Here is a 57,671-nt window from a genome sequence, read left to right as displayed (position 1 = left end):
CATCCATCTCATCAAATCCAGTATCGGTTGAATCAATGGCTTCCATGGTATTGTTATTGTTATCCCTTTTCACAAAAAAACCTGCAATACGTTTCCTCCAAAAAACGGGCAACCTAAATTACAGCTCTATTTTCGGAAGAAACATATTGCAGGGTTCAGGTAGGTCACTTAAACGGACGCCAGCGATCGCCAAGCCATTGTCCCCACTCCCTCCAGGGAATGAACGAACCCAGCTTTGAATCGCTTCGTCTGCCTAATGTATAACCGATGAACACCAAGAGTGCAAAGAACAACATATCCCAAAAACCGATCCATACATAAAGAAATCCAAAAAAGATGCCGCCGATAATTCCGGTAATTCGGCCTCTGTGACTATCCCAAATCTCTTTCCACAGCATCAGTGAAACTCACCTCATTCCACTCGACTCTTGTAGTTAGGCGACTGGGTTACATTAGCGATATACACCGTGACAAAAGAAACCGGAATGCCCGTAATCTCTTGTACATGATCATGTATCGCCTTTTGCAGATCAGAAGTCAGCGCAGGAATAGGTGTCTCACCATCCACTACCGCACGGATCATAATCTCCAGTCCTGACTCAACCACGCGTATGCGTGCCTTGACATCACGTACTCCCCGGAAACGGGAAGTTGCCTTCAAACAGAGATTCTCAATCGTCTCCATCGAAATCTGTACATCACCAAACTCAGTACGTTGATCTACAGACGGCAACGATGCACGCTCACGTCGAACCGAGATGTAGAAAAATCGCAAACTCAGGATAAACAAAATCGCTGCTGCAATAACAGACGCAACAATAACGTTTTGTTCCTGCTGGTAATTCAATTCGTAAGGCAGCACACCGCTAATCAGAAGAATGACGGCTGCCGATATTGCTCCAACGCTTATGCTGTATATAAACAACAGAAGCCGATCCAGTATTTTAGCCACGAACTGCACAGCCTCCCTTGCTCACTAACATTACTTAACCAGTTCACTAGCAAAAAATCAGATCCTCATCTAGCTTTCGCTATAATGAAGACCTGTCCAAGACGGGATAACCCCCGGCAGATGATGCCGGGGGAATCTGTCTTCTTTTATTTTACGCGCTGACTGTTCAGGTCGATCTCTTCCACTTTCTCGGTGCTCTTGAACTGAACGTCATGAATGTGCACATTCACTTCATTCACATTCAATCCTGTCATGTTCTCGATGGAACGTTTCACGTTCTGTTGAATCTCCGTAGCTACTTGTGGCAGACGGTATCCGTACTCGATAATTACGGAAACATCAACTGCCGCTTCACGTTGGCCCACTTCAACTTTAACGCCTTTGGAAAGGTTTTTGCGACCAAGCAATTCAGCAAATCCGCCAGCGAATCCGCCACTCATGCCTGCAACACCTTTCACTTCAAGGGTCGCCAATCCAGCAATCACTTCAATAACTTCAGGTGCGATCTGGATTTCACCGATATCCGTTCGTTCAAATTCAGTCGGTAGTGTACTCATAACTGTTCAACACACCTTTCGCGAGATAAGTTTGCGGCCATCCGTCAGGGCGCTGGACTCAGGTTAATCAACCTTCAGAACCCTTCCGGTCCGGCTTTACCGGAACTCCTGCAAACATCCGCGAGGTGCGGGCTTATCCTTTGCAGGAGACATGCGCTCTTATTATTCATACTATATCATTTGGGCTACATTATGACAAACAAGCCCAATATACCTTTTAAATCTCGTTTTCCTCAAGAAATTTGATATCAAAGTCACCACGAATGAACGTTGGGTGCTCCAGCAATTTCTGATGGAAAGGAATGGTTGTGGATATGCCTTCAATCGCAAATTCCCCAAGCGCACGCTTCATCTTGGCAATCGCCTCTTCACGATTCGCTCCCCACACGATCAATTTTGCGATCATGGAGTCATAGAAAGGTGAAATGGTATAACCCGGATAAGCAGCACTATCTACACGAACACCAGGTCCTCCCGGTGCAAGGTAGAATCCGATTTTGCCTGGGGATGGCATAAAGTTACGGTCCGGATCTTCTGCATTGATACGACATTCAATGGACCAGCCATTGATAACCACGTCTTCCTGACGGAATGAAAGTGGGTTGCCTTCAGCTACCGAGATCATCTCACGGATCAGATCCACGCCAGTAACCATCTCAGTTACCGGGTGCTCTACCTGAATACGCGTATTCATCTCCATGAAATAGAACTCGCCGTTCGGGCTGAGCAGGAACTCCAATGTACCCGCTCCCGAGTAATCCACAGCAAGGGCAGCCCGTACCGCAGCTTCACCCATCAATGTACGCACATCTTCGGAGAGAATCGGACACGGCGCTTCCTCTACCAATTTCTGGCGACGACGCTGAACCGAGCAATCACGCTCTCCCAGATGTGCTGCATTTCCGTGTTTATCAGCGATGATCTGAATTTCCACGTGTTTCATGCCTGTCAGGAATTTCTCCAGATATACACCTGCATTGCCAAATGCCTTTTGTGCTTCCTGCTGAGCAGCGGTAATCTGCTTAATCAGCGTTTCTTCATCTTCGGCAATACGGATTCCCTTACCTCCGCCACCAGCAGTAGCTTTGATAATGATAGGATATCCGATATCTCTAGCAATCATGATGGCTTCATCCATATTTTCAACAAGGCCGTCTGATCCAGGAATAACAGGTACACCTGCATCTTTCATCGTCTGTTTGGCAACAGCCTTGTCACCCATTTTGGTGATGGCTTCAGGAGAAGGTCCAATAAACGTAATATTGCAAGACTCACAAATTTCTGCAAAATCAGCATTTTCCGCCAAAAAACCGTATCCAGGATGGATTGCATCACATTCCGTCAGCGTAGCTACACTCATCAGGTTTGTGAAGTTGAGGTAACTGTCCTTAGACAGTGTCGGTCCGATACAATAAGCCTCATCTGCAAGACGAACATGCAGAGAATCCTTGTCCGCTTCCGAATAGACGGCTACCGTTGAGATGCCGATTTCACGGCAGGCACGAATAATACGTACCGCAATCTCTCCACGGTTCGCAATCAGTATTTTTTGAAATTTCATTTCGTTTTGTCCTCCTTCGAAGCTCATGCGGTTAGCTGTTAACCAGCTATAACGGTTATTCCGGTTTCACCAGGAAAAGGGGCTGCCCATACTCGACCAGCTGTCCGTTCTCAACCAGCACTTCAACGATTTCTCCCTTGATGTCCGCATCAAGCTCGTTCATCAGCTTCATAGCTTCGATGATACATACCGTTGTTTTCTCAACAACTTTATCACCAGCGCTCACAAAAGGACCCACTTCCGGCGAGGAAGCTCTGTAAAAAGTACCTACCATCGGAGATACAATTTTATGTAAATGACTTGTAGTATCGACCTGCGGTGCAGCTTCACTTACCACTGCGGCCGGCTGTACTTGCGGAGCAGCAATCATTTGCGGTTGCACAGCAGCTGCTTGAACATACTCCGTTTTGCCCGGTTTGCGGATTGATAACCGTGATCCTTCATTTTCAATTTCCAACTCTTGAACGGAACTTTCATCTACCAGTTTAATCAGTTCTTTGATCTCACTCAATTTAAACATTTCCATTATTCACTCCTTCGGCATCATGCCAGTCTCACTAGGACGGTCATATGGCTTTATGTATTATATCATAATCATTAAAAATGGAAAGAGCCCGAGAGTACAACCAGCTCCCGGGACTGCATTTCCATCATTTGGATTACTGTTCTGTGACGTATTGCACGCTGATTTTGTTCTGTGAAACCGCCAATTCTTTCATCACCAGATCCACAATGGATACCGCCTGTTTTACATCCAGTTTGTCACTGAGGACCACAACTTTATACTTGTCGGAATCTTCTTGAACGATCGCATTAGCGAACTGTTGAGAGAGCGTCTCCTCAATGCCAGTGATTTTAGCTTCTTTTTCTTCCAGTGTACGGAGTTGCTCCGTTGCTTTGGCATTCTCCTCTGGCGTTTTGCTCAGATCACCTGCCACGGTCATCAGTTCCTCATACTTGCGATTGTTGCTTTCCTCACGTTGCCACTGGTAGTTCTGGAACTGGCTGCTCGCAGATGCTGTCGTATTCTGCTCTTCCATTTCCTTGAGGACTTCCTCATCTGTCTTGGTTGCCGTGCCGCCTGCCTGACCGTCTGTATCCGTTGTAGTTGTTGCGCCTTTGTCGGTCTCTTTGTTGGTTTCTTTGCCTGCCTCACCCTTATTCTCGCCTGGTTCGACAGCAGGTGTTTTCTCTGCATTTCCAGCTTCTTTACCTTCTGTAGCCGCCGGTTCTTCCACAGCGCCAGCCGCATTTGGATCACTTTCAACTTCGCCGCCATTCACCACTTCATTCACAACCAAACCTTCTGTAGGATCAAGAATGCCTGCCGTCTCCTTGGCTTCCCCTTGCTTGATTCCATCCACTTGCTGACTGTCAGCCACCGGCGCGTTGACTGGACCGGAATCCTCAGTGAACAGATAATACGCGGACAAAATGACCATCAGACTCAGCATGGAAACGAGCCATACCGTTTGACGTTTGTTATTCATTAGAACTTCCTCCTCAAATTGGCTTCAATCTTATGAGAATTGAATCTTGTGATTCAACACATCAGATTAGTCTTGTTTGCGCGGTACAACCGAGATCCGGTAGGCTGCCACATTCAGTCCTTTTTCCACAGCATCGGTTATCAGGTCCTTCACAACCTTGTTCTCTGCACCCCTCGCAACCACAAGCACCCCACGAATCTGCGGTTTGAGCTTTTTGGTCACTATAGGTGTCTGATCCCCTGATATTTCGTACGTAATAATCTCGCCATCACGGGTATATTGCGTCATATGTCTTTTGCCCCCGTTAGCATCCGTTTCTTCGGTAAGTTGCTGAGAATCCTTCACGTTCCGCTGAACGACCAATTCTTCTGTGGAATCCACGGTAACCATCACATCAACCGTTCCCACACCAACAATGTTTTCCAGCACACCTTTGATTTTGTCTTCAAATGCAATTTCGATTGCCTGAAAAGGATTCTGTTCTGACGGATCACTCTGTATGGATGCCATGGATGTTGCCGGGTCCGGTGGTTCCCGACCGATATTTTCGGAATCAATTTTTTTGACATTGACGAAGGAATTGAACAGCATGATTCCCACCCCGATCAAACCCAGGATAATCAGCCAGCGGAAGGTTTGACTTCGCCTCGCCCCACCCTCTCCGCCACCCATCCAGGTTTCCATCTTTTTGAACCATTGTTTCATCGGACACCCTCCTTCTCAGAGCACTTCAGCACTTTTGGGTTCTGTCACTTGAACGTTGTTCGCATCAACATCCCACTTTTCAGTCAACAATGTAATAATCTGCACCGCATGCTCGGACCGTGTGGATGTCTCACCTTGCTGCTTCGTCTCATCTGCCTGATCACGTATAACAGGCTCCGAAGACACTTCATTTTCATCACGTTGCCCTCTACTCACATCAATCTGTACATCAGGCACTTCAATCTGACCGATCTGGATGGGCTGCTGTATTTGATGTGTTTCATCCTTCTCGGATTCTGTGTTTGTACCAAATATGGGTTGTGTATTTGCAGCGATTTCTTGCTGCCCTGCCTTCACTTCTCCTCCTGCACCCTCTCCGGCCATCTCGACCAATACACGCTGGATTACAGGCAGTTCGACTGATGAGGCAGCTTCCATCTGAGTTTCATATTTACTCATGGTCAGCTGTACCTCTACGGACCGCACCTTGGCTCCTGTTGTTTCTTCAATCTGGCCTTTCATGACATTAGCCAGTTCTTTAGCTGTCCATTGTAAGGATTGTTCCTGTTCATTGGATTGCAGCCGCTTGCCCTGAGCTAATATCTGTTCGAGTGTTGCATTTCCATCCGCTGGAGCATCCATTGCCGACATTGCCCGTTTCAGTTCGCCAACCGGATCACTTTTGAGCAGCTTGGTTATGGGTGATAAAAGGGTCAGCAGGATGAGAAGGCTCAGCACAAGCTTGACATAACGTTCCATGGATCGATTGGGCAACAGCATATCCACAAAGGTCGCCAGCAGAACGATCATAATCAATTCCTGGAGCCAGTTGCTCAGCCACCCCATCCTTTCCATCCCCTTTCTTGCCAACATACATTCAGCGCATCATGACAGTCAGATTTCCCGCGGTCAGCAGGATGGTAATGGCCAGGAAAAACATCAGCCCGACGGCTGCGAGCGCCGCAAATACGTAGATCATGCTCTTGCCGATGGCCTGGAGGCATCCTACAATCGGGGTGTCTCCTAGCGGTTGCATAATGGCACCAGTTACGTTGTATATCAAGGCAAGAGCCAGGATTTTGAGTGCCGGAAAAGCACATAGAAACAAAATGATGATCACCCCGGTGAGTCCAATTGCATTTTTGACAAGTAAAGAAGCTGTAATTACCGTATCCGTCGCATCCGCAAATGTTCTGCCCACGACAGGGACAAAGTTTCCTGCGATGTATTTGGCGGCCTTCAGGCTGACCCCATCCGCTACCGATCCCGATGCTCCCTGCACCGAGATTACACCCAAAAACATCGTCAGCAGGATACCCAGCAGTGCCACACTAATATTGCGCAGGAGGTCTGCCAGCTGTGTCAGCTTGTACTTGTCAGACAATGAACTGACGAGATGCAGTACAGCCGAGAAGAAGAGTAACGGGAATACCAGCAAGTGAATCAACGTACTCACCAGATGAATCATGAAAATGATGAGTGGATGTGTCACCGAGACGGTGATGACATTACCCATGGACGCAAGCAGTGTGAATAACAACGGAACCATGGCCATCATGAAGTTGATCATGCCAGTTATGGCATCCTTGGCGTATCCAATCGCCACACTGAAGCTGTTAATTGCAATGATGATGATGACCATATAACAGATGGAATAGGCGATTTTGCTAATATTATTTTTCTCAAATGCGGTCTGAAGCGTCTCCAGAATCATGCTGAGTACACTTAACATCACAATCGTGACCAGAAGTTTGCCATTATATAAAATTTCATGCAGCATGAAGGTTCCGATCGCCACAAACACCGATTTCAGGCTGAACCCTTCATTGCCGGGGATTAACATATCCATGAAGGAAGGGGTCTTCCCATCCGGGAAGAAACCACCGTATTGTTGCATCAGTTGATCCCAGTATTTCTCCACCTGATCCTTGGGAAGCTGATCGGCCTGCTGCTCCATCCACTCACCGGAAGGCGAGGTTGCAGTAACCTGTCCCAGGATACCAAACAGAAAACAGAGCATCAGTACAACCGTAAGGCGCCACTGCGGCTTATGATGCATTGATTTCATATGAAGTCCGCACGCCCTTTCTACACCGGCATCAGCTTCATGACGGTTTCGATAATAATGCTGATGATCGGTATAGCAAGTACAAGGATCAGTACCTTACCAGCCAGTTCGATCTTGGACGCAATGCTTTCCTGGCCTGCATCCCTGACAATCTGCGCGCCAAATTCAGCGATGTACGCTATGCCAATAATTTTCAGCACTGTTTTCAGATAAATGCTTTCCATGCCTGAATTCTCGGCAAGTCGCTTCAACACTTCGATGACTGCACCGATTTTGCCAATCAACAACATGAAGATGACAATGCCAGTCGCGGCAGCAATCAGAAAAGCAAACATCGGTTTCTGTTCCTTAATGACCAGAATGAGCACGGTTGCGATGAGCGCCAAACCTACAACTTGAATAATTTCCACAGGTCACCACCATCCGGCTTTATGACCGTTTTTCATTGAAAAAGAAATATCGATTTGATCTCTTGTAGCAGGCTGTCCAGCATACGGACCACCATGAACAATACAACGACAAATCCGATTACGGTCACCCAGTGAGCCATATCTTCCTTTCCCATTTGTTTCAGTACCGTGTGAATCATGGCAATGATGATTCCGATACCCGCAATTTGAAAGATTGCGTTCACTTCTAGATTCATGACCTTGGCACCTCACTATCCCGGCTATTTCAGAAGATCAGAATGACGATTAACGCTCCGACAAGCATCCCGAGGCTTCGGCTCATTCGTTCATATTTCATTTGATCGGCCTGGGCGCGGGATTCCTCATGCATTAGTTGTTGAATGGCTAACGATATATGTTTGGTCTGATCCTGACGGTCACTTGTGCCAAGGCTGAAGCTTAATTGCAGCATCACTTCCTTCTCGTCAGCCTTCATGGCCGATCTTCCCCACGCCAGATCTACGCCTGACTGCAGACTTTCCCGGGCAGTGAGTCCATGAGGAGGTTCCATCTGAGAAGCTGCATGAAGGAACAGCGTCTTTACAGGTTCTTTGGTCTGTGCTCCCATCTTGCCCATGGCATCAGGAAGTGGAGTGAGCCCATAGTTAATCTCCGTCATTAATCGCTGGAGGGCTGCAATGAGTTCTCGCAACTGTCTCGGTCTTAATGCATACTGTCTGGCCTTGTAAAAACCGGCGAGGGTGCTGGCTAACAGAATAATTACCGCACCAAACATGTTAACCAAAGGCTTCACCTCCTGCCCCGGTCTGCTGCAACCCACGCATTTTGCCATCAGCCAGCCGAAAGGTCATGCCCCGGCTCGTCCGTTGCAGTTGGACATAACGTTGAAACATCTGCTCCGTAATCAAGGTTCTGAGGGCGGGTCTGGCCGACAGCTCTGATAGGTCACGGCCATGCGCAGTCGCAATCACTGAGACTCCTGCATGCAGGGCTTCCATCACCGCCTCGGCATCCTCCGGACGACCAATCTCGTCCACAATCAGGACATCGGGTGACATGGAGCGAAGCATCATCATCATGCCCTCAGCCTTCGGACAACCGTCCATCACATCTGTTCGGGGACCTACGTCGAAGCCAGGTACTCCTTTGTAGCTACCAGCGATTTCGGACCTTTCATCCACAATGCCCACTTTCAGACGCGGACGTATTCCCTGAACCAGTTCAGTTCCCCGTGTAAGCTTTGTACCACTGCTAATTTGTCTCGCCAGATCTCGTAGCAACGTCGTTTTCCCTTGTTGTGGTGGTGATAGGATCAACGTGTGCAGGACCTGTCCGCTCTTCATATCGAGAAGATAAGGAAGGATACGATCAGCCACTCCATGTACCTCACGGGCTACCCGAACGTTAAACCCGTTAATGTCACGCAGGTATTCGACACGCCCACCGCTTAGCACCGTTCGTCCAGCAAGCCCGATTCGATGTCCCCCAGGTATGGTGATGAACCCTTTACGCAGTTCCTCTTCCAATGTATAAAGTGAATGGTTACTGATCAGATCCAGCAACCTGTGCGTCACTTCTTTCTGAGGAACATACGCTTCTTCAGGATTCCCGGTCGGACAACCTTGAGGTGTCAGGAAGTGGTATGTGTTGCCTGCATTAATCTCCAGGGGTCTGCCTTCACGAATACGTACTTCCTCCACTTGTTCCAATAGAGCGGGTGGCATTCTTCCAAGAATGGTTCGGATCGGTTCCGGAAAAAGTTCCCTCCAGTTCACCTTCATGAGTAGGCTCCTCCAACCTTGAGATCATTTGGTTCACACTTCTGGCGCTTGTTCATATCTCAAGTTTATGCCTGTACATTTAATTTATGACGCTGAAATCTATCAATTCTTCAGAATACGGTTGAGAGTTTGAAACCATAGATGCACCTTCTGTTCTAGGCACCCGTCTAGATGTGCATGCATATAGTAATTGGAGATAGGTAAGTTCCATTTCGGTTCAAAACAGAACTACCGATCCCCAGATAAAGAAAGGAGTTGTGGGGAGTGCGAGTTGATGTCGTTGGCAATGTGAATGAAGTACGTACTATTGATATTGCAGGGCGAAGTGCAGTTGTCATTGATGTATTGTGTACGACCAGTACAATTGTTACGGCTCTGGCGTATGACGCTTCGGCTGTGATTGCCGTAGAGACCGTTCCACAAGCCAAACAAATGGAAGTGAAAGATTGCATTCGAGGTGGGGAGCGTTTTGACAAAAAAATCACCGGATTCGAGGTGGGTAACTCCCCCTATGAATATATGACTGAGGACATTGCAGATAAAACGATCATCCTGACCACAACCGATGGAACCCGAGCCTTGATTAAAGCTTCTAAGGCGAAACATGTACTAGCTGGATCATTTCTCAATGTCAGGGCTGTCGCAGCAGTTCTCTGCCAACTTCAACGAGATGTATTGCTGTTATGTGCGGGGAATCAGGATGAATTTGCACTGGAGGACGCCTTGTGTGCTGGATGTATCATCGACGAACTGCACCGTCAATCCTGTTCTCCCATCCAACTAAACGATCTCGGCATAGTACTTCATCAGGCGGTATCCCAATGTCAAGAGAGGATCCCGGAGCTGGTGCAGGGATCTGTTAGCGGGCGTAGGCTTGAAAAGTTAGGCAGAGTTCATGACATTTCATATTGTTCTCAATTAAACTTGCTGGATTGTGTTCCCGAGATGGGGGAGGGGAACCTCATGCAACCTTATAGAGGCATACGCGGCGGAAAGATGTTCAAGTTGATGTGAGAATTGCCATGAGAAAAACAAAAAAAAGGTGTACTGCTGCCCGTTGGCAACAGTACACCTTTGCTAATTTACATACATAGCAAATACTTATCTGCGATCTTGAGGTCCACCGATAACGGCTTGCTCCGCAGTGTCGAGATCATATGCTGTATGCAATGCCTTAATGACGTCATGCAGCTTATCTCCGTCAATAACACAAGATACTTTGATCTCGGAAGTGCTCACCATCTTGATACTCACGCCTTCAGCGGAAATGACTTTGAACATCTTCGCAGCTACACCAGGATGACTGACCATGCCTGCGCCAACAATGGAGATTTTAACGAGGTTCTCCTCTGATGTGACTTCACGGTAAGGCAAACGGCTATGAAGGCCTTCAATGACACGTAATGCGTTCTCACGATCAGACAGCGCCACAGAGAAAGAGAAGTCCGCTTTGCCATCCATCACACCGCTCTGAACGATAATGTCCACATCCAGCTGATTGGATGCAAGCGCACCAAATACTTCGGCCAGAACTCCTGGTACATCCGGCACACCCAGAATACTGATGCGAGCCACATTTTTGTCATAGGCAATACCACTAACCACTACGCCTTGTTCCATTGCTGCTTCCTCCTTCACAACCGTTCCTTCATTATGGTTAAAGCTGGATCTTACAATTAAAGGTACACCGGAATGCTTCGCGTACTCTACTGCACGCGGATGCAGCACCGCTGCTCCCAAATTAGCAAGTTCCAGCATTTCGTCATAGGATATTTCCTTCAGCTTGCGCGCAACCTTAACGATCCGCGGGTCCGTAGAATAGATTCCGTCTACATCCGTATAGATCTCACACGCATCAGCCTTAATGGCTGCCGCCAGCGCTACAGCTGTTGTATCCGAACCACCACGACCCAGCGTTGTGATCTCGCCGTCTTCCGTCATGCCCTGGAAGCCTGCAACAATAACAATGTTGCCCTCGGCAAGTGCTGCATTCACACGGTCAGGTTGAATATCATGAATACGTGCTTTTCCGTGAACCGGCTCTGTGCGGAATCCCGCTTGCCAGCCCGTAAACGATACTGCCTTACGTCCAAGCGCTTGAATAGCCATCGATAATAAGGAGATCGAAATCTGTTCTCCTGTCGTTAAGAGCATATCCATCTCACGAGCAGGCAGATCACTATTCAGTTGTTTTGCCTGATCAATCAAATCATCTGTTGTATCCCCCATGGCCGAAACCACAACTACACACCGATGTCCTTCATCAGCTTTTTCTACAACACGTCCGGCTACACGCTTCATGCGTTCTGTATCTCCGACCGAGCTGCCCCCAAATTTCATGACGTACAATGACAACGCAAATCCACTCCCTACCTTGTGCAGTATGCATAATTAATGTCCATCGTCATTATTCTCTACGAGAAATGACTTTAACCCAGTATATTACGAAAGCGCCTGATAGGCTAATCTTTTTTCGAAAAAACCCTCTGCCAAAGGAATGGCAGAGGGTTGTTAATACCGTTTATTAGCTTACAGCTTGTGAAAGTTACGCCCGGGAAGAGTATTTACCTTCACGTGTGTCAATCAGGAGAACGTCACCTTCGTTAATGAACAAAGGAACCTGTACGTTCAAACCTGTTTCCACTTTTGCATTTTTGGTAGCGCCTTGTGCAGTGTTACCTTTAACGCTTGGCTCAGTCTCGATGACTTTCAACTCAACGCTTGTTGGCAAGTCGATTCCGAGGATTTCACCTTGGTAGCTAACAATCTTAACGACCATGTTTTCTTTCAGGAAGTTCAATTCCCATTCCAGTTGATCACTAGTCAATGTGAACTGATCATATGTTTCGTTATCCATGAACGTGTGCTCTGTACCGCTTGCATACAGGTAGGATACGCCACGATTTTCGATGATGGCACGACCAATCGTTTCGCCTGCACGGAATGTTTTTTCAACGGTGTTTCCGTTACGCAGGTTTTTCAATTTGGAACGTACGAAGGCAGCGCCTTTACCTGGTTTAACGTGTTGGAAATCAAGCACGGTATAGATATCGTTATCTACTTGCACGGTCAAGCCTGTTTTAAAATCGTTTACTGAAATCACAAAAAATCCCTCCTGATATGGTTAAAAAGTAGGTGATATAAGACGATAGGTTAATGTAATGGTGGGTTTATTCTGAATTGATGACCATGTGCGATGTGACCGTTACGGGTTCGGATCGTTCCTCCGATCGCTGTTGTCTCCTCATTTTCCCGACTAGATTTTAATAAGGTTTAAAATGAGGAGACAAAGGCGAGCGCTTCGCTTCTTCAGAATCGATTCCGCTCCCTTCACTGCTTTTGCAATGGTCCATAACAATCAGCAATAACCTGTACCTTTATATTAAAAATCGTCTTATATCCCTGTGGCTGTAATTTAGCCGATTACGGTGAACTTCTTGTCCGACTTCGTGAGAATATGAATACCCGTCTCGGTAATCACTACGTCATCCTCGATACGCACGCCGCCAAGCCCATCAATATATATACCCGGTTCAACGGTAACAACCATACCCGGTTTCAATACATCGTCGCTAAGCTTGGACAAGCGAGGAGCTTCGTGAACTTCCATACCCAGACCGTGGCCTGTGCTGTGTCCGAATTGATCTCCATATCCGTGACCTGCAATGATATCACGAGCCAATGCATCTGCTTCCCGTCCGGTCATGCCCGGTTTCAGGTTCTCCAGCGTATGTAACTGAGCTTCCAGTACAATGTCATAAATTTTGCGCAATTCAGGTACAGGTGTGCCTGTTGCAATGGTACGTGTCAGATCTGAACAGTATCCATCCAAAAGTGCACCAAAGTCAAATGTAATTAACTCATTCTGTCCGATGACCTTGCTGCTTGCTACACCGTGAGGCATAGCAGAACGTTCACCCGATGCTACAATGGTGTCAAACGAAGAAGACGTTGCTCCATGCTTGCGCATGAAAAACTCCATCTCCAGATCCACTTCACGTTCCGTCATACCTGGTTTTGCAAACTGCAAAACGTGGCTGAACGTGGCATCCGCCAGATCTGCTGCTCTCTGCATAACCGCGATCTCGTCTTCATCCTTGAACATACGAAGTTGTTCCACAATCCCGGATACAGCTTTCAGTTCAATAGACTGCAGTGCTTCAGCATAAGCGGAGTGCGTGCCAAATGTAACACTATCCTGCTCGAAGCCAACTGCTTTAATATTTGCGGATGCCAGTAGTTCGCGCACCGTATCCATCGGCTTAGCTCCATGCTCAACAACGGTAAATCCTTTGGCTTGCTGAGGCGCTTGAGACATATAACGGAAATCAGTCAGCAGATATGCATCCTGTTCCGTAATCAGCACATATCCCGCAGAGCCTGTAAAACCCGTCATATAACGACGGTTAATCGGGTTTGTAATCAGCATTGCTGTGAGTTCACGCTCACGCATGGCTTCACGCAACTTATTTACTCGTTTGTTTTCCATCGGTAACCCTTCTTTCTCTCACATTCCCGGGTTCCCGGCTCAGGTTTGTTTGTCCAGATGACGCACAAGAGCCAGCAATCCCAGTTCATAGCTTACTTCACCAAATCCGGCAATCTGCCCGATTGTTTCCGCTGCAATCACTGAATGATGTCTGAACGCTTCGCGTGCATGAATGTTGGATAGATGTACTTCCACCGTAGGGACTTTTACAGCATTGATTGCATCACGTATAGCATAGCTATAATGGGTAAATGCTCCGGCATTCAGTATTATTCCGTCTGCCTCACCCATCGCTGCATGAATGCGGTCAATGATGTCCCCTTCATGGTTCGATTGATAAAAAGCGATGGAGACGCCAATTTCATCAGCCTGTCTGCGAATTTTGTCCTCAATATCCTTCAGACTAAGCGTTCCATAGATGCCCGGTTCACGTACACCAAGCATGTTCAGGTTCGGACCATTGATCACAATAATTCGTTTCATCGCTGCTCCACCCTCTCTGCAAATAACCATCTGCTATTTTAACACAGCCATTGCCGGATTGAGAAGCTTTTTTGCGCTATGCCCCTGCTTGCTCCGGCTCGCGTTTGCGTTCATCGGTGTACTCCATGGCTACCGTGTAACCAATGAACAGCCCCCATAGCAAAAAGAAACAGAGTTCCGTGATGATCGAATCCCACGTTAAACCGTTCAAAGGCTTCATCATCCCGAGTTTAGGTCCTACCAGTATAAAGAGAATCAGCCACCAGACAATTCCATACACCATGCCGGGTACCGGTCCTTTTAATTTTCTAATCGTGAACGTGTAGAGCAAGGAAGCCAAGATGGAAAAAACGATAAAAAACAACCAGCCTGTCAAATGTCCAGCTGCGGTATATATATATTCATGTTTGAAAAAAGGCTCGGCCAGAAATCCGACAGGTACAATCGTAAAATGCAACAGATAGAATAGCCAATGCAGCCCGCCCCAGATAAAACCGGCAAAGAAGCCAAGCTCTAACGCAAAGGAAAATGGCTTGGTGTAGTAGTGAGCTTGACCTTGCCTCTGGGTAGGGCGCCTGCCCCTGTCTTTTTGCTGCCGTTCTTTCGGATGTTGGCCTTCATCTCGCGATGTATCTTCATGCGTACGCTCTGTCATCGATATTCTCCTTCATTCAGTTGATAATCCCGTACTATGCCTCGAATTTTCTGCCTGATTCTACGAGGTAGTATGTTCAAAACAGGACAATCTTAACAACATCCTTCAAGGATTGACTCACAAACTAGAAATTGCGCTTAAAATTCGATACAATAGTATTATTAAACTGCCTTTGATCGCGAAGGCCTAGAACAGAATAGGAAGGTGAATAATTTGCCTCAACAATCCAAGCCTGTCAGCTATGGGGGGCAAGCTGTCATTGAAGGCGTAATGTTCGGTGGGAAACATGTCAACGTTACAGCTGTTCGTAGAAAAGACGGCGAAATTACGTATCTGGAAGTTCCCAAGCAAGACAAGTCCTGGGTCACGAAATTGCGGCGGATTCCTTTATTACGCGGAATTGTCAGCATTATAGATTCAAGTGTTAAAGGTAGCAGACATCTTAATTATTCTGCTGACGCTTATGCTGATGATGAACTGGAACCGGAAGAGAAAGCCAAGCAAAAAGAGAAAGAAGGTTCGGGCTGGAGCCTTAGCATGATTATTGGTGTAACCGCCGTAGCCATTCTTTCATTCCTTTTTGGTAAAGTTGTGCTTACTTTGCTTCCTGTTGTTATCGAGAATTTTCTATTCAAAAATGCATTCGACAATCAGTTTTTGCATAATTTACTGGAAGGCGGCATTAAGCTGATCCTGTTACTCGCCTATCTGTGGTTAATCTCACAGACGCCGATGATTAAACGTCTCTTCCAGTATCATGGAGCGGAACACAAGGTAATCAGCGCACATGAAGCTGGTGAAGAACTGACACCGGAGAACGTGCAAAAGTACAGCCGACTGCACTACCGCTGCGGAAGCAGTTTCATTATGTTGACTGTCATCATTGGAGTGTTTCTATACTCCCTCTTCACGTACGATAACCTCTGGGAACGGATGGGTCAGCGTCTATTGTTATTACCAGTTGTGCTAGGCATTTCTTTTGAACTGTTAAAGCTCACGAATTCGGTACGTGATATTCCTGTACTGCGTTATCTCGGATACCCGGGATTGTGGCTGCAATTGCTGACAACAAAAGAACCGACCAACGAACAGGTAGAAGTCTCCATTGCTTCGTTTAACCGTATGCGTGAGTTGGATGCCAAGCTTGCCAATGTCTCTGCTACGTCAGAAGTACCTGTTGCAACACTCGATCCTGTGAAAGGGTGAATGATATGAACAAGCAGGCAATCTTATTTTGGACGTTCATCGCACTAGCTGCTGTTGGAGTCTTGACTTGGCTGGGGAACGCTAGTCCATCCAGGATCATTATTCCTCTGGTCGTGTTCGGAGCCGTATTCCTGCTGTACAAATATCCGCCTCGTCGCTGGGCAAGCAAAACCAAATCACCGAAGATTAAACCATCGGCACGAACCATGGCGAAAGTTAATGCACAGTCCAGTGCCAGAAAGAGCAGCGGCTCTTCAAAGAAACGTAAGGATTATCCTTTCCAAGTGATTCAAGGACAAAAAGGGAAAAGCGATGAAGATATTCCGAAATTTCACTAAAAGCTACTGAACATACAAAAAAGCAGTTCTCCCAACTTGCGGAGAATTGCTTTTTTCACGTTTATACAGGAATCAGAGGCGGAGCTTCTGCTTGTTTCTTGCGCAATTCTTTTCTTTGTTTGTCCAGCTGTTCATCATACATTTTCATATTCCATCCGTTGAAAAATTCGTTCCCTGCGGTTGCACCTGATCGATATAAGGCCGTGCTATCCTGTAACGATAAATGAAATTGCGTTGGTTTAATCCCAAGCGTTGGTATCTTCACTGTACGAAACCGGTTAATCTGTTCGATATAGCGTTCATCATGTGCTGTGAGCATCGTCTCCACAAGGGCCTGAAGCATGCTTAGCGGTCCTTTAATCCGGGCAGGTTCCACTTCCGTCTTCCCCACCATTTTGAATCCGACAACCGGAATAACGTCTCCTCCTCGTTCCGAACGATCACCATCGAAGAGCCACAACGGAAAATTGCTAAGCAATCCACCATCCACGACATACACGAACTGATCTTGAAAAGGAAGTCCTTTGGAGAATACTGGTGATTTGCGTATGACTACCGGATCGAAAAAATATGGAATACTGCAACTCATACGTACCGCTTTTGCAACATCCAGCTTGGCAGGATCAATGCCGAACCGCCGAATATCGTCTGGCAGCACCAGAATGGTCCCATTGGATATATCGGACGCCGTAATAAGCAACTTGCCTTGCGGCAAGTCAGCAAATGTGCGAATCCCTTTCTGCTCCAGCATCTTGCGAATCCATGATTCCAGCGCCTCCCCCGAATACAAACCTTTCTTCAAGAACAGCCTTGCTGCCGGTCCGATCCATCGGGTATTAAATATGGGGGAACGACGCAGCAATGAAACAAAGGGGGTATTCTCAATAATGACTTTCATCTCTTCAGCCCGGTAACCTGCCGCTAGCAGAGCAGCTACAATGGAGCCGGATGATGTGCCTGCCACCCGATTGAACTGAATGCCGCAGTCTTGAGCACCCTGCACAGCGCCTGCAAGCGAGATCCCTTTGACGCCTCCACCTTCAAACACCGCGTTAATTAACACAACAAAACCCCCGTTCTCCAGGCAGCCACGTTTCTACTGCCACTCTATGAGAACAAGGGTTTGTCTTATAACCGTATTGTTAAATTGTTTTAGAGACCATAATAAGCTTTTAATTTGGCAATTAGGCCGAGAGGGTTCTTCGTCAGGTACTGTGAACTGAAGAAAATATCCCCTTTGACCGAACCATACTTCTTGTTGTAGTTCAGCTGATCGATGATCTCCTGTGAAGTCTGCCAGCCAATTTCCGGCGTACCTAACTTATAAGGAGAGTGACCGATATACAATTTTACATTTGTGTTAGCCACTTCATTCGCCCACCAGTCCACGACTTTGTCGTAACGGGCTACGTTCAGTGTCATACTCCAATACACCTGCGGAGCGACATAGTCGATCCACTCCTGGTTAATCCATGTCCGCACATCTGCATTCATGCTGTCATAGGCGGTTACTCCTGCTTTGGTATCAGAGCCTGTCAGATCAACGGATTTGTTACGCCATACACCAAATGGACTAATTCCATATTCAACGTTAGCTTTCACGCTGTGTATACTCTGTCCGAGCTGCTTAACGAACTGATTGATATTGTCCCGACGCCATTCAGCACGGTCTTTGGTATTCAATGTGTTATAGGTTTTGAAGGCTGCATCATCATTAAAAGTCACATTGGACGGATAGAAATAATCATCCAGATGTACGCCATCAATATCATACTGATTGACCACTTCCATGATCGTATCGATAATATGCTGTCTGGCTTCCGGGATACCCGGGTTAATGTACAATTTGCCGGATGCATTCACAATCCAGTCGGGATGAAGCTTCGAGATGTGGTTTGCAGCCAAGTTTGATGTACTCGCTGAGTTCGTTGCTCTAAACGGATTAAACCAAGCGTGGAACTCCAGACCTCGTTTGTGTGCTTCCTCAACCATAAACGCGAGGGGATCATAACCTGGATCTTTACCTTGTGTTCCTGTCAATACGCTGTTCCAAGGTACCAGACCTGAAGGATAGATGGCATCCCCGTTGGCTCTCACTTGAACGAATACGGCATTAATGCCCATACCTTGCAACGTATCGAGCTGTTTCGTGTACTCCTGCTTTTGCTTCTCCACATTTCCCTTCGCTCCGGATGAAGGCCAGTCTCCATTCACAGTGGAGATCCATGCTCCCCGCATCTCTTCAGAAGCTGGTACAGTGCCCGTACCTCCAGGCTCCGCTGGGGTTGCCGGGGTTGGTTCAGGAGTTGGGACTGATTCGTCTCCTGTGTACAGATCAATGGTCTGGGCAGACTGATTCCAGTTCACTCGAATGCCCAGGTTCTCACTGACGAATCGAATGGGTACCATGACCCGACCCTGTTTCAATTCGACCGATGCATCCAGACCAACTACTGCGTTATCCACCGTCGCCTGCTGGCGTCCGCTCGTCATAGAGATGACCGAATCGGATTTCTTAATGGTCACGGTACGAGTAGCTTGAGACCATAAAACAGACGCACCCAGTCCTTCGCTAATAACACGCAGAGGCACCATCGTTACATTTACTTTGGGCAAGATGTAGGGTGATACATCCGATTCCAAACGGTTGCCGTCTAGAAAAATAGCGATTTCCTTCTGCCCGGCCGCTTGTGCCGTCATACCTGCTGTCTGTAATCCAAGTACAAAAATGAGCAGCAGCATCAATCCTTTACGAACGTTCATTAGTGCAGTCCTCCAAAATCATTATAAATTTGCGGTAAATTCTACTAGTTTAATAGACGCTCCTACCGTTCGTTTAGTTGCGAAAATCACCAAATTTTGGTGTGATTGCACACAAAAAAATGCTTCCTGCCATTGAAACGGCAAGAAGCATCCTTTGATCACGGGATACGATTCATTGTATACCACCATGTGTATTCCACTGCAAAAAACTTAAGACTCCGTATTACTCATGACGTCCTGAAGGTTTTTGAGGTCACGCAACCGGCTCTCATCCTGACGGAAGTATTCAACCAAGGACTCGATGCATGTAATGGAGTCCCAGCTCAGATGATGTTCAATGCCTTCAACATCATTGTAGATATTTTGTTCCTGAACACCAATCGTTGTCAAAAATTGTTCAAGCAGATGATGGCGCTCCATCAAACGTTTGCCCATCTTTTTGCCTTTTGGCGTAAGCACCAGTCCGCGGTACTTTTCATAGATCAGGTACTCGTCTTTGTCCAGCTTTTGGATCATCTTCGTCACCGATGAAGGATGTACTTCCAGTCCTTCAGCTATATCAGACACACGAGCATAGCCCTTTTCATCAATTAATTTGTATATACGCTCCAAATAATCTTCCATACTGGGCGTTGGCATCTGCTTCCCTCTTTTCTCTCTGACCGGCCCCTATTCGTGCCTGGTCCCTATCTTATAATGATACATGTTATCAATACGCATTGGCAAGTCCTGCACAGTTCAGAGCGCGCTGTTACACAAGTAATTGGCAGGCGTGACTTCTCCCCATACGAGGCAAACTAAACAAAGTTCCGCATCGAAAGGAGTGATTTCGTGAGTACAAGTGTAGCCTCACCGCCAGTTCGTAAAGCAAAAGGCACTAAACCCTTTATTCCCGATTTGGTGTATTTTGAACCCGGTGCGTTGGAATATGATAAAGGCAAACGGATTATGGAATGGGTCACATCCAAAAACATCCCTTATCAAATGACCACATCCCATAACCGTATCACAAACTTGCCGGGTGAAACCGAACAAGAAAAATATCGGATGGCAAAGCGTACTCTTGTCGTTGGTGTGCGCAAAACACTTAAGTTCGACCAGTCGAAACCTTCAGCGGAATATGCCATTCCCATCTCTACAGGCTGTATGGGGCACTGCCATTATTGTTATCTTCAAACTACTCTTGGTGCAAAACCTTATGTCCGTGTCTATGTCAATACCGAGGAGATCATTCAGGCTGCAAAAGGATACATCGAAGAACGGGCGCCTGAAATCACACGATTTGAAGCTGCCTGTACATCCGATCCCGTAGGACTGGAGCATATCACGGAGAATTTAAGTGACTTGATCCGTTTTATGGCTGAAGAAGAATATGGGCGCTTGCGCTTCGTAACCAAATATCATCACGTTGATCCGTTGCTGAACCTTAAACATAACGGCCACACCCGTATCCGGTTTAGTGTCAATTCGGATTATGTCATCAAAAACTTTGAACCGGCTACCTCCAGATTTGAGGAACGCATTGAAGCTGCTGGCAAAATTGCACACGCCGGTTATCCCCTGGGATTCATTATCGCTCCGATTATGTGGTATGAAGGCTGGGAAGAAGGATACTCGGATCTGTTGCAAAAGCTGGCAGATACGCTCCCAGAGGAAGCAACTAGGGATCTTACCTTTGAGATGATCCAGCACCGTTTTACCAAAACGGCCAAAGCAACCATTGAGAAACGTTATCCCAAAACCAAGCTGGAGATGGATATCGAGAAACGCAAGATGAAATGGGGCCGTTGGGGTCAGTACAAGTATGTTTATAAGGATGACCAGCAAGATGCGCTGCGGGAGTTCATTACGGAACGGATCTTTGAACATTTTCCACTAGCCAATATTGATTACTTCACCTAAACGAAAAACAGGACTGCTTATAATGATATGCTAGTATATGCATTTCTAACAAACGATTAAAAAGCAGGTTACATGACCCAGAGTGTCTCTGGTAACATGTAGCCTGCTATGCCATACATAATAATACTCGAATTCAGTTCATCCGTTTAAATAATCATCCAGTCTGGTGTAATCTGCTGCAACCAGATGGTAATCTTCGTCATCTGATCTGTAAAAAGCAATACCCCAAGGAACAACATTAATGCTCCGCCGACTTTCATCATGACATTGGAATACCGTAAGATCCAGCGTGTCGAACCAATGAAAAACGCCAAAATGAAGAACGGTATGGCAAACCCTGCCGTATAACCTGTAATCAGCGCCAGCCAGGTTGTGGGCTCACTCGCAGCCATCGCAATGATCGCTGTTAGAATGGGACCAATACAAGGCGACCATCCTGCTGAGAAACCAATACCAAATATAAAAGAGCCCAGATAGCCTGCTGGTTTCCATTTCATATCCAGCTTGCGTTCCTTCATCAGAAACTGCGGCTTGAACACACCAAGCAAAAACAACCCCATGAGCATAATCAGAATCGCAGACAATTGACGAATCAATTCACGGTTATCATTGAAAAATTGGCCAAACAGTCCAGCACCAAGGCCAAGCGAATAAAATACTGCCGAGAAGCCTAAAATAAACGCCAGCGTATGCGTCATGGTCTTAAAGCGGACTTCACGCTGATTGCGGTCATCCTTCAATTGCTGCACCGTCATACCTGTAATGTAGGAGAGGTATGATGGATACAGCGGAAGACAACATGGTGATATAAATGAGACCAAACCTGCTACAAAAGCCATCCATACATTAACATCAGGCATGAAGCGGATGTCTCCCTTCCCCGGGCTCACGTGCTTGCTCGTTCAGTCGTCAGGCTCGGAACCCTTTTTTTCCAATCATCGTCAGAATCAGCATCATGATCAGCAATAATACAATCGTTGCTCCAGGTGCGAGGTTCCAGATACCTGCTACAACCAGTCCAAGGACTACGGCAATTTCGCCGATAACCACGGACAAAATAATGGCGGATTTGAAACTTCGAGCCATCAACAGGCTGACCGCTACGGGAATGGTCAATAGCGCTGACACCAGAAGCGCACCAACAATCTTGATCGCCGTGCTTATGACAAGTGCTGTCATCACCGTGATTAACATGTTCAGAATTCTCACAGGCAACCCTGTAACCGCTGCCGCATCTTCCTCAAAGCTGAGCAGGAAAAATTCCTTATGTAACAATGCCACTACAATCACCACGATCAGCGTAACCACACCTACAAGCTTCAGATCCGTAGCGTCTAATGTATAAATACTGCCGAATAAATAACTCATGACATCTGCATTATATCCTTTGCCCAGCGTAAAGAACAAGGAAGCAAGAGCCACGCCACCGGACATGATAATGGCAATCGATAATTCGGCGTAACTCTTGTACGCTTTGCGCAATTTCTCTATCGCAAATGAAGCAAGCACGGCAAATATCAAGCCCACTGCAATGGGATACACTTCAATCAGGAATCCAAGTGCAACACCGGCAATGGTCACATGAGACAAGGTGTCTCCGATCATGGATAACCGCCGCAAGACCAGGAACAGTCCGATTAACGGAGCGGTAATGCCAATTAACAACCCACCCGCCAGGGCACGCTGAAAAAAATCACTCATTAATATTTCCAAAACAAACACGACTCCTTCGGCCTTACTCTAATCTAATGGGCCATAAATACGGCTAGCGTACCTGTGCAGTGGTATGTTGCAGATTGGTCTCAGCACAATCCTGTACCTCATGCGAATGACGGACATGGAAGTTAATTTTGCCATTCGTTACCGCAGCTTCAGAACCCAGATAACTCTCCATTCGATCCATATCATGAGACACCATCAGAAAAGTCATGCGGTGATGTTCATGCATATGGGTAATCAGTTCAAAGAAACTGGCCTGTGATTCAGCATCAATACCTACAGTAGGTTCATCCAGAATCAATAGATCCGGGTGATTGATAAGCGCTCGTGCCAAAAATACACGCTGCTGCTGCCCGCCGGACAATTGACCAATACGTTTGTTCGCCAGATCCTCGATCCGCATGACCTGCATCGCATCCGTGCACTGTTGCTGACATTTGCGAGACATACGACGGAACATGTTTTTGTTATTATACAAGCCTGACATGACCACTTCACGAACGGTCGCAGGGAACAACGGGTTAAATGCATTCTTTTGCGGTACATACCCGATTCGGTCCCAGTCCTTGAACCTGCGGATCGACTCTCCGAATAGTTTGATATCTCCCTGCGCAGGAGGAAGAAGTCCTACCAGCATGCGCAGCAATGTCGTTTTACCCGCCCCATTGGAACCGATAATCCCGACAAAGTCCCGTTCCTGGGCCATAAAATCGAGATTCTCAATCACTCGCTGGTCCCCGTAGGAAAATGATAGTTTCTCGATCTCTATAATTGGATCATGACATAGTGGCATGATTTGCTGCATGGCAAAGCCGCCCTTCATTATATATAAGAATCCCATAGCGTTCTAAGAGCCTTCACCGCGAACGGTAAAGACTCTTCGATCTGAATCCTTCATTCTATCTTATTTTAATGCGATCAGCAGATTTTGCAAATTTTTCTCCATGAGGGTGAAATAATCATCCCCGTTTGTTGCCTGCTCCTTGGTCAATCCCTCAACCGGATTAAGGACCATGGTCTCCACTCCTGCTTCACTTGCCAGTGTTTTCGCCAATTTGTCAGATACCAGCTCTTCGAAGAAAATATATTTGATACCTTCATCTTTAACCAATTGCGCAAGCTTCACAATATCCTGTCCTGTCGGTTCAGCATCCGGGGAAAGTCCCATAATGGCATGCTGGGTTAATCCATAATCACGTGCAAGGTAGCCAAACGCTTGGTGCGAGACTACAATTTCGTTGTTCGGTACGGTAGCCAACTCATCTGTGAAACGCTGATCCAGTGTCTCAAGCTTCGTACGAAGCGCTTCATAACGTTGTTCGTAACCTGCTTTGTGATCAGGATCTGCCTCGACCAGACTATTTTTGATGTTTTCAGCCATGATCATGGCTGATTTCGGACTAACCCACGTATGTGGATCAATATGATGATCAGCGACATCTTCACTGGTAGCCTCATCTGTATGTTCATCTGCATGCTCGTCTTCGTGCTCTTCGCCGTGACCGTGCCCATCATCACCCTCAGCGGTTAACAGCTTAACCCCTTCGCTGACGGCAACAGACTTCACCTGAGTATCACTATTCAGCGACTTCAGGAAATTTGGCACCCATCCTTCCAGTCCAGCTCCATTATAGAAAAACAGCTGTGCCTTGGACGTATTAACAATATCCTGACTCTTCGGAGTCCAGTCATGCGGCTCTACTCCCGTTGGCAGCAGGTTAATGACATTGGCATCCTCACCACCGATGGCAGTCGTAAAAGCATATACAGGATAAAATGTCGTCACAACGTTTACCTTGCCTTCCACAATCTTCGCACTATTGGAACTATCCTGCCCACACGCTGACAATACCAGCAAAGTGAGAATAAGCAAACCCGTCCACATTAACTTCATGTTGCCTCTTTTGCTCGTCTTCCCTGTCCGGTTATCCTGAACTTGATGTTGATCTTTATAAAATGTCATTATGATTCACTCCGCATCTCTTAATCGTAAACATTACTGAAAGAATTATAGGTAACCTGAACCTACTTGTCAAGCTATCCCGTCCTATCATTCTTTCCTGAAGTACGGAGTTCATAACAGTATATGCTTGTTCTCTTCCCTTAAGATGCGATTTATATCAACAAAAAAAGGGGCTCGAATTACATCGGGCCACCTTGTGTCATTTTTATGACAGAATTTGAATAAATTTCATAACTCAATTCTTATTTCACTTGTGCGCCATTAGGCATGTTGTCTGGTACTGTAGCAAGTGTAAGCTGGTCGCCATGCGATGCTGCAAGGATCATACCCTGGGACAGTTCACCACGAAGTTTCACGGGTTTGAGGTTCGTCACACAGATGACTTTGCGTCCAACCATCTCTTCTGGCGAATAGAACTTCGCAATTCCCGATACGACCTGACGCTGCTCATAACCCAGATCTAGCTGCAATTTCAGCAACTTATCCGCTTTTTTGACCGGTTCGCAGGCAATGACTTGCGCGACACGCAGTTCAACTTTGGCAAAATCGTCAATCCCGATCTCTTCCGTACCTTCAGGGGCTGTTACCGGTTCAACAGATGCTGAAGTTCCAGCATCTGCTTGACTTGCTTCAGGCTGTGCCGCTTTTTGGCCACCAGTCATTGCTTCAGAGATATAAGCAATTTCCTGTTCGGAATCCAGACGCGGGAAGATTGGATCACCTTTTTGCAATGCGTTTCCAGTTGGAACCAGACCCCATTGCTTGGCTGTGTCCCAAGCCGTAAGTTCACCTTCCTGAATGCCGAGCTGTGCCCAGATTTTATGAGGAGCACGTGTCAGGAACGGTTGCAACAGAATGGAAGCAATTCTCAAGCTTTCGATCAGGTGGGCCATAACGGATGCCAATTCATCGCGTTTTGCTTCATCACGAGCCAGCGCCCATGGCTGCGTCTCATCAATATATTTGTTGGTGCGGCTGACAAACTGGCTGATCGCTGTCAGTGCTACAGAAAACTGCAGGTTTTCCATGGCCTGTTCCACTTTTTCCACTGTAGCATGGCCTGCTTCTTCCAGCGAAGCATCAAATTCCGTTACATTCGATGCAAACGCAGGGGCTTTGCCTTCAAAATATTTGTCTACCATCGCAACTGTACGATTCAACAAGTTACCCAGATCGTTCGCGAGGTCGGAGTTGACACGTTCTACGAAGCTCTCCGGCGTAAACGTACCATCAGAACCAAACGGCACTTCACGCAGCAGGTAATAACGCAATGCATCCAGACCGTAGCGGTCGATCAGGGTCACCGGATCAACGACATTACCTTTTGATTTGGACATTTTGCCATCCTTCATTAACAACCAGCCGTGCGCAAACACTTTCTTCGGCAAAGGCAAGTCCAGCGCCATCAACATAATTGGCCAGTAGATCGTATGGAAACGAACAATTTCTTTCCCTACCAGATGAACATCTGCAGGCCAGAACTTGTTATACAGGGATGTATCGGATGAACCGTAGCCCAGTGCTGTAATATAGTTGGACAACGCATCAATCCACACGTAGACCACGTGTTTTGGATCGCCTTTAACTTTGACGCCCCATTCAAATGTAGTCCGCGATACGGCCAAATCTTCAAGACCTGGCTTGATGAAGTTGTTGATCATCTCGTTCTTACGGGATTCCGGCTGAATAAAGCCCGGGTTCTCTTCATAATATTTCAACAAACGATCTGCATATTTGCTCATACGGAAGAAGTAGGATTCTTCTTTGACCAATTCCACCGGGTGTCCGCTATCCGGGCTCTTGGCCGAGATAATCTCACCCTTCTCATTTTTCTCTACATCCACCAGTTGAGTCTCCGTGTAATACGTCTCATCCGGAATACTGTACCAGCCTTCGTACTCACCTTTGTAGATATCTCCCTGTTTCAGCAAACGGTCAAAGATATCCTGAACGACGGTTTTGTGACGCTCTTCGGTTGTACGAATAAAGTCGTCATTGGAAATGTCCAACTTGTTCCACAGTTCCTTGATCCCCACAACGATATCGTCGATAAAAGCTTGCGGTGTCTGCCCTTTCTCTTGTGCCTTGCGCTCAATCTTCTGGCCATGTTCATCGGTTCCTGTCAGATAGTGGGCATCATACCCGCGTAGACGCTTGTAACGAACCATCGCATCTCCCGCCACTGTTGTATACGCATGCCCAATATGCAATTTGTCACTCGGATAATAAATCGGGGTTGTCAGATAAAATGTTTTTTGGTCAGCCATGAATGACTTCTCCTCCTTCTAATGTTCCTGCTTCATGTGATCCCTTCGTCCAAAACAACTAAAAAAGAACACAAAAAACTCCCGCCCCTATGGGACGAGAGTTGCTCTCACGTGTTACCACCCAAATTCCCCATGTTTTTCACAAAACACAGGCTCTGTCGGTCCTTCGACCGCCCATTAACGCTGGATCACGCCTCCGCCTTACGACAGCAGCTCTGAAATCACTGTCTGCACGCTCGAAAGAGGTTCCTCTGGGACCATATTCCATCCTCCTCCCAGACCGGTTCTCAGCTCATCCGGCTCTCTGCACTGGGGGTGTGTCTGTACTTATCCCTTCACTGGAAATCATATAGGAAAAATATACTGAAATGCGGACCCCTTTGTCAAGTGGACAGCATCCTCAAGTTCAAGCCTGGCCTGCTTCCAGGCCACCGGAACACTTCAGGCTACATCGTTACTCCGATACCATCATGGATTTCTCCGCCTTTGGTGGCACCAGATCTACACCACCTGGATGAAACGGGTGACATTTGGCGATACGTTTCGCTGTTAACAACGAGCCTTTGAGCGCACCGTGCACTTCAATCGCCTCCATGGCGTAAGCCGAACAGCTCGGATAGAACCGACATGTTGGCGGTGTTAATGGAGAGATATAGTTGCGGTACACCCGAATGGGTGCCTGAGCAATTCTGCGCGATAACTTCATGGTCAGTGCTTCCCATGAGCGTGTTGATGTCCCGATGCAGCTTTGGCCGGGGCATGCTCAGCACAGTCCTTGCAATATCCAAATACCTCAAACTTGTGGTCCACAACCTGAAATTGCTCAGGCGCATCCGCAAGCTGCATCGGGCAAAAAATAATAGGATATGTCTTCTGACACTTCAGACAGATCATATGATGGTGATGATGATCTTCACTACAGTGTGCTTTGAATTTAACGCCATCTTCGAAGATGACCTGTTCCAGTACACCCAGTTCCTGCATCACCCGCAAATTACGATATACTGTGTCAAAACTCAGTCCGCTGTAAGTTTTACCCATATATTCATAGACGTCCTTGGGTGTAAGATACCCGGGGGACTCGGCAAATAACCGGGCCAGTGTTTTCCGCTGATCGGTAATGCGAAGCCCCTGTGAGGACATGGTCGAAATAATCTGTTCTGTCGACAGCATGATCTAAAGCACCTCCTGTCATACGAGCATTTTGCATCATTCATAGAGCGACAGTTTATTCAGCAAAAGCGAAAACTTTTGCTTTCTTGTATACCTCTAATAATGCATCAAATTACGATTAGAGTCAACGAAGACACCGGGTTAGGTCATTCCAACATCACATAAAAAGGACTCCATGCACATGCATTGCCATTAGTCCAGCTTGAGCTAATGACATTACATTTTGATGGAGTCCCTTCCTGACGGTTCAGATGATCAATCGTTCGGGCGACTTTTGGGGTGAACGGGTATATATGATATAAGCTTTCACTCCAAACCGTCCGTGCATGTTCATGTTATTACTTTTCAGCCGGAAGCGGCGTGAACAGCAGGTTAACAGGCAAGTTACTTCCTGGTGCCGCAGAGAAGAGAATAGTTACACTCTCGCCGTACGAACCTGTGCGATACATAACGCTTTGCTCATTAGGCGCAGTTACAGATTTACCTGTGGAAATCTGAACAACCTGTCCGTTCACGAGTGCAACACCTGAGTATCTGCCCCCACGAGGGTTGAATGAAATCAATGTGCGCGGAGCAACATTATTCAATGTAATTTTGTACAATACACCGAAGTTACCTGCGTTGGAAGCTTCTGTGAAAGCCATAGGGTCCGTTCCCACAAGGTTTGGATCACTTGCATTGTCTCCAAGTGGAAGACGTGCAGGCTTCGATCCTATTTCCTGATCATACGTAATGATCCGTGTTGCATTCGGGTACGTTCCGCGGTTGTGAACACCATCACGATCCAGAACCGGCAGGCTCGACAACACTTCCATCGGGTCCTTGTTTTCTTCGATCATGATAATGTTGTAATCCAGTTCATAATCACTGAATACGTCGGAATACAAGGAAATGACTTGTCCCTGTTTCATCGGAAGAACGCTCAGATCATTGAGAATCAGCTTGCTTTCTCCTGGCTGGATGTACACTTTCTTTTGTCCGGTACCATTCTGCATGGATTGGAACCAACGGTCAATGGACAGCTTTCCAGCTACCGTTGCAAAAGGAGACGGTCCTGCAAAGCCCATGTTTTGCTGGTCAATGGACGCCGTGTATGCATTGTTGTTTGTCGCTACAACATACATTTTTACGCTTTTGCCCGTGTTGTTCACATGGTGAATCATGAAGCGTGTCTGTCCAAAGGAAGATTCCTTGTACACAATACCTTCCGTATTCACGGTTTCCGGGCTGTTACTACGGATCAGCAGACTTGGTTCATCATAATAAGTGAAAGGTACTTTCTCCAATGCCGGTACACCACCACCGTCAAAAGTGAACTTTTCACCGACTGGTGTGAACAATTGATTGAAGTCAGTCACACTATAAAGTGTTTCTCCCGTAATATTGATCATCTTGGTATAGCTATCGCTAGCACCATGTTTATCGGTAACTGTAATCGTTACGGTCTTCGGTCCTGGAACAAAGAATGCAAGTGCATTGTTATCCCATTCGGTTTTAACAATTGCATTCTCATCATCTGTGCTTTGATCAATATAAGTGATTTTCTCACCCATTTTGTATTCTTCTTTATCTGTCGTAAACATCGCGACAGGAGGCAGATTCGGTCTTTCAACCTTAATCGTAACCGAATACGGATCGCTCCATTGACCACTCGAATCCTGGACCGCATAGGTTACTGTGTATACACCTGGTTGGTCGAATGAATCCTGACGGCCTGTCCAACGCTCATCTACAATGCTGAGTCCCTTGGGAGAGCTGGATCTGGTTGTGTAGGTTACCTGATCTCCGGCAAAGACCTCTTTTTGTACCGTGAAGCTTGCCACCGGTTTGGTACTCAGATTCAATACAACCGTTTTGGCAGATTGATTTACTTTATACGTAATGTCCAGAGCCTGTGTAATTGAAGTCAACGGCACCATGAACGTATTTCTTTGTTGATAAGCCGCGCCCTTCATCGTTCTGGACACACCATTAACGGTATATATCTTGCTGTTTGTTTTGAAACGCAGCTCATCTTCACCACTAATAATGATCGTTTCTTTGGTTGTGTTATCATATTTTACATCATAGCCAACCCGATCAACGAGAGCACGGATCGCTACATAGGATACACCATTTTTAACAGCCATTGGCTGTCCAGCAAGATATGTTTTGCCATCTTGCATCATTTTATTACTGTTCATATAAAGAGTGAGGTCTCCACCCCCGCCTCCAGCAACAGATGAACCGCCTGTAGATGGTTGCTCCACTTCTACTGGTGCAGGTGCTGGTGTTTCCTCAGCTGTACCTTCTTCGTCCGTAGGTTCAATTACCGGCTCAACAGGAGTCGCGTCTGTTCCTGTAGGAACATCTGTCTCAGGGTTCACTTCTTCAGTTGTTTCATTATTTGATGTTGGCGTGTTTGTTCCGGATTTCACTTCGGATTCCGCGATGGTTTGTTCTTTCTTCACAACCTCCACGGATTTAACTTTGGCTGTATTCACTGATGTAGTATCGCTCTGATCTGCTGATTGTGCATTGGCAGGAATCACTGCAAACGCCTGAAACACAGCAAAAGCGGTAAGTATGGACAATTTCTTCTTCAAATTCATTCTTTGTCTTTGGCTCCTTCTGCTCCCATTTTATAAATATCCCCCTCAAAAAGTCATATTATTAGACGCTTGGAACCGGGAAAAGTTGCTAAAAAGTTAAGAGGAGAATTGTAAACTTTTAATAGAAGGAAAATACTATGAAAATAGTTATCTATCCATTATCTTTTTGGCATTCATATCCCAAAATTAACCAATATAAAATTTCAACAAAAAAATCTCTCCGGGAGATGGTCAATCAGCACCATATCGCAGAGAGATGTAAGGATTGAATAGGCCTAGCGCAAACGGACAGGTAGACTTCCTGTTGGCTGCAGTCCTCCGGTTAACACATGGGACAGGGCCCGAACAACTGCAGGTGTATTTTCATACGTACACACATAACTTCCCGGCCTCGAAATCTCCAGCAGATCATATGGATTGCGCAAAGCAATTACAATCAGGGAATGATTCTTACTAAGCTTTTCAACCAAATACTGTTGCCCTTTCGGAAGTTGACCTGCCGATGTGTACGTACATACGATAACTTGTTCACGATTCGACACATCCTTCCATATGCGATCTACTTCCTCATATGAAGGCTGAGTCGTTATTTTACGCTCATGAACTCTGCCTCGCAGCTGCGATAGCGCCATACCCAACGATTCTGTATGGGACCATGGTTCATCCACCTCTGTCCGTTGCACAACCTCAGGCCAGATGACATATACGTCCTTCTCTGGGATCAACGGCAGCAGCCCATCATTATGAACGATGGTAATACTGCTTGAAGAAATCTTGAACAACGTCAATTCGTTGGGCTCAGTCGGTTTAGTGGATTCAGTGCAATTAACAGGTTCAACATCGCTTGCTTCGACCGTTTCACTCGCTTTCGGCGAAACAAGATGATCATTCTGCTGCCCACAGCGCTTTCTTTTCCATGTCATAATGCGTTCAACCGCCTGATGAATAACCTCTTCCGAAATGCGCCCCGTTCGAACTGCTTCCACAATGGCTTCCAGCGCAGCAACCTGATCTTGTAAGGTATGACTCACCAGAATCAGATCTGCTCCTGCTTCCACAGCACGAACGGCAGCTTCAGCTACCCCATATGGCTTGGATATCGCATGCATTTCAAGACAGTCTGTAATAATAATGCCTTCAAAACCCATTTCCTCACGTAGCAGACCCGTTAACACCTTATGTGACAATGTTGCCGGAATGGGCTCGGGCTCAATCGAAGGGAACATCACATGAGCTGTCATAATAGCATCAACTCCGGCCTCAATCGCCTTGCGGAACGGTAACAACTCCATCTGTTCCAGCCTGTTTCGATCATGAGGTACCGTAACCATACCAAGATGAGAATCTACGGCGGTATCTCCGTGTCCCGGAAAATGTTTGGCAGTAGCAGCTATGCCCTGTGATTGATATCCGGTGATGGCTGCTACGCCATGAGCGGCCACACTTTCAGCATGTTCACCATACGAACGCACACCGATAACCGGGTTAAGCGGGTTGTTATTCACGTCGACCACTGGCGCAAGGTTCATATCAATACCAATGCTTTTTAGCTCACGACCCAGAATTTGAGCACACTCTAGGGTATATTCCGGATTGCCTGTCGCACCAAGTGCCATATTACCCGGCACTTGGGTCATTCCCTCTTTGTCAATCCGTGCAACCATGCCACCTTCCTGGTCCACCGAAATCATGAGTGGTAGGACCCCCGCTTCAGCAGCCATATCTTGCAGTTCAGCGGACAGCCGTGTCAATTGATCTACACTTTCGACATTGCGCCGGAAATAAATGACACCTCCGACGTGATAGTCACGGATTAAGCGAGTAATCTGTTCATCTGCGTGCTGACTGTGAAATCCACACATCAACAATTGGCCTACCTTTTGCTCCAATGTCAGATCATTCAAGAGTTTCATTTGACCTCTCCTCCCGTTTCCCTTGCCACTACGAACCCAATCTTTTACTCTGCCTGTACTCGGAGGGTTTCATGTGGAAGTGTTTATGAAACACCTTGGAGAAGTAACGGCGCTCCTTGAACCCTGTGGCTTCCCCAATCGCTGTAATGCTCCATTCGGTTGTACTCAACAATAAAGCAGCACTTTCCATCCGTTTCTGCGTCATGTATTCTACAAAAGTAACACCCATTTGAGTTTTAAATAGCTGGCAAAAGTAACCCGGGCTGATTCCGAGCCAATCTGAGACTTCATCTATTCCCAAGTCCTGTTGCAGCCGTGCATCCATATACTCACATGCAGACAGGATCAGTTCCGATACAGAAGGACGTGGCTGCGTTTGTTTGCCCTGACAGGCATGGGTAACAACCTCTGCAAGTTCAAGGAGTTCCCTCATGGATACAGCCCCTTGCAGTGCATTCCAATAATTCACTTCGTGATCTTCAGCGAGGGCCTGTACTTCACGCAGTTCCCGAAGCATGTGTACAAGCATAAACCGAAGATTGGTTTCATCTATCCTGTTGAAGGATTGTCCTGAATTCCCCATTCGCTGTTTAAGCCGATCCAATACATCACTTAACCCCTGCTTGTTCCCTTGCCGAATCCACCGAGTAACAAGCTCCAGATCTTCTCTTGTAATCCATGAGTTAGCCCCTTTGGAGGCCGTATGATCATACGATAATGTGTTTTCGGGACAACTCGCCTTTAACACCCCGTCTTCACTTTCCGAATGGGACATCAGTATTTTTTGACAATGCCGGAATCGCTCCAGAATTTGACTTTCCAAGTTCACGGGCACAGCATCCTGAACAACCCTAACCTTCACATTTGAATCCAGGGATAATATCTCATTTAATTCGAGACACAGTTGATGGGCCAGATCCTCTGAGCGACGTTTCCACTCCCCCGATGCCTCCAGCAGGATGCACCACTCCCCTTTGCGGGTCGAAAGAATCTGACAGTTCCCCCTAATTCTCTCCGCTACTTCCCTAAGTGTGGAACTTACGGTCTCATGCCATCGTTGATGCTGAAGTTCGGACCAGCCGATCGAATGGCGAAAATAACCGACTGCATCCACCAGCAGCAACGTATACGGTGCAGTAGTTGTTATGAATTCAGGAACAGAGGCAGGATAGGCAACCTTCAATGGTGCTTCTCCTCGCAACAGGTCAATCAACTGTTTGTGTCTGATCCAGCTTTCCATCTCTTGGTTGCGATAACGTTGCGATTCGTTTTCCAGACGTCTCTTCTGGATCTGCCCGGCAAGCTCACGCAGTTTATGTTCCAGATTCAAATAATCAATTGGCTTACATATGTATTCATGTACGTTATACTTGATAGCGGTTCGAGCATATTCAAACTGCTGATAACCGGTCAGCAAAATAATCTCACACGTTTCACCCTGCTCTCGCAGTAAACGAATAAGTTCCAATCCATCCATAGACGGCATCCGAATATCACACAAGAGAATGTCTGGATGACTTTCTGTTACTTTCCCCAGCGCTTCTACACCACTTCTCGCTGTACCTGTGATTTCAATCCCCATCTCTTCCCAGGGTAAAATGTAGTTCAGATTCTCCAAAATCGGCAGCTCATCGTCAACCAGCATTGCAGTCAGATTCATCCGGCTTCCTCCTGCTCATATAATGGAATGATACATCGAATAACTGTGCCATACCCCGGTGCTGAACATATAAATATGCCATACCCGGCCCCGTATTGAATACGAATTCGATCTGCCACACTTCGTAATCCCAATCCCCTGCGTTCCGTTATGGACGACAATGATTCCGCCCCTTCCGCGAGCATATCTTCCGGCGGATCTTCTGCCATATACTCAAATCGTGCGAGCATTTCCTGGGGAATACCGATCCCATTATCCTCAACACATAACACCAGATAATCCCGTTCTGCATATGCGCTTATCCGTAGTACACCTGGATAGGTGATCCCCTCAAACCCGTGTTGAATGCTATTTTCCACCAGAGGCTGGAGGGTAAGCTTGAGCAGGATTGAGCTGTATAGATGGGGTGGAATGTCAATCTCATAGGTGAACAAATCACTGAACCTGTACTGTTGAATCTCCAGATAACTTTGCAAATGTCTGATTTCCTCACCCAGCGGAATCTCCTCCTGATCCTGAATGCTGATACGAAGCATATTGCCAAGTCTGGTCACCATCTCGCTTACTTTACGGCCCTCCCCACGCAGCGCTAATCCATTAATGGATTCCAATGTGTTAAACAGAAAATGAGGTTTGATCTGGGCCTGTAATACACGTAGTTCCGCTTGGGCCTTCTGCTCTTGCTCTGCACGAACACGACGGAATAATCCCCCGATTCGATCCAATAGTTCATTGAACCCTTGCGCAAGCAGCTGCATTTCATCGAACCCTTTTCCTTCCACCCTTGCATTAAAATCACCATCATCCACACGACGCATAAACCTTACAAGTACAGCAATGTTCCCCGTAATGCGATTCATGAAAAAAAGATTAAAGATCATTGCTGCGAGCAGACATAACAGAATAATGATGACAGACCAACCGGCAAAGGCATTGGTTTCCGCAGATAAAGCTTCCCATGAAGTCACACTGACGAGGCTCCAGTTATAGTTCTTCAGATGATATTGCGAAAGGATGCTCTCCTTGCCGTCAAAGACCGTTCTGACACTGCTAAAACCGGGACCGTAACTGCCGGATTCAGCACCAAGGTTTTGCATGTTCTCACCGTTGTAAATCCCTGCAGGATCATAAACGATCAGTCCTTCTTCATTAATTAACAGGAATGATGTATCCTGTGCCGAATCGCTGATTTGCAGGTGACGGAAGATCCGGTCGATCTCTCCTTTTTTGATCTGAACAACAAGCACGCCGATATTTTGAAAATAACTGAGTTCTTTGATCAGTCTGATCTGGGTGAAGACAGGCTCTACCCCGGTTAATTCGGGATATTCCAGAGGTGCGAGCCATTTGGGCACACCATTAAGTTGCTGAATTTCGTTAAATAAGGGATGCACTTTGAATTGCTGAAAAGGAAGGGCTTGAAAATTTTCTTTGGTGAAGATGGAGACAATCTGGTTGTTCTCGGACGAACGCAAATCATATAAAAAGGCATAACTGATGAACGGATAATTATATAGAAGGGAACGGAAATTGCGCTGGCTGGCATTCAGGGATAACTGATTACCGGTCCCCAGATCCTGCTTGGTCGGATCTTTGGCGTTCAACGCCATTTGAAAAACCGAGGTCGCTATCCCATTATCGGTCACATTGTTAATCTGCTGAAATACATTCTCGATATTGTAGCTGATGGCCTGAAGCGCATATTCGGCCTGTTGATTGTATTTTTTCTCAATCGTATGTGATGTGACCAGAAACATGCCAATGCCCAGCGCACACATCGGTACAATAATCAGCAGCAGAAATGCCAAGGCCAGCTTCATTCGCAAGTTCATATCCCGTTCTCCCTATTCACTGGTTCATGGTATTAACCTTTGACACCACCTGCAGTTACTCCTTCTATAATTTTCTCCTGGAGTATAGCGTAGATCACAAGTACAGGTACAACACTGTATACAATACCTGCCGACATCTGGGCATAGTTCATCTGATATTGATCCCGAAACTGGACCATGCCCACTGGCAGCGTACGCAATTTATCGGTGGATAAAAAATAGTTGGCGAGTAAAAATTCGTTCCAGTTGGCGAGGAAATTAACGATAAAAACGGTAACAATAGCCGGAACCGTAAGAGGTATCACTATTTTAGCAAAGATACCCGGGGCCCTCAAGCCGTCCATGACAGCCGCTTCCTCAATTTCTCCAGGCAGAGAACGCATAAAAGCCGCCAGGATAATAATTGTAAACGGGATCGCATTGGCCACATAGGGCACGATCAATGCCAGATGTGTATCCAATATGCCCATTTTGCGAACAAGCAGATAAATCGGCAGCATAAGTGCATTGTTAGGAATAAGCATACCCGCCAGAATTAAACTGTACAGAAACAGGCTCCATCTCCGGTGTCTCATCCGGGTTACGGCAAAAGCAAACATGGCGCCGAGGGCAATCGTACACGCCGATGATAAAACCGAAATGTACAGGCTGTTCCAGAAATACGTACCAATCTTGGCACTCACCCAAGCCTCCACGTAATTGTTAAACTCCCATGTAGTAGGCAGACCGAATGGATTCAGGGCGATTTCATTGTTATCCTGCTTGAAGGAAGAGAAAATTACAAATAAAAAGGGAAACAAAATCGCGATCAAATACAACATTAACAACACATGAGGTATACTGCTTTTTATGCTTTTCGCCATCAATATTCCACCCTCTCGCCCCGTCTCGCCACCAGCAGTTGATACACCGCAGTGAGCACAAGCGTCAGAGCAAAGATCAGCACTGCAATGGTATTGCCATAACCATATTTGAAGTTGGTAATTGCATATTTGATCATGTATGTTGCCAGAACCTCGGTGGACCCGGCGGGCCCACCTTTGGTCATGACAATCACGATGTCGGCTGCTTTCATGGCACCTGCAATGGACAACATGATCACCACCGAAATGATCGGCCGAATCAGCGGCAACGTAATTCGCATTGCACGTTGTACTGCCGTTGCCCCATCAATGGCAGCCGCTTCATCCAGATCACGGGGAATCGCCAGTATGGCCGCCAACACCATGACAATGTAAAATCCCGTCCACTGCCAGGCATTGGTCACCAAGATGGACAACATGGCAAATCGGTTATCCGATAACCAGTAGATTGGATCGATTCCCAGCACATGAAGCATTTTGTTTAATAGTCCGATATTGGGCTCATAGATGAATCCCCATAAGATACCGATAACGGCTGTCGACATAATGGATGGTAAAAAAACAGCTGTTTTATACAGACCTTTTAGCCTTTTCACATTGGCAATCAGAAGCGAGAACAGGACGATTAGGGGTACCTGAATCAGTACCGAAAATCCGATGAAAAAGCCGTTATTCCGTGTGGATATCCAGAACCGTTCATCGGTCAGTGCCTTCACATAGTTGGATAAACCTACAAAACGTGGGTCAGCCGATACCCCATTCCAACTCGTCAGACTGTAATACAGAGAGCTACCGATAGGGTATAGAAAGAACATCACAAACAGAATTAGGGCTGGCATTACAAACAACGTATAGATTAACGGGCTGCGGAGTGAAGTATTCATAGTCAGCCTCCTTCAGTCACTTCAACGATCGCAGTTTCGACTTGAATTGGTTTATTCCACGGAAGCGTTTGCTTCCTCTTGCACCTTTTGCAGCTCTTCTGCCATTTTCTCTGGCGTGGTCTGACCACCAATCAACTTCTGAATCTGCAGATTGCTGATCTCTGTCGTCACATCGGCCTGAACGAGTGCATCAAATGCCGGGAACGACGTCTTGGACGCATTAAGCACGGCCACAATTTCTTTCATCAGATCATCGGTAATGCTATCTGTCAGCACTTTCTCATCCAGCTTCATGGCCGGCAACACACCGTCTTCCACAAGGCCGCGGATCTGCATATCTTCATTGTAGAAATTTTTGATAAAAGCTTTCACTGCTTCCAGCTTCTGCGGATCGTCTGCCACGGATGCGGAGAAACCGTATCCATTGTTCACATCACGCATCAATGACGTCTGATCGCCTGCTCCGTTCTCTACCGGAGGCATATTGAAGAATCCAACCTTGCCAATGAGTGATTCGCCACTCTGACCTTCCTTGAATACAGATGATTTCCATGTTCCGTCATACATTAATATTGCTTCGCCGCTCGTAAATTGCGTGGTATATTCGGCATACTCGAAGCCCAGCTCACCTTTTTTGAAGTAACCCTTATCGACCCATTCCTTATGCTTGGCAAAACCTTGCACGACACCCGGGTCGGTCCATTTCGCTTCACCTGTTGCAAACTTTGCGGTAATATCCGGCCCGGCATATCGGGACCACAGGTGGTTGGTTAACATGAGCGGAACCCAGCCTGCCTTGGATGCGGAAGCAAGTGGCACTTTGCCATCGGCCTTGATCTCGGCCAGTATATTGTCCAGTTCAGCCATGGTGGTTGGGGCTTTCCATCCTTTTTGTTCGAAGTACTCTTTATTATAGAAAAAACCTTCGCCCGAACCGCCAATCGGCAGTCCATATACTTTGCCTTCATACTTAAACGGTTCAAGGGATGTAAACTGGTCCTGAATGCCCAGCTCTTGCAGGATTGGGGTCAGATCAAGCAGCATACCTTCCTTGGCATAAACTTTGGAATCCGGGCTACCGAACAGTTCAAATATATCCGGCGGGTTACCTGCCGCCATCTCTCCGCGAAGCTTTTCCTTACGATTCACATCGGATTCGACACCATCCAGCGTAAAGGTCAGATTGGGTATCTCACCTTCAACTTTGTCCACAACATCCTGCAGAATGGCCAGTCTTTTCTGTTTGTCGGCTCCCACCTGCGTGTGGCGGAGAAGCATTTCAACCGGTTCCTTACTTGTTTCCTCCACAGGTGTATTGCCTGCGCCTTGCTGTGGCTCGTTACTTGAGCTTGCACATCCCGCCAAAGTCCATGAAGTGATAAGCAATAATGAAAGAAGTAATGTCATTCTTTTTTTCATCTGGTTGACCCTCCTCAAGATATTGAGCATTTGGCTTTACACTCTGATTATAAAAAGCCGGAGCTTACATCGTAAGGATGACAATTCATCAATGGAGGGATAAAATCCTTCACTGGACCAATAATCTTGCATTTACAATGAATAACAGCAAAAAAACAGCCCCAGCGAAACATGTTCGCAAGGACTGCTTGGGTTGAAATATAAGTTGAACTTAAAAATAATTACACTTGCCACTCCGATGACAGAACAACCTTCCGATCGCTGTTATCCCCAGATTATTTTTAATTCACTTTTACAAAGGTGAAAATCTGGGGATAAAGGCGAACGCTCCGCTTCTTCAGCTTATTTCTGTCCTCTTCGTTCTCGTGTAAAAAATTAGTTCAAATTATATAGATCCTGTATATAACTGTAGTTACTTACCTGAACAAGCCACGTCAGCCGTTTCCTGGCGACCTTGTTCGATCAGGCGATACGCCCGCTCCACTTCTTCTTCACTTGGTGAAGGAACACCATCCAGTGGATATACTTTACCGAGCGCTTCCCATTTGTAGATCCCCATCTGATGGTATGGAAGAATTTCGAACTTTTCGACGCCATTCAATGTTCCGATAAACCGTCCGAGGTTAAGCAGATCCTCTTCCTCGTTATGAATACCAGGCACATACACGTGGCGTATCCACATTTTCCGACCTTGCTCCGATAACCACTTGGCTGTTTTCAACGTTCTCTCGTTGGATTTGCCTGTCAACTTGATATGTTTCTCATCATCAATATGCTTGAGGTCCAACAGAACCAGGTCCGTGTGATCCAACAGATCGTGAATCCGTTCCGGTTCGTTAAACCCGTTGCTGTCCAGTGTCGTATGCAATCCCCAGCGCCGCTTCACTTCCTTGAAGATTTCGGCTACAAAGTGAGCCTGTAACGTTGGTTCTCCACCAGATATCGTGAGTCCGCCTCCGGAGCTGCGGTAGTAAGACAGGTAAGGCTCAATTTCAGCCAGTACCTCCTCAAGCGTCATTTCTTTTCCGCCATCCAGCGCCCATGTATCAGGGTTGTGGCAATATTGACATTTGAGTAGACATCCTTGCATAAAAAGCACAAAGCGGATGCCTGGGCCGTCAACCGTCCCGAAAGTTTCGAGTGAATGAATATGTCCTTTAACCATGCTGCCTCTTCCTTTCTGTATCCGCATCCGCTGTGCGTTTAATATGATTTGGAATATCTTGCTCTAGCGGTTTTCTACTTGCAAATTAATTACATCGAGCCATGGAACGTACGGTTGATGACATCCAACTGTTGTTCACGAGTCAGTTTAATGAAGTTAACCGCATATCCGGATACCCGTATAGTCAATTGTGGATAGTTTTCCGGGTGATCCATCGCATCAATCAATTGCTGACGATCAAATACGTTAACGTTCAGGTGATGAGCGTTTTGACCAAAGTAACCGTCCATCATCGCAGTCAGATTGGATTTACGTGTAGTCTCCTCTTTACCCAATGCTTTTGGCACGATGGAGAAGGTGTTGGAAATACCATCAAGACTGTGTTCATAAGGCAATTTGGCTACAGAGCCAAGGGATGCCAGTGCACCTTTTTTGTCACGACCATGCATTGGGTTTGCGCCTGGAGCAAATGGTTCACCTGCTTTACGACCATCCGGTGTAGTCCCTGTTTTCTTACCGTATACCACGTTGGAAGTGATCGTCAGAACAGATTGTGTTGGAACTGCGTTACGGTAAGCTTTGTGTTTGCGAATCATACCCATGAAGTTCTCGACCAGTTCAACAGCAATGCTGTCAACGCTGTCTTCATTGTTACCGTAACAAGGGAAGTCTCCTTCGATTTCAAAATCAACTGCGATGCCTTGTTCATTACGAATTGGTTTTACTTTGGCATATTTGATTGCACTCAGTGAATCTGCTGTAACCGACAGACCAGCGATACCACAAGCCATCGTACGTACAATGTCACGGTCATGCAATGCCATTTCGATACGCTCATAGCTGTATTTATCATGCATGTAGTGAATGACGTTGAGGGTGTTCATGTACAGCTTCGCCAGCCACTCCATCATTGGTTTGAAGCGTTTCATAACCTCATTGTAATCCAGTACTTCGCTAGTGATGGCAGGATACTCTGGTCCAACTTGTGCTCCAGATTTCTCGTCACGACCACCGTTGATCGCATACAGGAGAGCTTTAGCCAGGTTGGCACGAGCGCCGAAGAATTGCATTTGTTTTCCGATCTTCATAGCCGACACACAGCATGCAATACCGTAATCGTCACCGTAGATCGGACGCATCAGATCATCATTTTCATACTGGATTGAACTGGTTTCAATGGATACTTTGCTGCAATAATCTTTGAAAGCTTCTGGAAGTTTCGTGGACCATAGTACAGTCAGGTTTGGTTCTGGTGCAGGACCCAAGTTGTGCAGTGTATGCAGGAAACGGAAGCTGTTTTTGGTTACACGTGTTTCACCATTCACAGACATGCCACCGATGGACTCAGTCACCCATGTTGGATCTCCACTGAACAGTTCGTTGTAATCCGGTGTACGCAGGAATTTGACAATCCGCAGTTTCATTACAAAATGGTCAACCAATTCCTGAGCTTGTTCTTCGGACAGAATGCCTTCTTGCAGGTCACGTTCAATGTAGATATCCAGGAAAGAAGATACACGTCCCAGTGACATCGCAGCACCGTTTTGTTCTTTGATTGCAGCGAGATAACCGAAGTACAACCATTGGAATGCTTCTTTTGCTGTTGTCGCTGGCAAGGAAATATCGAACCCGTGCATATCGCCCAATTGTTTCAATTCTTGCAATGCACGAATCTGCTCAGACAATTCTTCCCGCAGACGAATCACATCTTCATCGATAACATCAACTTCGAGTGCATTCAGTTCACCTTTTTTGTTACGAATCAAGAAGTCTACCCCGTACAAAGCTACACGACGATAGTCACCGATAATCCGGCCACGGCCGTAAGCATCTGGCAGACCTGTAATAATCCCTGCTTTACGTGCTGCACGCATATCGGAAGTATAAGCATCGAATACACCTTGGTTGTGTGTTTTGCGAATGTTTGTAAATATATCAATGACGCCTTGAGGCAATTCGAAGCCATACGCTTCACATGCATCAATCATCATCCGGATTCCGCCTGTTGGTTGAATGGAACGTTTGAACGGAGCATCGGTCTGAACGCCGACAATCTGCTCTTTGGATTGATCCAGATAACCGGGTTGGTGAGAAACAATAGTCGCTGGTGTGTTTACATCAACGTCAAGGACACCGCCGTTATCCCGTTCTTTTTTGGTCAGATCAGATACGATATCCCACAATTCTTTGGTATTCTGGGTTGCACCTGCGAGAAATGCTTCGTCACCGTAATACGGAGACAAGTTGTGTGCCAGAAAATCATTCACATCTACGGATTTGGTCCATGTTCCTTTGGTAAAGTTTCTCCAGCCTGTTTGTTGTTTGACATCTTTTTCAATCACCGACATCGTAATCCCTCCACTAATTTGGATTTCTGGACACATAACATCTTGCTTCATTCGTAGCATTGTGTGCCCAGAGCCGCGATTAATGTGAATTGTTTCACATAAACCGGAACATGTTCTCTCTACTTGGGAACCGGAACCGCGGGATGAATGTTTTTCTTACATTTTCAGTATACGACTTGGGGCTTTCATCATCTGTGATTTTTGTCACAAAGTCAGTGAACTAACTCACTCCACCTGCGCTGTGTCCCATTGAAATTGAAACTTTACACAGGATCACTGCGTGGCAGAACAACCTTCCAATCGCTGTTATCCCCAGATTTTTTTGATTCCCTTTTGAAAAGGGAAAATCCGGGGATAAAGGCGAACGCTTCGCTTTTTCAGGTTATTTCTGCCCCTCCGTTGTCGTGTAAAGGGTTCGTTCAAACGGCCCCATCACGGGTTCCGTGTAACCTCTTTGAGAACCCCTTTGCTCCTCTACGCTCGGAGCAAACCAAATCTTAAAATACTCCTGAAAAACAGATGCTTTGCTCTGCTGTTTTTCTGCCCACTCCGTTATTGTGTGAACATCTGGCTCAAACAGCCACCTCACGGATTCCGTGTACCTCTATAGAACCTTTTACTCCTCTATGCTCGGAGCAAATTAAATCTTAGAATAAAACCTGAAAAACAGATGCTCGCTCTTCTGTTTTTCTGCCCTCTCGTTATTGTGTGAACATCTGGCTCAAACAGCCACGTCACGGATTCCGTGTAACCTCTCTAGAACCCTTTGCTCCTCTATGCTCGGAGCAAACCAAATCTTAGAATAACCCCTGAAAAACAGATGCTTTGCTCTTCTGTTTTTCTGCCCTCTCGTTATTGTGTGAAAGACGGCAATCGGGGCTCCCCATTTGGGGAACCCTGATCTTCTTGCCGTAAGGCACGCGTCGTTCTAAGTTTATTATTCAAACTTTCCGTAGAAAGCGTTGCGGTATACATCAGCCAGTTCAGTTACCAGCGGTAACTTCGGATTGGCGGTTGTACATTGGTCTTCGAAGGCACGGTCTGCCAGATAATCTACATGTGCTTCAAAGTCTTTGGCATCAAAGCCGATTTCCTGGAACGATTCTTCAATGCCTAATGTTTTGTTCAGGTTACGAATGGCGTTGATGAGACTGGTTACGCCTTCTTCTGTCGTACGAGCAGGCAATCCCAAGATGCGGGCGATTTCGGCATACCGCTCATCCGCTACAAAGTGCGAATATTTCGGGAATGATGCAAATTTGGTCGGTTTTTTCGCGTTGTAACGAATGACGTGTGGCATCAGAATCGCATTGGTGCGTCCGTGTGCGGTGTGATACTGACCGCCCCATTTGTGCGCCAAGCTGTGGTTAATGCCCAGGAATGCGTTGGCAAACGCCATACCTGCAATCGTGGAAGCATTATGCATTTTCTCACGTGCCAGTTTATCTCCTTGCAGTGCCGATTGCTCCAGGTATTGGAACACCAGTTGAATGGCTTTGATCGCAAGTCCGTCCGTGTAATCATTTGCCATAACAGATACATAAGCTTCAATCGCATGCGTCAGTACGTCCATACCTGTATCGGCAACAGCTGTTTTAGGCAGGGAGTATACAAACTCCGGATCAACAATCGCTACGTCTGGTGTCAGCTCATAGTCGGCCAATGGATATTTGGTGTTACCTTGATTTTTGTCTGTGATAACAGCGAACGAGGTCACTTCAGAACCTGTACCGGATGTGGTTGGAATCGCTACAAATTTCGCTTTTACGCCGAGACGTGGATATTTGTAGATCCGTTTGCGGATATCCATGAATTTTTGTTTCAGGTCGTTGAAGTCCGTGTCTGGGTATTCATAGAACAACCACATGGCTTTGGCAGCATCCATCGGTGATCCACCGCCGAGTGCGATAATGCAGTCTGGTTGGAAGCGGCGCATCATTTCGGTTCCGCGGTCTACCGTTGTTGTGGATGGATCTGGCTCAACATCGGAGAATACTTCGATCGCTACTGGCATTTGGCGTTGACGCAGATAGTGTTCTACCTTTTCAACATATCCAAGCTTCACCATCATGGCATCCGTAATAATCGCTACACGTGTGATGTCAGGCATTTTGGCAAGATACTGCGTTGCCCCTTTTTCGAAATAGACTTTGTTCGGCACTTTGAACCATTGCATATTCACGGTACGGCGAGCCACCCTTTTCACATTGATTAAGTTCACAGCGGTTACGTTGGAAGAAGTCGAGTTACGTCCGTATGATCCGCATCCCAGTGTCAATGACGGCATGTTTGTGTTGTAGATATCCCCGATGGCACCGTGTGTGGATGGTGAGTTCACAATAATCCGTCCAGTTTGCAGACGATCTGCGAATTTGCCAATCACTTCTTCATTTGTGGAGTGGATAACCGAGGAGTGACCCATGCCGCCAAAAGCAACCACTTCTGCTGCACGTTCAATTCCCTCTGCTGCCGTTTTAACTTTGTAACAAGCCAGTACCGGGCTTAATTTCTCAGCCGACAATGGGAATTTTGTACCTACCCCTTCAATCTCGGCCACGAGAATTTTGGTGCCTGCTGGAACTTCAATACCGCACAATTTCGCAATGCTTACCGCAGATTGACCAACAATCGCCGGGTTCACCGCACATTTCTCGGCATTAATCGCACCCGCTGTCAATTTTGCTGCTTCATCTTTGTTAACAAAGTAACAGCCGTTCGCAATCATTTTTTTCTTCACTTGATCAAAGATCGGTTCTTCAATGATGACCGCTTGTTCAGAAGCACAGATCATGCCGTTATCGAAAGACTTCGACAGGATCAAATCCGTTACTGCCTGATTGATATCCGCGCTTTTCTCGATGAAGCAAGGTACGTTACCCGGTCCTACGCCCAGTGCAGGTTTACCACAGCTGTACGCTGCACGTACCATGCCTGATCCGCCTGTTGCCAGAATGAGAGCCACATCATTGTGATTCATCAGTTCGTTTGTACGATCCATGGAAGGATCATCAATCCATTGAATACAATCTGCTGGTGCACCATGTTTCACAGCCGCTTCCAGCAGGATTTTGGCAGCTTCCCGGCTACAATTCTGTGCAGATGGGTGGAAACCAAAGATGATCGGGTTACGCGTCTTGATGGAGATCAGTGCTTTAAACATCGTCGTTGATGTTGGATTGGTAACGGGTGTAATCCCCATAATAATGCCGACCGGCTCCGCAATTTTCTGGAAGCTCTCATATTCGTTATCTTCAATCACACCTACGGTTTTGTCATACTTGATGCTGTGGTACACATATTCTGTTGCAAATATATTTTTGGTGATCTTATCCTCATATACTCCGCGGCCTGTTTCTTCTACGGCCATCTTAGCGAGCATCATGTGTTTATCCAGACCCGCAAGCGCCATCGCTTGCACAATCCGGTCAATCTGCTTCTGGTCCATCTTCATGAATGCAGCGTGTGCTTTATTCGCTTTGTCGATTAACGTTTGAATATACTGACCTGCTGTCGGTTCTTTTGCTGGGGCGACTTCGTTCTTTACAGCCATCTCCCTCATCCTCCTAAAGGTTCGTATTAGTTTGTCTCTCTCGTTTACATTCACATCGTAACATGACAATAAACTTAATTATGTGATTTTTTTCACAAAGTATAACAAATTTAATTTAAGTTTTGTAGTGTCCTTCATACGACCATTTTCACTTCCTATTTAAAATATAGGGCTGTAAAATTCATCCTCCCCATTAAAAGTGAATTTTATCACAATGTTTGAAATTTCGTCATTTTTGCCCCCTTTCCTTCCCCCTCAAACGGTAAGATTAGGTATATACTGAACTTAAAAATTGAACCACCGCAATTTGTACCGTCCTTCTTCCCGGCCGAGATGACCCTGATCAGGACGGCAACGGTTTGCGGCGAACCTCGGAGGCTACTGCTTATTACAGAAGGTCGTCCGATGGACACAAAGGGGAGATAGACTTATGAGAGAACTAACAACTGTACTAGAAAAGCGCGGTAATACCAACTGTTTCTCGGAAGCAAATTTCAACCATCTGTTGGTTACCATGAAAGATAGAACCTATCCGGAAGGTACACATCTGTACTGGGAAGGCGATATCTCTGACAAACTTTATTATATGAAACGGGGTCGTGCCCAGATCACCAAATCCACGGATGAAGGCAAGGAACTGATCATGTACATGTATCAATCCGGTGATATGATTGGGCAGGCTGATCCCTTCTTTGGCTCTAAACACAGCTTCTCTGCGGAAGTATTAGAGGATAGTGAGATCGGTGTACTGGAGCATAAAGACCTGGAGATGTTAATATGCCAGCATTGTGACTTTGCGATCGACTTTATGAAATGGATGGGCATCCACCACCGGTTGACACAGACCAAATTCCGGGATCTCATGTTATACGGCAAACCGGGTGCACTCTGCTCCACCCTCATTCGGTTGTCGAATTCGTATGGTGAGCCTCATGGAGAGCATGTCATTATTCACAAAAAAATTACCCACACGGATCTGTCCAATATGATTGGAGCCACTCGTGAAAGTGTAAACCGCATGTTAAGCGACCTGCGTAAGAAAGATGGGATTGAATATGACAATGGCATGATTGTCATCAAAGATCTGAAGATGCTGCAAGGGATCTGTCACTGTGAGCTTTGCCCGAACGAGATCTGTCGTATTTAATATTTGACTATGCAATCGGAAATTGCTTATATATTTCAATGAAAAAAGCCCATCTCTCTAAAAAGAGATTGGGCTTCTTGGTATACTTAGGATGCATTGGTCAATTCAAGCTTTACCGCATCACGTGGATTCAATTTCATGTCGAGGCCATTTTCCATTAATTCTTTGTCATTCACCATAATGACCCACCGCTCATTCATACGAGGTGTGACATTCTCGACCGAAACGACAAATTTGTTATTCTCCGACATTCTTACAATGCCGCTGGACTTCAACACATCGCGAACTGTGCACTCCTGAACATAGACGCCAGCATATTGACGATTAAGAGTTGGCATAATGTTTCCACCGCTAACCTTGAGTAACGTTGTCTGATATGCAACGCCATCCCCCCCACTGTCAGCGGCTTTCACGTAAATGATCACTTCATCTTTGGCATGAAGCTCCATGTCCCAATCTTCCTGCTCAATATCCTTGCCATTTAATTTGACAGCCCAGCTAAGCGAAGAATCCAGAGAAACTTCACCGACGGATTGAATCCGTTTGCCATCTGCCGTAAAATCAACCAGTCCGCTATTGAGTAATGCTTTTTTGATTGTCAAACCCTCACTAAAATCTCGCTTAATGGACTTTGTTGCATCAGGCAAAAACGTACTGCCATCTACAGCCACTGTAATTGTATTCGCTGTTTCTGTCTCTTTGACAATTGGCTGCTCAGAAGGCTGTGTCTCACTACAACCAGCCAAGATCGCCAGTAGGAGCAAACATACACCTATGTAACCGGGGATTTTCTTCATCATGTAGGTAACACCACCCTGCGTAAAATCATTCACCCTGTTGTCCATAACCTCTATTATGGCACAACCTTCGGCAAAAAAAAGTGTCAAAGCCGTTACTTTTATAGGGTTCCGCCTCCAAATAAGGCTTGTACAAGAAAGAGAGCCTGCACACAGGCTCTCCAATCTAAATTATTTTCACGTTATCATTGGTTGCGTTATCATTGGACACAAGCCTGCATGTATGTCCGTCCTCCATCGCCATCTTTCAGATATGGATTAAGTCCGAAGAACTGCTCCTCAGACACATATACCCCTGTCAGCAATCGCCCTTCAAGTAATCCACCATCCACCTGTACGCAGCATGAAGGTGCATCTACATACTCCTGATACAACGGAATCTGCCCATATTGTTGATGTACCTTGAATACCTTGCCTTGCTCATGCAAAGGTCGTTCCGAGAAATAGGTAGGCACAATATAACGGGCAATGACATCCAATTCCTGCACGCTATAAAAGGGTTCATCACCAAGCCATGGTGCAAACATTCGAATCTTCTCATATTGAGACCAGACAACCGCCTGAATCAGCATTTCTGCCTGAACCAGCCGACCTTCTCCCACATCCAGAACCCATTGCTTACCATGGATAGTTTCTTCCATCTGAGACATCGTTGAATCAGGTTGCCCCAGCTCACATCCGATACACTTCCAGCCCCTGGACGTTTGAATCCATTTTTGCAGCACCGCCGGAGCTAATCTCGGACCATCGCTGTTCACAGAATGCGTATTCAATTGGGCAAGATCATCCTTAACCGATCGGGAATATGCTGTGCGCTTGAATAACTCTGCAGCTTTTTTGTAAATTAGATGGACCTGAATGGATGCGCTCTCAAGTTCTGCAATATCTTTCTTGCCGTAGCGTACTTCACGGGATAAGCTTTCTTCTCTCATGACGAGTGGGCCTCCTTCGCTCCGGCCGTCTGTGGCCATTTTCTATAGATTATACTACAACTCATGACAACATGTGCATAGCCCAAGAGAAAAACGCCGCTCCACCTAATCCTTAAGACAAAAACCCCTGATTTCCACGGAAATCAGGAGTCTATGTCATTCATGCAACGAATGCGGGTGATGCTTATACGTTAGTCAACCCACTGCTCAGCCCAGTCTTGAATTTGATTCATGACAGGCTGGAGCGCTCTACCTTTATCCGTCAGTTCATATTCAATACGAACCGGCGTCTCGGGATAGACGTGACGAACCAGAATACCTTCACCCTCCAGATCTTTCATCCGTTCGGATAACATCTTATCACTCATGGATGGGATCAGATTGGAGATATCCTTGAATCGCTTCGAACCACTCATCAACGTTTGAATAATTAAACCATTCCAGCGCTTGCCCAAAAAAGAAAACGCCGTCTCAAAACGCGGACACATCCGCAAGTCTTGACCTTCCACATTAATCACCTCTTTAGAGATCACTCAACTTACATTTTGTTAGTATATTTCATAATAACATATTTAAGCTTCAAAGAAAACGCCTGCAACTAAAAAGTTTAAATTTTAGAAGCATAATATCCAAAATGGATCATATATCCCAGTATACATTACACGCTGCGTCGTAACCATGGGAAATATCGTATAACTTCCCCATAGTACTATCTTACCCAAAAAGAACCCAACTGCCACAGTCATCATTGACTCGGAGAAGGGTTCCTGGGTATATGCTTGCGTTTACGTTATCTATATCAGTTCAACTAAAGAATATCTACACTAGCACTTCAATGTCAGAACAACTTTCCGATCACTGTTATCCCCAGATTTTTTTGATTTCTTTCTAAAGGAAAAAAATCCGGGGATAAAGGCGCACGCTCCGCTTCTTCAAGTTATTTCTGCCCTCTCCGTTGATGTGTAAATGTTAGTTGAACTGATATATCTCTTTCACGAAGCAAATTATGAATTAAACCAGCACGCCACCAAATGGTCTTACAGGTTCACTCTTGCCAAATTCCGGCTTAAAACTGCGGGCAGGATATGCCCATTTCACTGCGTTACTGATTACTCTTAATATTTCCGGTTTGTAATAGGTCGGATACGTCTCATGACCTGGTCGGAAATAAAAGATTTTACCTTCACCACGCCGGAACGTACATCCGCTCCGGAATACTTCCCCACCCTGGAAGTTGCTTACAAACACCAGTTCATCCGGCACTGGAATATCGAAGAATTCACCGTACATCTCTTCTTTTTCCAATACAATCTTGCCTTCGATGCCATCCGCAATCGGATGAGATGGGTTAACACACCATACAATTTCCTGCTCGTCAGCTACACGCCATTTCAGATCGCAGCTTGTTCCCATCAGCGCTTTGAATGGTTTGGAGAAATGACCTGAATGGAGCACAATCATCCCCATGCCGTTCAGCACTCGTTGCGCAACCTTCTGTGAGATCTCATCACTTACGCGATCATGTGCCATATGTCCCCACCATATAAGCACATCTGTGGAATTCAGCACTTCATCACTTAATCCGTGTTCAGGCTGATCCAGTGTAGCTGTACGAATAGCAAAGCCTTCGCCGCCAAGTCCGTCAGCCAGTGCTCGATGCAGACCATCCGGGTAGACTTCCCTTACTTCATCGTGAATTTTCTCATGGACAAATTCATTCCAAATGGTGACGTTGATCATATTCAATTTCCCCCTAGTGTAACTCTAAACCCACCACATATCGCCCAGCGGTTCTTCGATTAATACTTGCTGGAGATTTTGCACGGCTTTAGAGAATCCTTCTTCAACCGACATCAGACCGTCTTCGTGCTCAATACTTACTACATAATCATATCCGACCAGACGCAAGGCACTCATAATGTCTGCCCATGTCTTGTTATCATGTCCATAACCAACCGAGCGGAACTGCCAAGCCCGATCCAGCATATTGGTATAGTCCTGCATATCCGTTACACCGTGTTTGTTCACGTTTACCGGATCAATCGTTGTATCTTTGGCATGGAAGTGATGGATGGCTCCTTCACGTCCCAAGATGTGAATTGCCTGAACCGGATCAATACCTTGCCACCACATGTGACTTGGGTCCAGATTGGCTCCGATCACTTCACCTGCTGCTTCACGCAGTCTAAGCAACGTTGCTGGAGTATGAACGGAGAATCCACCGTGCAGCTCCAATCCAACTTTTACGTTACGATCTGCTGCAAATTTACCCCACTCTGTCCAGTAAGGGATAACTTTGTTCTCCCACTGCCACTTCAGGATTTCCTGGAAATCATTCGGCCATGGTGCAACAGGCCAGTTGGGATATTTGGCATCCTCATGGTCTCCCGGACAACCGGAGAATGTATTCACTACAGGTACTTCCAGCTTCTCAGCCAGTTCTACCGTTTTAACAAAATCATCGTGAAATCCTTTGGCAATATCCTTTTGCGGATGTAGCGGGTTACCGTGACAGCTGAGTGCACTGATGGTCAAACCGCGTGATTCCACTGCATTTTTGAAGTTTTTCAATGCTGTAGGATTGCTTAACAACTCATCTGGCTTACAATGTGCATTGCCTGGATGTCCGCCTGTTCCGATCTCTACTGCTTTTAATCCCTTGGATGCTACATAATCAAGAGCATCCTCCAATTTACGTCCTCCGAATAGTACCAAAAATACGCCGAGTTTCAAGTGCGATTCCTCCCTGGATTAGATATCGTATGATTGCTGAATTCATGAATATTGAACTGTATACAATTACCGTTCAGATCACATGCCTGTTTGATTAGTGTGGAAAATCGAGAGTGTTTCTATCCTGAAATTGAACGTAAGAATACTGGTTATTCTGCATCACCCGTAAGAGCATCAAGCTTGGAACACTTTTTACTCAGACTAGTGGGATTCCACGGTTTCAATCTCAGTTTGAACTGTGCGAGTTACTGCAAAAGAATCATAGCTGCTCTCCAGATGTACATGCTTGCCTTCAAGTGAAGAACGCTGGAATGAATGCATGGCTTCCAGTACGTGATAAGCTAGCTTGCCACTGGCTTTGTGTTCCCGTCCGGCACGAATGGATTCAACCATTTCCGTTACGCCGATGCCTCGTTCGTTTTGTCCACTTTCGAAGACTGGTTTGACCGTCTCCCAAGTGTCTTGACCGTATCTGCGAACCTTCACTTCCCCGTTAAAATAATTGGGATCCGGTACACTAAGCGTACCTTCTGTACCATAGATTTCAATACGTGGCAGATCCGAAGCTCCGCGAATATCGAAACTGGTAATCATGGTTGCAATGGCACCTTCTGCAAAATCAATGGTTCCTGCCAAGTGGGTAGGCGTCTCTACTTGCAGTGCTGTACCTTCCTTCGGCCCAGAGCCAATCTTGCGATCTGCAATCTGTATGCCTGCCGAGGCGCTGATTCTGCGTATCGGTCCAAGCAACGTAATCAGAGCGGTCAGGTAGTAAGGTCCCATATCAAACATCGGTCCGCCACCTGCGACATAAAAGAACTCCGGATTAGGATGCCAAGCTTCTGGTCCTCCACCCATGAAGAATGAAGTCGCTGCAACCGGCTTGCCAATCAGCCCATCCTCAATGGCTTTACGAGCTGTCTGTATGCCTGAACCAAGGAAGGTGTCCGGTGCAGAACCAACATACAATCCCTTTTCCTCAGCCAACTCAACAACCTTGCGACCATCCTCAAGAGAAATGGCCAGCGGCTTCTCGGCATACACATGTTTGCCTGCTTCGAGTGCAGCCAGATCGGTCATCGCGTGACTGCCAGGAACCGTAAGGTTCAACACAAGTTCAATTTCGTTATTTTGCAGCAACTCATCTACATTGTAAACGTTTGCGATATTAAATTCATCTGCCCGTTCCTGAGCGCGTTCACGAATCAAATCCGCAACAGCCACGACTTCAATGACCGGGTTGTTTTTGAGATTTTCCAAGTAGATGGCGCTGATGTTACCACACCCGATGATGCCTGCTTTCATTTTCTCCACTGTGACGTTCATCTCCTTACGCATGGTTAAAATCTGCGTTTGAATGGTTGAGATACATATGTTTTGTTGGATGTTTCCTGTTCCTTGAATCTAATACTATGGTATTCCGTTTCAGCTTCAATTAAAATGAATAATATGATTGAAACATGAACTATCTGGTCATAATTTTCAAATTGCAAGGAGTATGCCCATGCCGACAGATCAATCCTGCCAAGTTCTTACAGCAGGCTTTTCATTTCATCGTAAACCCTACGCTATGGTGCAGCCTGAAGGGGTGAAGAACTACCTGTTAAGACTGCAAACAGACGGACGTTGCCGTGCACGCATAGACGGGGACATGTCCCTGATAGATGCGGGCGATCTGCTTCTTTTTGATCCTGACGAGCCCTATGAGCTGAGAATTGACAATGAAACCAATCCGATGGGAGAACGACTGGTGGAGAGTGGCGACTATCACATCTTCTTTAATGGTTCCTGGGTGGATGAGTGGTGGAAGCGTCACAAACGGCCGACCCGAATCAAAGTCGAACTGACGGAAAGCCTCTTGGTCCTGTTTCGACAACTCGTGCTGGAACAGCGCCGCATCTCCAATCCTTATCCGGAAATTTCAAGTTATTATATGCGAATTTTATGTCTCGAAGTGGATCGTCTGCTCGCGGAGCATCCAACGATAACCAACACCAATTATGTGGCCTATGAGATCAAGAATTACATTGAAGAAAACGCTTCCTCTTTATTCAAGCTGGATGATGTGGCAACACATATTGGCATCAGTGTCTCACGGGGTGTTCATCTCTTCAAAGAAGCGTTTGGCAAAAGCATCATGCAATACACGCTTGACGTACGGTTGAACATGGCCAGGGAACGAATTATTTTCAGTCCAATGACCCTGGAGCAAGTGTCTGAGTCTTCCGGCTTTAACAACTATACCTATTTTCATCGGGTATTCCGTTCCCGGTTCGGCATGTCCCCGAAGGAATTCCGCGTCATTCACCGGGAACAGATGTAATCATATTAGTATACGTAAGTTGAACTTATTTGCGCGCGGCTATGGCCTCGGATACAACCATCGCCAGATCTTCATTGCCAAACATGGACAACACGCCAAGTACCGTATCATCCGGGATCTCACCGGCTTCCTCCTTGGATACAATCAGCTTCTGCACCTGCTGCAAACGCTCGTTGCTTTGCTGATCCGGGTAGGCTTGCCGGTACATCTCTTCCGGGTCCAAACCATTATTGACACACCACTGGGCAAATACGAGGATCATCATCTCTTCTTCCTGTTTATAGGTTTCTACAACAGCTTCCTCGATCTGTTTATTACGTTCCTTTTCATATTCATCCATGACTTGTATTCCTCCGTATGTGTATTCTGCAATTATTTGCGAATCAATTGTTCCGCCAGTTCATGACTGTCCATGACGTGACTTGCACTGATCAGGCAATCATCAGGCGCGTCCAGACAAGCCAGGAAATTATCAACTGCTCCGCTAAAACCTCTGCGTGTTAACACGGTGTCCCAGCTCCCGAACGTTTCTTTGGTTTCCAGACTCCCCTGTTCCATGCAGCGGATCGTGTCCATGTTCACCACTTCAACAGAGCGTCCACCACCATGCAATTCGATCTTCTCCAGGTCTGCCCCAGCCTCACGCACCATATCGAATCGACCGTAAGCTGTTCTGCCCAGCTTGGCCGTTCCTGTTGCATGTAGCAGTCTGTCCAGATCATTCTTCCGAATCCATTGATGAAGCAACTCCACATTATGATCCGAGTACCACAACATCAGATCCAGCATATGGATGAGATCATCATAGATGGTTTCTGCCGCAGGACGATCCTGAATGCCTGTACGATGTTTGGTCACTGTCAAGGATTCAAAACCTTTTCCACCCTGCATCCATTCTTTCCCTTTTTGGTACATCGGTGCGAATCTGCGGTTGAAGCCCACTGCCAGTAGCAGCCCTTGTGCCTCGGCAAAAGCAGTCATCTCTTCCGACTCCCGAATCGTATAGGACAACGGCTTGTCTACGTACACGGCTAATCCCTGTTCCAGACATTGCATGACAATGTCAAAGTGCGCTTCCGTTGCTGTATGTACAAACACCGCATCCAAGTCCCAGGACAACAGTTCTTTCAGATCCGTTGTTCCCCGTTCTAATCGATACGCCTCCTGAACGGCTTTGACCGGCTCCGGAGATCGGTTCATAATGCCTACAATCTCCACGTTCGGATGAGCTGTTAACAGCGGCAAATATACTTTACGTGCAATATCGCCCAGGCCGATAATTGCAACTCGTTTACGTTGGGTTGTTTCCATGATGATCATTCCACCTTCAGTTCGGTTCTATATTTCCACGTCCTATAGTGTAACCCTTCGGACAGCAACTTGCCAGTGATTGCAGCAGACTTCGCACGAATTGTTCAGACAATGGGCGAACGTGGTAAACTGAGGAGGAACAGCAGTACAGATCGGGACACGACCAGACCTGCCTGATCTGAAAGGAGCGTTTGGGATTTTGCGAAAATGGTTATGGCTTCTGTTATATGTTTTACTTGCAGGAGTCACGTTTATTTACAGATATGAACTACTGGCCTGGACCGATCTTCATCAGTCCATTCCTCTGTTACTCGCCATGGCAACATTGTTTGCTCTTGTGCCTGTAATTCCTTATAAGTTTGTTATTATCGCCTTTGGTTACAGTTACGGTACCACCACGGCAGCCTGGATATGCTGGCTTGGCACCACACTTGCAGCCATGCTCGTGTATGGCGGAGCAAGAACCATCTTCAGACATCAGGCGAGATCGTACCTCGAACGCATTCGGGGTCTAAACCGTTTTACCACATGGATGGAAGCACATCCGTTCATGGGTGTCATGTCGATGCGACTGTTGCCGATCGTGCCTCAGATGGCCGTTAATATCTACGCAGGTATAACGTACACACCATTCTGGGTCTTCATGCTTGCCACGGCCATTGGGAAAATGCCAGCGATTTTTGTATTTGCCTATGCAGGTGCACAAGCTGAAACCTCCATCTGGCTGAGCCTGGCCATCCTTGCCGCATATCTGGTGTTCATGGCCATTGTTCTGCTCTTATTTCGCTTTCGATCACGCAACAAAGTCTGAATTTAGAATTCGCAAACCGTTCAGATTCAGCTTGTTTTCATTCCGGCTTGGTTGGCTTGCCAATTCAGGATATAATAGAAGAGCAAGCCTAATGCTTGTGTAACAAGTTTAATAAAACGGTAGATTGCTGGAGCTCGAACACGAGCGCTAAATCTTCATCAGAAATGGAGTGACTATAGCATGGAACAACATTCAAGTGAGTTAGCAACTTTTGCAGGCGGATGCTTCTGGTGTATGGTATCCCCCTTTGAAGAACTGCCCGGTATTCATAAGATCGTATCGGGTTATACAGGAGGACATACCGAGAATCCAACATATGAAGAGGTCTGCTCGGAGACAACAGGACATGTAGAGGCTGTACAAATTACGTTTGACCCTGCCATCTTCCCTTATAAGAAACTGGTTGAACTGTTCTGGCAGCAGATTGATCCTACGGATACAGGCGGGCAATTCCATGACCGTGGATCTTCCTATCAGACGGCCATCTTCTATCACAGTGAAGAACAGCGCCAGATTGCGGAAGCTTCCAAAGCGGAGCTGGGACAAAGCGGACGTTTTGACAAACCAATCTTCACTCCGATTTTGCCAGCCAAACCGTTCTATGAAGCGGAAGAACATCACCAAAATTATCACCGGAAGAACCCTGCCCATTACAAACGCTACAGCAAAGGTTCTGGACGTGTAGATTTCATCGAACGCAACTGGACCGGTAACGTGGATAAAGACGGGCTGAAAGAGCGTTTGACGCCGCTTCAATATGAAGTTACGCAGAACAGCGCAACCGAGCCTGCATTCCATAACGAATTCTGGGATCACCACGGTGATGGTATCTATGTGGACATCGTATCTGGCGAGCCATTGTTCAGTTCTACCGACAAATACGACTCCGGCTGTGGCTGGCCGAGCTTCA

Annotated in this window: 54 protein-coding genes (1 of these 54 cut by a window edge); 8 read left to right on the top strand and 46 right to left on the bottom strand. The window is 46.5% G+C overall.

What is annotated here, in order from left to right; genetic code table 11:
- Positions 1–164: 164 nt before the first annotated feature.
- From ACE04G_RS30730 to spoIIIAA, 13 genes are all read right to left on the bottom strand, one after another.
- Positions 165–398, bottom strand: coding sequence for a DUF2273 domain-containing protein (locus ACE04G_RS30730; protein WP_339304863.1), 234 nt, complete (start codon positions 396–398; stop codon positions 165–167).
- A 14-nt stretch (positions 399–412) separates the two neighbouring features.
- The gene (amaP, locus tag ACE04G_RS30725; protein ID WP_017687594.1) at positions 413–952 is read right to left on the bottom strand and encodes an alkaline shock response membrane anchor protein AmaP; all 540 of its coding nucleotides are present in this window, start codon (positions 950–952) and stop codon (positions 413–415) included.
- A 146-nt stretch (positions 953–1,098) separates the two neighbouring features.
- On the bottom strand, positions 1,099–1,509 hold the full coding sequence (locus ACE04G_RS30720; protein ID WP_017687593.1) for an Asp23/Gls24 family envelope stress response protein: 411 nt from the start codon (positions 1,507–1,509) through the stop codon (positions 1,099–1,101).
- A 217-nt stretch (positions 1,510–1,726) separates the two neighbouring features.
- Positions 1,727–3,070, bottom strand: coding sequence for an acetyl-CoA carboxylase biotin carboxylase subunit (accC, locus tag ACE04G_RS30715; RefSeq protein ID WP_036614375.1), 1,344 nt, complete (start codon positions 3,068–3,070; stop codon positions 1,727–1,729).
- Positions 3,071–3,125: 55 nt separating this feature from the next.
- Positions 3,126–3,590, bottom strand: a complete 465-nt coding sequence (gene accB, locus ACE04G_RS30710) for an acetyl-CoA carboxylase biotin carboxyl carrier protein (protein WP_221822234.1) — start codon at positions 3,588–3,590, stop codon at positions 3,126–3,128.
- 139 nt (positions 3,591–3,729) lie between these two features.
- A complete protein-coding gene (locus tag ACE04G_RS30705) occupies positions 3,730–4,560 on the bottom strand; it encodes a SpoIIIAH-like family protein (protein ID WP_449005399.1) in 831 nt (276 codons plus the stop codon).
- A gap of 66 nt (positions 4,561–4,626) precedes the next feature.
- The gene (gene spoIIIAG / locus ACE04G_RS30700; RefSeq protein ID WP_221822130.1) at positions 4,627–5,265 is read right to left on the bottom strand and encodes a stage III sporulation protein AG; all 639 of its coding nucleotides are present in this window, start codon (positions 5,263–5,265) and stop codon (positions 4,627–4,629) included.
- Positions 5,266–5,280: 15 nt separating this feature from the next.
- Positions 5,281–6,111: a stage III sporulation protein AF gene (gene spoIIIAF, locus ACE04G_RS30695; protein WP_339304866.1), complete on the bottom strand. Its 831-nt coding sequence runs from the start codon at positions 6,109–6,111 to the stop codon at positions 5,281–5,283.
- A 31-nt stretch (positions 6,112–6,142) separates the two neighbouring features.
- Complete coding sequence (gene spoIIIAE, locus ACE04G_RS30690; protein ID WP_397376270.1) at positions 6,143–7,285, bottom strand: stage III sporulation protein AE; 1,143 nt, start codon at positions 7,283–7,285, stop codon at positions 6,143–6,145.
- Between the two features lie 68 nt (positions 7,286–7,353).
- Positions 7,354–7,743 (bottom strand): stage III sporulation protein AD, encoded by a 390-nt coding sequence (gene spoIIIAD / locus ACE04G_RS30685; protein ID WP_017687586.1) that lies wholly within the window; start codon positions 7,741–7,743, stop codon positions 7,354–7,356.
- 32 nt (positions 7,744–7,775) lie between these two features.
- The gene (spoIIIAC, locus tag ACE04G_RS30680; RefSeq protein ID WP_017687585.1) at positions 7,776–7,979 is read right to left on the bottom strand and encodes a stage III sporulation protein AC; all 204 of its coding nucleotides are present in this window, start codon (positions 7,977–7,979) and stop codon (positions 7,776–7,778) included.
- A gap of 29 nt (positions 7,980–8,008) precedes the next feature.
- Positions 8,009–8,527 carry a stage III sporulation protein SpoIIIAB gene (gene spoIIIAB, locus ACE04G_RS30675; RefSeq protein ID WP_221822136.1) on the bottom strand — a complete coding sequence of 173 codons (519 nt, stop codon included), beginning with the start codon at positions 8,525–8,527 and terminating at the stop codon, positions 8,009–8,011.
- Positions 8,520–9,524: a stage III sporulation protein AA gene (gene spoIIIAA, locus ACE04G_RS30670; RefSeq protein WP_449005398.1), complete on the bottom strand. Its 1,005-nt coding sequence runs from the start codon at positions 9,522–9,524 to the stop codon at positions 8,520–8,522. The genes spoIIIAB and spoIIIAA overlap by 8 nt, the downstream gene beginning before the upstream one ends.
- A gap of 264 nt (positions 9,525–9,788) precedes the next feature.
- Here spoIIIAA and ACE04G_RS30665 point away from each other — a divergent pair, with 264 nt between their 5' ends.
- Entirely contained in the window at positions 9,789–10,538 is a 750-nt protein-coding gene (locus ACE04G_RS30665) for a 2-phosphosulfolactate phosphatase (protein ID WP_221822140.1), read from the top strand.
- Positions 10,539–10,625: 87 nt separating this feature from the next.
- Here ACE04G_RS30665 and ACE04G_RS30660 read toward each other — a convergent pair whose 3' ends face one another.
- The 5 genes from ACE04G_RS30660 to ACE04G_RS30640 form a co-directional block, all read right to left on the bottom strand.
- Positions 10,626–11,879: an aspartate kinase gene (locus ACE04G_RS30660; RefSeq protein ID WP_047843625.1), complete on the bottom strand. Its 1,254-nt coding sequence runs from the start codon at positions 11,877–11,879 to the stop codon at positions 10,626–10,628.
- 190 nt (positions 11,880–12,069) lie between these two features.
- The gene (gene efp, locus ACE04G_RS30655; protein ID WP_017687580.1) at positions 12,070–12,627 is read right to left on the bottom strand and encodes an elongation factor P; all 558 of its coding nucleotides are present in this window, start codon (positions 12,625–12,627) and stop codon (positions 12,070–12,072) included.
- Positions 12,628–12,939: 312 nt separating this feature from the next.
- Entirely contained in the window at positions 12,940–14,013 is a 1,074-nt protein-coding gene (locus tag ACE04G_RS30650) for a M24 family metallopeptidase (RefSeq protein ID WP_449005397.1), read from the bottom strand.
- Positions 14,014–14,052: 39 nt separating this feature from the next.
- Complete coding sequence (gene aroQ / locus ACE04G_RS30645) at positions 14,053–14,496, bottom strand: type II 3-dehydroquinate dehydratase (RefSeq protein WP_036614400.1); 444 nt, start codon at positions 14,494–14,496, stop codon at positions 14,053–14,055.
- Positions 14,497–14,572: 76 nt separating this feature from the next.
- Positions 14,573–15,151 carry a YqhR family membrane protein gene (locus ACE04G_RS30640; RefSeq protein ID WP_449005396.1) on the bottom strand — a complete coding sequence of 193 codons (579 nt, stop codon included), beginning with the start codon at positions 15,149–15,151 and terminating at the stop codon, positions 14,573–14,575.
- Between the two features lie 213 nt (positions 15,152–15,364).
- On the opposite strand from ACE04G_RS30640, the gene ACE04G_RS30635 reads away from it, so the two are divergent.
- Positions 15,365–16,357, top strand: a complete 993-nt coding sequence (locus ACE04G_RS30635) for a DUF1385 domain-containing protein (protein WP_062835280.1) — start codon at positions 15,365–15,367, stop codon at positions 16,355–16,357.
- 5 nt (positions 16,358–16,362) lie between these two features.
- Positions 16,363–16,695 carry a hypothetical protein gene (locus ACE04G_RS30630; RefSeq protein ID WP_036614407.1) on the top strand — a complete coding sequence of 111 codons (333 nt, stop codon included), beginning with the start codon at positions 16,363–16,365 and terminating at the stop codon, positions 16,693–16,695.
- A gap of 61 nt (positions 16,696–16,756) precedes the next feature.
- Here the strand turns inward: ACE04G_RS30630 and ACE04G_RS30625 are convergent, their stop codons facing one another.
- From ACE04G_RS30625 to mntR, 3 genes are all read right to left on the bottom strand, one after another.
- On the bottom strand, positions 16,757–17,758 hold the full coding sequence (locus ACE04G_RS30625) for a patatin-like phospholipase family protein (RefSeq protein WP_036614410.1): 1,002 nt from the start codon (positions 17,756–17,758) through the stop codon (positions 16,757–16,759).
- An 89-nt stretch (positions 17,759–17,847) separates the two neighbouring features.
- On the bottom strand, positions 17,848–19,458 hold the full coding sequence (locus ACE04G_RS30620; protein WP_339304870.1) for a family 10 glycosylhydrolase: 1,611 nt from the start codon (positions 19,456–19,458) through the stop codon (positions 17,848–17,850).
- Positions 19,459–19,668: 210 nt separating this feature from the next.
- Positions 19,669–20,097 (bottom strand): transcriptional regulator MntR, encoded by a 429-nt coding sequence (mntR, locus tag ACE04G_RS30615; protein WP_036614415.1) that lies wholly within the window; start codon positions 20,095–20,097, stop codon positions 19,669–19,671.
- Between the two features lie 192 nt (positions 20,098–20,289).
- Here mntR and splB point away from each other — a divergent pair, with 192 nt between their 5' ends.
- Positions 20,290–21,360 (top strand): spore photoproduct lyase, encoded by a 1,071-nt coding sequence (splB, locus tag ACE04G_RS30610; RefSeq protein ID WP_221822155.1) that lies wholly within the window; start codon positions 20,290–20,292, stop codon positions 21,358–21,360.
- 146 nt (positions 21,361–21,506) lie between these two features.
- Here the strand turns inward: splB and ACE04G_RS30605 are convergent, their stop codons facing one another.
- The 17 genes from ACE04G_RS30605 to adhE all read right to left on the bottom strand — a co-directional run bounded on the left by ACE04G_RS30605 (position 21,507) and on the right by adhE (position 46,707).
- A complete protein-coding gene (locus tag ACE04G_RS30605; protein WP_036614418.1) occupies positions 21,507–22,220 on the bottom strand; it encodes a cytochrome c biogenesis CcdA family protein in 714 nt (237 codons plus the stop codon).
- Between the two features lie 49 nt (positions 22,221–22,269).
- Positions 22,270–23,073 carry a metal ABC transporter permease gene (locus ACE04G_RS30600; protein WP_017687569.1) on the bottom strand — a complete coding sequence of 268 codons (804 nt, stop codon included), beginning with the start codon at positions 23,071–23,073 and terminating at the stop codon, positions 22,270–22,272.
- Positions 23,074–23,125: 52 nt separating this feature from the next.
- The gene (locus ACE04G_RS30595) at positions 23,126–23,884 is read right to left on the bottom strand and encodes a metal ABC transporter ATP-binding protein (RefSeq protein ID WP_100527644.1); all 759 of its coding nucleotides are present in this window, start codon (positions 23,882–23,884) and stop codon (positions 23,126–23,128) included.
- Positions 23,885–23,983: 99 nt separating this feature from the next.
- Complete coding sequence (locus ACE04G_RS30590; RefSeq protein WP_397376268.1) at positions 23,984–25,042, bottom strand: metal ABC transporter substrate-binding protein; 1,059 nt, start codon at positions 25,040–25,042, stop codon at positions 23,984–23,986.
- Positions 25,043–25,284: 242 nt separating this feature from the next.
- Positions 25,285–27,309: a methionine--tRNA ligase gene (gene metG, locus ACE04G_RS30585; protein ID WP_449005395.1), complete on the bottom strand. Its 2,025-nt coding sequence runs from the start codon at positions 27,307–27,309 to the stop codon at positions 25,285–25,287.
- A gap of 454 nt (positions 27,310–27,763) precedes the next feature.
- Positions 27,764–28,015 (bottom strand): membrane protein insertion efficiency factor YidD, encoded by a 252-nt coding sequence (yidD, locus tag ACE04G_RS30580; protein ID WP_017687565.1) that lies wholly within the window; start codon positions 28,013–28,015, stop codon positions 27,764–27,766.
- A 2-nt stretch (positions 28,016–28,017) separates the two neighbouring features.
- A complete protein-coding gene (locus ACE04G_RS30575; protein ID WP_074095707.1) occupies positions 28,018–28,482 on the bottom strand; it encodes a Fur family transcriptional regulator in 465 nt (154 codons plus the stop codon).
- Positions 28,483–28,820: 338 nt separating this feature from the next.
- Entirely contained in the window at positions 28,821–31,073 is a 2,253-nt protein-coding gene (locus tag ACE04G_RS30570) for a stalk domain-containing protein (RefSeq protein ID WP_449005394.1), read from the bottom strand.
- A gap of 275 nt (positions 31,074–31,348) precedes the next feature.
- Positions 31,349–32,986 carry a beta-N-acetylhexosaminidase gene (gene nagZ / locus ACE04G_RS30565; RefSeq protein ID WP_449005393.1) on the bottom strand — a complete coding sequence of 546 codons (1,638 nt, stop codon included), beginning with the start codon at positions 32,984–32,986 and terminating at the stop codon, positions 31,349–31,351.
- A 28-nt stretch (positions 32,987–33,014) separates the two neighbouring features.
- The gene (locus ACE04G_RS30560; RefSeq protein ID WP_449005392.1) at positions 33,015–34,646 is read right to left on the bottom strand and encodes a response regulator transcription factor; all 1,632 of its coding nucleotides are present in this window, start codon (positions 34,644–34,646) and stop codon (positions 33,015–33,017) included.
- The gene (locus ACE04G_RS30555) at positions 34,643–36,478 is read right to left on the bottom strand and encodes a cache domain-containing sensor histidine kinase (RefSeq protein ID WP_449005391.1); all 1,836 of its coding nucleotides are present in this window, start codon (positions 36,476–36,478) and stop codon (positions 34,643–34,645) included. The genes ACE04G_RS30560 and ACE04G_RS30555 overlap by 4 nt, the downstream gene beginning before the upstream one ends.
- A gap of 32 nt (positions 36,479–36,510) precedes the next feature.
- A complete protein-coding gene (locus ACE04G_RS30550; RefSeq protein ID WP_449005390.1) occupies positions 36,511–37,341 on the bottom strand; it encodes a carbohydrate ABC transporter permease in 831 nt (276 codons plus the stop codon).
- Positions 37,341–38,225 (bottom strand): carbohydrate ABC transporter permease, encoded by an 885-nt coding sequence (locus ACE04G_RS30545; RefSeq protein ID WP_449005389.1) that lies wholly within the window; start codon positions 38,223–38,225, stop codon positions 37,341–37,343. Before ACE04G_RS30545 ends, ACE04G_RS30550 begins: the two co-directional genes overlap by 1 nt.
- Before the next feature lie 51 nt (positions 38,226–38,276).
- Positions 38,277–39,644 (bottom strand): extracellular solute-binding protein, encoded by a 1,368-nt coding sequence (locus tag ACE04G_RS30540; protein ID WP_449005388.1) that lies wholly within the window; start codon positions 39,642–39,644, stop codon positions 38,277–38,279.
- Between the two features lie 412 nt (positions 39,645–40,056).
- The gene (gene pflA / locus ACE04G_RS30535; protein WP_449005387.1) at positions 40,057–40,809 is read right to left on the bottom strand and encodes a pyruvate formate-lyase-activating protein; all 753 of its coding nucleotides are present in this window, start codon (positions 40,807–40,809) and stop codon (positions 40,057–40,059) included.
- An 89-nt stretch (positions 40,810–40,898) separates the two neighbouring features.
- Positions 40,899–43,157, bottom strand: a complete 2,259-nt coding sequence (pflB, locus tag ACE04G_RS30530; RefSeq protein WP_237174528.1) for a formate C-acetyltransferase — start codon at positions 43,155–43,157, stop codon at positions 40,899–40,901.
- Between the two features lie 937 nt (positions 43,158–44,094).
- Positions 44,095–46,707, bottom strand: coding sequence for a bifunctional acetaldehyde-CoA/alcohol dehydrogenase (adhE, locus tag ACE04G_RS30525; protein WP_076333275.1), 2,613 nt, complete (start codon positions 46,705–46,707; stop codon positions 44,095–44,097).
- Between the two features lie 430 nt (positions 46,708–47,137).
- Here adhE and ACE04G_RS30520 point away from each other — a divergent pair, with 430 nt between their 5' ends.
- Positions 47,138–47,854 (top strand): Crp/Fnr family transcriptional regulator, encoded by a 717-nt coding sequence (locus tag ACE04G_RS30520; RefSeq protein ID WP_036614443.1) that lies wholly within the window; start codon positions 47,138–47,140, stop codon positions 47,852–47,854.
- An 86-nt stretch (positions 47,855–47,940) separates the two neighbouring features.
- On the opposite strand, the gene ACE04G_RS30515 is transcribed toward ACE04G_RS30520, so the two are convergent.
- The 6 genes from ACE04G_RS30515 to ACE04G_RS30490 form a co-directional block, all read right to left on the bottom strand.
- A complete protein-coding gene (locus ACE04G_RS30515; protein ID WP_221822171.1) occupies positions 47,941–48,654 on the bottom strand; it encodes a hypothetical protein in 714 nt (237 codons plus the stop codon).
- Between the two features lie 197 nt (positions 48,655–48,851).
- Positions 48,852–49,583 carry a hypothetical protein gene (locus ACE04G_RS30510; RefSeq protein WP_221822175.1) on the bottom strand — a complete coding sequence of 244 codons (732 nt, stop codon included), beginning with the start codon at positions 49,581–49,583 and terminating at the stop codon, positions 48,852–48,854.
- 191 nt (positions 49,584–49,774) lie between these two features.
- A complete protein-coding gene (locus ACE04G_RS30505; RefSeq protein ID WP_221822238.1) occupies positions 49,775–50,071 on the bottom strand; it encodes a winged helix-turn-helix transcriptional regulator in 297 nt (98 codons plus the stop codon).
- Positions 50,072–50,594: 523 nt separating this feature from the next.
- Entirely contained in the window at positions 50,595–51,323 is a 729-nt protein-coding gene (locus ACE04G_RS30500) for a ThuA domain-containing protein (protein ID WP_017687549.1), read from the bottom strand.
- Positions 51,324–51,347: 24 nt separating this feature from the next.
- Complete coding sequence (locus ACE04G_RS30495) at positions 51,348–52,316, bottom strand: sugar phosphate isomerase/epimerase family protein (protein WP_036674961.1); 969 nt, start codon at positions 52,314–52,316, stop codon at positions 51,348–51,350.
- Positions 52,317–52,517: 201 nt separating this feature from the next.
- Positions 52,518–53,630 carry a Gfo/Idh/MocA family protein gene (locus ACE04G_RS30490; RefSeq protein ID WP_091028759.1) on the bottom strand — a complete coding sequence of 371 codons (1,113 nt, stop codon included), beginning with the start codon at positions 53,628–53,630 and terminating at the stop codon, positions 52,518–52,520.
- A 190-nt stretch (positions 53,631–53,820) separates the two neighbouring features.
- Between ACE04G_RS30490 and ACE04G_RS30485 the strand changes: the two genes are divergently transcribed.
- A complete protein-coding gene (locus ACE04G_RS30485) occupies positions 53,821–54,639 on the top strand; it encodes an AraC family transcriptional regulator (RefSeq protein WP_221822176.1) in 819 nt (272 codons plus the stop codon).
- A 25-nt stretch (positions 54,640–54,664) separates the two neighbouring features.
- Here ACE04G_RS30485 and ACE04G_RS30480 read toward each other — a convergent pair whose 3' ends face one another.
- Together ACE04G_RS30480 and ACE04G_RS30475 are read right to left on the bottom strand one after the other, a co-directional pair.
- Positions 54,665–54,979: a hypothetical protein gene (locus ACE04G_RS30480; RefSeq protein ID WP_036674958.1), complete on the bottom strand. Its 315-nt coding sequence runs from the start codon at positions 54,977–54,979 to the stop codon at positions 54,665–54,667.
- Between the two features lie 32 nt (positions 54,980–55,011).
- Positions 55,012–55,950: a Gfo/Idh/MocA family protein gene (locus ACE04G_RS30475; protein WP_221822178.1), complete on the bottom strand. Its 939-nt coding sequence runs from the start codon at positions 55,948–55,950 to the stop codon at positions 55,012–55,014.
- Between the two features lie 199 nt (positions 55,951–56,149).
- Here ACE04G_RS30475 and ACE04G_RS30470 point away from each other — a divergent pair, with 199 nt between their 5' ends.
- Both ACE04G_RS30470 and msrA read left to right on the top strand, forming a co-directional pair.
- The gene (locus tag ACE04G_RS30470) at positions 56,150–56,761 is read left to right on the top strand and encodes a TVP38/TMEM64 family protein (protein WP_221822185.1); all 612 of its coding nucleotides are present in this window, start codon (positions 56,150–56,152) and stop codon (positions 56,759–56,761) included.
- Positions 56,762–56,941: 180 nt separating this feature from the next.
- Positions 56,942–57,671, top strand: the 5' portion of a protein-coding gene (msrA, locus tag ACE04G_RS30465; RefSeq protein WP_036614455.1) for a peptide-methionine (S)-S-oxide reductase MsrA. It continues 233 nt past the right edge of the window; 730 of the gene's 963 nt are visible here — the first part of the coding sequence; its start codon is at positions 56,942–56,944; its stop codon lies off the right edge, out of view.

Source organism: Paenibacillus sp. AGC31 (assembly GCF_057334655.1).
This window is presented reverse-complemented; position numbering and strand designations above follow the sequence as displayed.

Excerpts from the sequence above, each read along its gene's own strand:
- ACE04G_RS30475 (WP_221822178.1), bottom strand. The coding sequence starts at position 55,950 with ATGGAAACAACCCAACGTAAACGAGTTGCAATTATCGGCCTGGGCGAT.
- ACE04G_RS30560 (WP_449005392.1), bottom strand. The coding sequence starts at position 34,646 with ATGAATCTGACTGCAATGCTGGTTGACGATGAGCTGCCGATTTTGGAG.
- yidD (WP_017687565.1), bottom strand. The coding sequence starts at position 28,015 with ATGAAGTTATCGCGCAGAATTGCTCAGGCACCCATTCGGGTGTACCGC.
- ACE04G_RS30555 (WP_449005391.1), bottom strand. The coding sequence starts at position 36,478 with ATGAACTTGCGAATGAAGCTGGCCTTGGCATTTCTGCTGCTGATTATT.
- accB (WP_221822234.1), bottom strand. The coding sequence starts at position 3,590 with ATGTTTAAATTGAGTGAGATCAAAGAACTGATTAAACTGGTAGATGAA.
- ACE04G_RS30480 (WP_036674958.1), bottom strand. The coding sequence starts at position 54,979 with ATGGATGAATATGAAAAGGAACGTAATAAACAGATCGAGGAAGCTGTT.
- ACE04G_RS30500 (WP_017687549.1), bottom strand. The coding sequence starts at position 51,323 with ATGATCAACGTCACCATTTGGAATGAATTTGTCCATGAGAAAATTCAC.
- ACE04G_RS30640 (WP_449005396.1), bottom strand. The coding sequence starts at position 15,151 with ATGACAGAGCGTACGCATGAAGATACATCGCGAGATGAAGGCCAACAT.
- pflA (WP_449005387.1), bottom strand. The coding sequence starts at position 40,809 with ATGGTTAAAGGACATATTCATTCACTCGAAACTTTCGGGACGGTTGAC.
- ACE04G_RS30510 (WP_221822175.1), bottom strand. The coding sequence starts at position 49,583 with ATGAGAGAAGAAAGCTTATCCCGTGAAGTACGCTACGGCAAGAAAGAT.
- ACE04G_RS30605 (WP_036614418.1), bottom strand. The coding sequence starts at position 22,220 with ATGCCTGATGTTAATGTATGGATGGCTTTTGTAGCAGGTTTGGTCTCA.
- ACE04G_RS30705 (WP_449005399.1), bottom strand. The coding sequence starts at position 4,560 with ATGAATAACAAACGTCAAACGGTATGGCTCGTTTCCATGCTGAGTCTG.
- spoIIIAG (WP_221822130.1), bottom strand. The coding sequence starts at position 5,265 with ATGAAACAATGGTTCAAAAAGATGGAAACCTGGATGGGTGGCGGAGAG.
- spoIIIAA (WP_449005398.1), bottom strand. The coding sequence starts at position 9,524 with ATGAAGGTGAACTGGAGGGAACTTTTTCCGGAACCGATCCGAACCATT.
- ACE04G_RS30730 (WP_339304863.1), bottom strand. The coding sequence starts at position 398 with ATGCTGTGGAAAGAGATTTGGGATAGTCACAGAGGCCGAATTACCGGA.
- ACE04G_RS30570 (WP_449005394.1), bottom strand. The coding sequence starts at position 31,073 with ATGAATTTGAAGAAGAAATTGTCCATACTTACCGCTTTTGCTGTGTTT.
- ACE04G_RS30515 (WP_221822171.1), bottom strand. The coding sequence starts at position 48,654 with ATGATGAAGAAAATCCCCGGTTACATAGGTGTATGTTTGCTCCTACTG.
- ACE04G_RS30720 (WP_017687593.1), bottom strand. The coding sequence starts at position 1,509 with ATGAGTACACTACCGACTGAATTTGAACGAACGGATATCGGTGAAATC.
- ACE04G_RS30630 (WP_036614407.1), top strand. The coding sequence starts at position 16,363 with ATGAACAAGCAGGCAATCTTATTTTGGACGTTCATCGCACTAGCTGCT.
- metG (WP_449005395.1), bottom strand. The coding sequence starts at position 27,309 with ATGGCTGACCAAAAAACATTTTATCTGACAACCCCGATTTATTATCCG.
- ACE04G_RS30485 (WP_221822176.1), top strand. The coding sequence starts at position 53,821 with ATGCCGACAGATCAATCCTGCCAAGTTCTTACAGCAGGCTTTTCATTT.
- ACE04G_RS30590 (WP_397376268.1), bottom strand. The coding sequence starts at position 25,042 with ATGACATTTTATAAAGATCAACATCAAGTTCAGGATAACCGGACAGGG.
- ACE04G_RS30620 (WP_339304870.1), bottom strand. The coding sequence starts at position 19,458 with ATGAACGTTCGTAAAGGATTGATGCTGCTGCTCATTTTTGTACTTGGA.
- ACE04G_RS30520 (WP_036614443.1), top strand. The coding sequence starts at position 47,138 with ATGAGAGAACTAACAACTGTACTAGAAAAGCGCGGTAATACCAACTGT.
- ACE04G_RS30650 (WP_449005397.1), bottom strand. The coding sequence starts at position 14,013 with ATGGAAAACAAACGAGTAAATAAGTTGCGTGAAGCCATGCGTGAGCGT.
- spoIIIAF (WP_339304866.1), bottom strand. The coding sequence starts at position 6,111 with ATGGGGTGGCTGAGCAACTGGCTCCAGGAATTGATTATGATCGTTCTG.
- aroQ (WP_036614400.1), bottom strand. The coding sequence starts at position 14,496 with ATGAAACGAATTATTGTGATCAATGGTCCGAACCTGAACATGCTTGGT.
- adhE (WP_076333275.1), bottom strand. The coding sequence starts at position 46,707 with ATGGCTGTAAAGAACGAAGTCGCCCCAGCAAAAGAACCGACAGCAGGT.
- pflB (WP_237174528.1), bottom strand. The coding sequence starts at position 43,157 with ATGTCGGTGATTGAAAAAGATGTCAAACAACAAACAGGCTGGAGAAAC.
- accC (WP_036614375.1), bottom strand. The coding sequence starts at position 3,070 with ATGAAATTTCAAAAAATACTGATTGCGAACCGTGGAGAGATTGCGGTA.
- spoIIIAC (WP_017687585.1), bottom strand. The coding sequence starts at position 7,979 with ATGAATCTAGAAGTGAACGCAATCTTTCAAATTGCGGGTATCGGAATC.
- mntR (WP_036614415.1), bottom strand. The coding sequence starts at position 20,097 with ATGCCAACGCCCAGTATGGAAGATTATTTGGAGCGTATATACAAATTA.
- ACE04G_RS30545 (WP_449005389.1), bottom strand. The coding sequence starts at position 38,225 with ATGAATACTTCACTCCGCAGCCCGTTAATCTATACGTTGTTTGTAATG.
- ACE04G_RS30575 (WP_074095707.1), bottom strand. The coding sequence starts at position 28,482 with ATGCTGTCGACAGAACAGATTATTTCGACCATGTCCTCACAGGGGCTT.
- ACE04G_RS30550 (WP_449005390.1), bottom strand. The coding sequence starts at position 37,341 with ATGGCGAAAAGCATAAAAAGCAGTATACCTCATGTGTTGTTAATGTTG.
- ACE04G_RS30595 (WP_100527644.1), bottom strand. The coding sequence starts at position 23,884 with ATGCAGCAAATCATGCCACTATGTCATGATCCAATTATAGAGATCGAG.
- nagZ (WP_449005393.1), bottom strand. The coding sequence starts at position 32,986 with ATGAAACTCTTGAATGATCTGACATTGGAGCAAAAGGTAGGCCAATTG.
- ACE04G_RS30540 (WP_449005388.1), bottom strand. The coding sequence starts at position 39,644 with ATGAAAAAAAGAATGACATTACTTCTTTCATTATTGCTTATCACTTCA.
- ACE04G_RS30505 (WP_221822238.1), bottom strand. The coding sequence starts at position 50,071 with ATGTGTCCGCGTTTTGAGACGGCGTTTTCTTTTTTGGGCAAGCGCTGG.
- spoIIIAE (WP_397376270.1), bottom strand. The coding sequence starts at position 7,285 with ATGCTCTGTTTTCTGTTTGGTATCCTGGGACAGGTTACTGCAACCTCG.